Here is a 54,877-nt window from a genome sequence, read left to right as displayed (position 1 = left end):
CGCAAAACTTCTGCGTTATTCGCTCCTGCCTCGACACGCTACGGAAACAAGGCCATGGCATGCTCGCCGTCTTGCAACGCGCCTTCGCTGGAAACCCGATTCAGCCAGCCCCCGGCTGAACAGTTACCATTCTGTTTGGCCTCGCCCTGCTGGGCGGCGGCATCTGGCTGGCCACGCTCGGCGGCTCCTGGTACTACTTGCTGGCCGGCATAGGCATGCTGGTTGCCGGCGCACTGGTGTTCCAGGGCAAGCGCAGTGCGCAACCGTGCATGGCGCTGCTGTTGCTCGCCACCCTCATCTGGTCTGTCGTTGAAGTGAAATTCGACTGGTGGCAATTGCTGCCGCGCCTGGACATCTGGTTTGCCGCCGCCGTCTGGCTGCTGCTGCCCTTCGTCAGCCGCCGCCTGGCGCCACCTGCCGCCGGGAAACAGCCGCAAGCGGGCAAGACGGCCTTGAGCGCTGCCGTGGCCCTGACCGTCATCGCCGGCGTCATCGCCCTGTTCCAGGACTACCATGACCTGCATGGCGACGTGCCTGCCGAAAACATGGCGGCCACCGCCACCGGCGACCTGGCGCCCGGCGTCGAGCACAATGACTGGTCCGCGTATGGCCGCTCCGGCTATGGCGACCGTTACGCCCCCGCCGCGCAGATCACGCCGGCCAATATTTCTGGCTTGAAAGAAGCCTGGACCTACCACACGGGCGACTTCAAGGGGCCGAACGACCCGGGCGAGATCGCCAACGAAGTCACGCCGTTGAAGGTCAATGACATGCTGTATCTGTGCACGCCGCACAATATCGTCATCGCCCTGAACCCGGACACGGGCAAGGAGCTCTGGCGCCACGATCCGAAGATCAACCGCGACGCGGCCAGCTACCAGCACATGATCTGCCGTGGCGTGGCCTACTGGGACGTCAACGCGGGGCGCGCCAAGAACAACCCTGCACCGCAGGCGGCCACAATGGAATGCCCGCGCCGCATCCTGGCGCCGACCATGGATGGCACCATGATCGCCGTGAATGCCGATACGGGCGAGTCGTGCAAGAGCTTCGGCCACAACGGCGTCGTCAACCTGTATAAAAACATGGCCATGATCAAGCGCGGTTTCCTGATGCACACTTCGCCGCCGGCCGTGGCGCAAAACGTGGCCGTGATCGCCGCCAGCGTGACGGACAACCATTCGACGGAAGAGCCGTCGGGCGTGATCCGCGGCTACGATACCGTCACGGGCAAGTTGCTGTGGAACTGGGACCCGGCCACGCCGGACGATACCAAACCCTTCCCCGAAGGCAAGCACTACACCAACAATTCGCCCAATTCCTGGGGCGTGGCCAGCATCGATGAAAAGCTGGGCATGGTGTACATTCCGATGGGCAATGAAACCCCCGATACCTGGGGCGGCAAGCGCAACAAGAATGGCGAGAAATTCAACAGCGCCATCGTCGCGCTGGACCTGGCAACGGGTAAAGTGCGCTGGGTCTACCAGACCGTGCACCATGACATCTGGGACATGGACATCGGCGGCCAGCCGTCGCTGGTCGACATCGACACGCCGAAAGGCAAAGTCCCCTCCGTGGTAGCCACGACGAAACGCGGTGATATCTACGTGATCGACCGCCGCGATGGCAGCCTGGTCGTGCCGGCGCCGGAAAAACCCGTGCCGACGAGCAATCCTGCCGCTGGCGACACCTTGTCGCCCACGCAGCCCTTCTCGGCCCTGACGTTCTTGCCAGAACGCAATATCAGCGAAGCGGACATGTGGGGCACCACGCCGTTTGACCAGCTCGCTTGCCGCATCATCTTCAAGGAACGCCGCTATGAAGGCCCGTTCACGCCGCAAACGGCCGGCAAGGGCGCCGTCATCTCGCCGGGCCCGCTGGGCATCTTCGAATGGGGTGGCGCGGCCATCGACCCCGTGCGCCAATTGCTGATCGTCAACCCTGACTACATGGGTTTCCTGGAAAAACTCGTGCCGCGCGCGGAAACGACGGCCAAGGGCGGCACGGGCGGCGAAATGGGCTTGCAACCGCAGACGGGCGTACCGTTCGCCGTGGAAATCAAGGCCTTTTTGTCACCACAGGGCTTCCCATGCCAGGCACCGCCGTGGGGCTATGTAGCCGCCGTCGACCTGCGCACCATGAAAAAAGTATGGATGCACAAGAATGGCACCACGCGCGACAGCGGTCCCGTGCCGATTCCATTGCCACTGGGCGTGCCCAGCCTGGGCGGCATGGTCACCACGGGTGGCGGCGTGACCTTCCTCAGCAGCACGCTCGACTACTACATCCGCGCCTACGATGTCAGCAACGGCAAGGTCATCTGGAAAGCCCGTTTGCCAGCCGGCGGCCAGGCTACGCCGATGAGCTATGTGTCGAACAAGTCGGGACGCCAGTTCGTCGTCGTCATGGCCGGCGGCCACGGTTCGCTGGGCACCAAGATGAGCGACACACTGGTCGCGTATGCCTTGCCCGAAGGTACTGCGGTAACGAAGAAGTAAAGCTCGAAGAAGTAAGTTAGCAAGGTAGTAGCGCACAAAAAAAGCCGTTCAGTCTGCACTGAACGGCTTTTTTACGTCTGCGAGTCGCTTACAGGATGGTGGCCAAGGCGCACTGCCGGTAATGCGCGGAGGCCTGTTCCGTTTGTTGCAAGGCATCGTGCATCTGCGCCAGCTTCAGGTGGGCGTCGCGCACCATTTGCGGCTCGTGCGCGTCGGACAAAGCCTGCTCCAGGTGGCGCTGGGCCTTGCCCCACAGTTTTTGCTTGAGACACAGGGTGCCCAGGGTCAGCGCCAGTTCCGCATCCAGCGGACGCTGTTTCATCCATTGCTCGCAATGCTCGATCTGCAGCAGCAGGGCCGGCGTGCCGGCGGGCGCCGCCGCTTCGCGGTAGGCGCGCACGACGCGCTCGTCCCAATCGGCGGCCAGCGACTCTTCGCACACGAGGCGCGCTTCGTCATGCAAGCCGCGCGCGTTAAGGGCCGTGGCGGCGCGGCAGGCGATGTACGGCTTGACACGGTCCGCGCTGGGCACGGTGGACCACACGCGCATCAGCGATTCGGCGTCATGCGAAGAATCGGACAGCAAATGGTCGTAGGCCAGTTCGCGCAGGCGCGACGACAGGGCCGGATGCAGGGCGCGGTGCTTGTCGAGCGAACGCACGAGGCGCAGCACTTCCGGCCAATTCTTCGCCTGCTGCTCGGCCTTCAACGACCATTGCAGCGCATGGAGATGGCGCGTGCCGCTGGCATTGAGTTCGCGCACGGCGGCCAGCGCCGCTTCCGGCTGGTGGTCGTCGACCAGCAATTCCGTCACCGTCATCAAACGGGCCGTCTTCAGGCTGGCATCGCCTTCGACGCGGGCCAGCCAGCTGTCGCGGCGCTCGGACTGGCGCATGCGGTGCGCGGCGCGCGCGCCGATCAGCGCGGCCAGGCCCGCGTTTTCTTCCAGCTCGGCGGCGCGCAAGGCGGCTTTTTCCGCATGGCCGAAACGCCCTTCGAACAAGGCTTTCAAGGCTTCGCGCAAGCCCTTGTTGCCATCGCGCTCACGCTTGCGCTGGCGGTAGGCCGCCACTTGCGCCGGCATGCGCGCGGTGGCGCGCACGGCGCGCACCAGCAGGTACAGCAGCACGAACAGCACGACCTGCAGCAGCAAGAAGAAGTTCAGCGACAAATCGATGCGGTAAGGCGGATAGAACAGCACCACGTTGCCAGGGTTGAAACGGGCCGTCACGGCGATACCGATCGCCGCGGCCATCAGGGCGAGTAACCAGAGAAATAGACGCATGGGCTCAGGACTTCGCTTTGTAGTTGCGCACAGCCGTCAGGCTGTCGGACAAGGTTGGCATGTCGATGGCCAGGTTGCTGCCCTGCACCTGGCGCAGCAAGGCTTGCGCCGTCTGCGTGCTCTTGGTGCGGGTGTCGAAATACTTGGCCAGCGCATCCTGGGCGGCGATCAGATCATTTCTGAAGGCCGTTTCATTGCGCGACAACAAGGCCATGCGCGCATTGAGCAGGCGCAGCTTGACGTTTTCACGCAAGAAATACGCTTGTGTCGGCGACAACATCAGCGCTTCCGGCGTATCGACACGGCGGATGCGTATCAATTGACGTACGTCGGCCCACATGTCGCCGCTCCAGGTATTGAAGCCGTCGCGCACTGTTTGCAGCAGCGGTTCCGGCGCCGGCGGCCCCACCAGCTTGCCGCTGGCATCATGCACCGGCTTGGCTCCAGACTTGGCCTTGGCCTTGCCCGGCTTTTCCGGCGCGGCCGGCAAGGCCGGCGTTTCGTCGGACAGCATCGGCAAGGCGTCGATCTGCGCGATCACGGCATCGAGGCGCAGGGCCACGCCCGTCGAATCGACGCTGGGCAGGGCCTTGAGTTTTTCCATGTCGCGCCCGATGGCGCGGCGGATGGTGATGAATTGCGGCTTGTCGGAACGCGACAGGCTGCGGTCGGCGTTTTGCAGGGCGATCAGTGCGCCAGGCACGTTGCCGGCCAGTTGCAGCTGCTGGCTGGCCGTCGACAGCACTTGCTCGATTTCCGTCAGCGCCCACTCGTCGCGGTTCTTCGACAAGTCGTTATACAGTTGTTCCAGGGCCAGCTGCTGGCTTTGCGTTTCGCTCTGGCGGTTTTCCAGCGCGCCCACCTTGATTTGCAGCTCTTTCGTGCCGTCTTGCACGTTGCGCGCCAGCACGCCCGTTTCAGCGTTGCTGACATCGCCTTTTTGCAGGCGCTTGGCCACTTCTTCGCGCAGGTTACGGATCTGCTTGCTGGTCGACCAGCTTTGCGCAGCCAGCAGCACGGCCAGCACGATGACGGCGATGCTCATGGGCTTTTGCAGCTGTTCGAGCAGGGTCGGCGCGCGGCCAGCGGGTTGGTCGGCCGCCTGCGGCACCGTCTTCACGGCGCTGCCAGGCGTTGCATTCGGTTCGGAGAGTGTAGGCATTTCGTTCATGGTCGTGATTGTAACGCGGCGAGCACTCCTGCGTCGCCTGATCCTGTCAAGGTGACACGGGCAAAACCCAGAACCGCCGCCGTTTGTGCAATGCGCGCGTGCGGCACGATCAGATGCTGCTGTTGCATTTTCACAACAGTCGTCTTTTCATCCCCCATTTCGCCCAGCAGCGCCAGAAAACCGCGCAGCGCTTCCGAGCTGGTGATGATCCAGTCATTATTATGCTGCAACAGCTTTTCCAGGGTCGCCCGCAAGGCCGGCGTCAGTTCTGGCACCTTGCGGCGGTAGGCCGTGACGAACTCGACTTCGGCGCCGGCGGCGCGCAAGCCGTCGGCCAGGTAGTCGCGTCCGCCATCACCGCGCACGATCAGCACGCGCTTGCCGCGCAGGGCCGGCAAGTCCAGTGCCAGCAACAGATGTTCGGAATCGCTGCGCGCCGTATCGAGTGGACTGGTGATGCTGGCGTTGGCGTCCGTCACGCCGTGCGCCCCCAATGCCAGGCGGCTGCCCTCGCCCACCACGGCCAGCGGCAGGCCGGACGGCCAGGCGGACAAGTGCGCAAAGACGCAGTCGATGGCGTTGGGCGAGACGAAGGCCACCAGGTCATACTCCGCCAGGCGCGCCAGCACGGCTTGCAACTGCGCGCATTCCTCTTCGCCATCGAGCGCGTGGATTTCCAGCAGCGGCAGCAAGGTCACGGGCCAGCCCAGCGCCGCAACTCTGGCAGCCAGCGGCCCCGCTTGCGCTGCAGGCCGCGTGATCACCACGGTATCAGGCATGCGGTGCCAGGCCTTCATGCTTGTCGGGCGTGACGGCACACGAGGCGAGGATGCCGGCGGCGTCCTGGCCGCGCAGCAATTCAGCCACTCGCTCGCCCAGCAGTTCCGGCGCGCCAGACGGGCCACTGACATCGGCGCTGGCCATGCGCGCGCCGTCCGGCGTGGCAACCATGGCGCGCAAACGCATCTGTTCGCCCTCGATGGTGGCAAACGCGGCCAGCGGAATCTGGCAACTGCCGCCGAAAATCTTCGACACCTTGCGCTCGGCCGTGACGGCTTGCGCCGTATCAGTATGGTTCAGCGGCGCCAGCAGGCGCAGCAGATCGGCGCCGTCAACGCGCCCGCTGCGGATCTCGATCGCCATGGCGCCCTGGCCGGCGGCCGGCAAGCTGTCTTCCGGCGCCAGCACGGCGCGGATGCGCGACGCCAGGCCCAGGCGCTTCAGACCGGCGGCAGCGAGGATGATGGCGGCGTAGTCGCCACGGTCCAGCTTGCCCAAACGCGTATCGAGATTGCCGCGCAGTGGCAAAATCGTCAGGTGCGGATAGCGCGCGGCGATCAGCGACTGGCGGCGCAGGCTGCTGGTGCCGACCACGGCGCCGTGCGGCAACTCGGCCAGGCTGGCGTAATCGTTCGACACAAACGCATCGCGCGGGTCTTCGCGCTCGAGGATGGCGGCCAGGACAAAGCCTTCTGGCAACTCCATCGGCACGTCTTTCAGCGAATGCACGGCCAGGTCGGCGCGGCCTTCTTCCATCGCCACTTCCAGCTCCTTGACGAACAGGCCCTTGCCGCCTACCTTGGACAGGGCGCGGTCCAGAATCTGGTCGCCGCGTGTGGTCATGCCGAGAATTTCAACGCTACACTGTGGATACAGGGCGGCCAGGCGCGCACGCACATGTTCAGCTTGCCACATGGCAAGACGGCTCTCGCGCGTGGCAATCACCAGGCGGGAAGGAATATTCGGGGTCAATTCGGATGCTTTCAAAACAAGTTCTTTCGCTGTGGCTGTCGTTGTCGTTGCCAATTCGCCCCTCCGATATCAATTTGTATCGGGTGGCGCCCGGCCTCGCTATAATCGTTATCCCTTAGCCTAGAAGGCCAAGTCAGGCTAGCGTCCATGTTGAAGACCACAAATTTTATCATGCGCCTCCTCCCCTCTGCGGCCAAACGCCCGGTGCGATCCACATTCCCTTGCTTTTACACTTACTTTGGTTCTTTATTATGCTCAATGACGCAGTAGCACCAGAAATAGTTCCAGCGGCCGCCTCCGACAAGGATGCGCCGCTGAAAGAAGACATCCGCCTGCTGGGCCGCCTGCTGGGCGACGTGCTGCGCGAACAGGAAGGCGACGCCGTCTTCCATGTGGTGGAAACCATACGCCAGACGTCCGTGCGCTTCCGCCGCGAAGCGGACGCAGGTGCCGCGCTGGAACTGGACGCCATGCTCAAGGAGCTGAGCCGCGAACAGACGATTTCCGTGGTGCGCGCCTTTTCCTATTTTTCGCACCTGGCCAACATTGCGGAAGATCAACACCACATCCGCCGCCGCCGCGCCCACCTGCTAGCCGGCTCGCCAGCGCAAAAGGGCAGCGTCAGCTTCGCGCTGAAAAAACTGCGCGCCGCCGGCGTGCCCCGCAAGACCGTCGACACTTTCTTCCAGGATGCACTGATCGCCCCCGTGCTGACGGCCCACCCGACGGAAGTGCAGCGCAAGAGCATACTCGACGCCGAGCACGACATCGCCCGACTGCTGGCCGAGCGCGACCTGCCGCAGACGCCGAAAGAGCGGCAAGCCAATATGCAGCTGCTGCGCTCGCGCGTGGCCACGCTGTGGCAGACGCGCATGCTGCGCTACTCGAAGCTGACGGTGGCCGACGAGATCGAAAACGCCCTGTCCTACTACCGCATCACCTTCCTGCGCGAACTGCCTGGCCTGTATGACGACATCGAGGACGATATCGCCGCCGAATATCCGAACGGCGACGGCACCATCGAAGCCATCAACGCCGCCTTTGTACAGATGGGCAGCTGGATCGGCGGCGACCGCGACGGCAACCCGAACGTCAACGCGGGCACCATGCAGCATGCGCTGGCGCGCCACGCCACCACCATCCTCGACTTTTACCTCGACGAAGTGCACGCGTTGGGTGCGGAATTGTCCGTCTCGACCCTGATGGTGGGCGTCAGCAGCGAACTGCAGGCGCTGGCCGACCAGTCGCCGGACGCCTCGCCGCACCGCAGCGACGAACCGTACCGCCGCGCCCTGATCGGCATCTATGCGCGCCTGGCCGCCACGGCCCGCGCGCTGGGCGCCACCAACATCCTGCGCAAGGAAGTGGGGCCGGCCGCCGCCTATCCGGACGCGGCCGCGTTTGTCGCCGACTTGCGCACCATCGTCGCCTCGCTCGAATCGCACCACGGCGCGGCCCTCGTGCGTCCGCGCCTGGCCACCCTGGCGCGCGCAGCCGACATCTTCGGCTTCCACCTGGCATCGCTGGACATGCGCCAGACGTCCGACGTGCACGAAAGAGTGCTGGCCGACCTGTTCGCGCAAAGCGGCGTGGCCGCCGATTACACCTCCCTGTCCGAGGAAGACAAGCAGGCACTGCTGCTGAGCGAACTGGCCCAGCCACGTTTGCTGTACTCGCCCTACATCGCCTACGCCACGGAAACGGATTCCGAGCTGGCGATCCTGCGCGCGGCGCGCGACATCCGCCAGCGCTACGGCGCGCGGGCCATCCGCAACTACATTATTTCGCACACGGAAACCGTCTCCGACTTGCTGGAAGTGTTGCTGCTGCAAAAGGAAACGGGCTTGCTGCGCACCGACTGGAAGGCGGCAGACGACGGCGAGAGCACGTGCGAGCTGATGGTCATCCCCCTGTTCGAGACGATCCCCGACCTGCAGCGCGCGGCCGGCATCATGAGCCAGGTCATGGCCTTGCCGTTGGTCAAGCAATTGATCGCCAAGCAAGGGCAGTTGCAGGAAGTCATGCTCGGCTATTCCGACTCAAACAAGGATGGCGGCTTCCTGACCTCGAACTGGGAACTGTACAAGGCGGAACTGGCGCTGGTCGCCGACTTCCAGAAGGCCGGCGTCAAGCTGCGCCTGTTCCACGGCCGTGGCGGCACGGTGGGCCGTGGCGGCGGACCCAGCTACGAAGCCATCCTGGCCCAGCCGCCGGGCACCGTCAACGGCCAGATCCGCCTGACGGAACAGGGCGAGATCATCGCCTCGAAGTTTTCCAACGCGGAAATCGGCCGGCGCAACCTGGAATTGCTGGTGGCCGCCACCCTGGAAGCGAGCCTGGCGCCACAGGCGGCCAATCCCGCGCACGCGAGCCAGCTGGCGCAATTCGAAATCGTGATGGCGCAGCTGTCGGACCTGGCCTACCACGCCTACCGCCACCTCGTGTATGAAACGCCGGGATTTACGGAGTATTTCTTCTCGGCCACGCCGATTGCGGAAATCGCCGAACTGAACCTCGGTTCGCGCCCCGCCTCGCGCAAGGCCAACCAGCGCATCGAAGACTTGCGCGCCATTCCCTGGGGCTTTTCCTGGGGCCAGTGCCGCTTGCTGCTGCCGGGCTGGTTCGGCTTCGGCAGCGCCATCGATGCCTGGATCAACGATGGCGCGGGCGCCGCGAAAGATGACAAGATCGCCACCCTGCGCGCCATGTACGCCGAATGGCCCTTGTTTGCCACCTTGCTGTCGAACATGGACATGGTGCTGGCCAAGACGGACCTGGCGATTGCCTCGCGTTATGCGGAACTGGTGGCAGACCATGACTTGCGCGAACGCATCTACAAGCGCATCACTGACGAGCATGGCAACACCCTGCGCTGCCTGGAGCTCATCACCGGCAACTCCGAGCGCCTGGCGGGCAATCCGCTGCTGGCCCGCTCGATCCAGAACCGCTTCGCCTATCTCGATCCGCTGAACCACTTGCAGGTGGAATTGATCAAGCGCAACCGCGCCCTGTCGGCGGAAAGCAAAATCGACGAAAGGGTCCACCGCGGCATCCAGCTGTCGATCAACGGCGTGGCGGCGGGCCTGCGCAACACGGGCTGATCGCGCCAGGCTGCCATCGGCAGACAGGGGCCGGCACCGCAAGGGCCGGCCCTTTTGCTTGCCCAATGGTAAAATATTCTCAATAAAACAACAATTTCTATTACACTAGCGTCGGATTCCTTACCCACTCCGGCCCATGCGCACCGCAGCGGCCAACCATGACGCCAGGGACGCGGATGAGCAAATGGTCGATTGAAACGCTGAGTGCGGCATGCGCCGCACTGATCCTGATCATGCTGGGCTGGCTGGCAGGCGCAGCCTGGCCGGAGCTCGACTTCTGGGAGCATGCCTGGCTGGCCCTGCTGCTGCTGGCCGCCGCCGGCGCGACCCTCTGGCTGATGCGCAAGCTGCGCGCCCACCTCGCCTTGACGCCCGCGCAGCTGGACGCCAGCCTCCTGCGCTACCAACACCTGAGCGTAACGGCGCAGGACGGCATGTGGCAAACGGATGCGCACGGCCGCATCCTGTACGTCAACCAGCGCCTGTGCGACATGCTGGGCATCCCCGCCGGGCAACTGCTGCACCACTCCATGGAGGAATTCCACGACGAGGCCACCTTGCTGCGCCTGTGTCCGCTGCGCCAGACGGCGACCGATAGCTGCATGGGCGAACTGCAGTACCGGCACGGCGACGGCACGCAGCGCTGGGCGATGATCAGCGGACGCCGACTGTACGACCGGCGCGGCGCCCTGACGGGCGCGCTGGTCATGGCCAGCGACATCACCGAACACAAGCGTGCCGAACACGCGTTGAGCCTGGCCCATGCGGAGCTGGAAAACCGCGTGGCCCTGCGCACGGCCCAGTTGCTCGATGTCAATATCCAGCTGTCTGCGGAAGTCGCCATGCGCGCACAAACGGAAGCGGCCCTGGCGCGCAGCGAAGAGCGGCTGCAGGACATCATTTCCATGATGCCGCTGTCGCTGCACCTGAAAGATGCCGATTCGCGCATCGTGCTGATGAACCAGGCCTGCGAACAGCAATGGGGCATGCGCCAGCAAGACATCACCGAGGGGCGCGACCTGCAACAATTCCCGGAGGAACAGAACGCGGGTTTCCACGCGACGGACCAGCAAGCGTTTGCCAGCCGCAAGGTGGTGATACACGAAGAACTGGTATGGAACGCGCAGTTGCAGGAAAATCGTTTGTTGCAGACGCACAAGAAACCCGTGTTTGACGCCGACGGCCGGCCGCAGATGATCATCGCCATGGCCGTCGACATCACCGATAGCAAGCGCAACGAGGAAAACCTGCAGCGCACTCTGGCCCAGTTGCGCGAACTGACCGACCATCAGCAGACCATCAAGGAAGAGGAAAGGCGACGCATCGCGCTCGACATTCATGACGACCTGGGCCAGAACCTGATGGTGCTGCGCATCGACGTGTCGCTGCTGCACGCGCGCACGGCCAACACCCACCCGCGCCTGCACCGTCATGCGCAGCGCGTGCTCGACACCATCGACGCCACCATCCGCTCGGTGCGCACCATCATCAACGACTTGCATCCCAGCACTCTGGAATTGGGACTGGGCCCGGCCGCCGAATGGCTGATCCGCCAGATGGAGGGCCGCGGTGCCATCCGCTACCGGCTCACGCTCGACAGCAAGGTGCCCGACCTGGGCCTGGACCAGCGCCAGACGTCGGCCATTTTCCGCGTGCTGCAGGAATCGCTGTCGAACATCGTGCGCCACGCCCAGGCCAGCGAAGTGGAAGTGGCGCTGGTGCAAGATACGGACGCCATCGTGCTGCGCATCAGCGACAACGGCATCGGCATGCAGCCGGGCGACCACGGCAAGCGGGCCGCCTTCGGCCTGAAAAGCATACGCGAACGTGTCCATGCACTGGGCGGGGAACTGCGCATCGACAGCCAGGCGGGCCGGGGCACGGCGCTGGCCATCCATCTGCCGCAACAGGCAGGCAAGCACGATGTTGATCATGCCAAAACACAAAAATTAGCAAAAATAGTAGCAAATTGAGTATGCATTTGTGACATAAAAAAGTATAGTAAGCTTTTTTCTTTGAGGAAACTATCATGCCGCCACGGTTCGCCTGCTTCCCCGCCCCACTGCTCGGCCTGCTCCTGCTGGCCGCCATCCCCGGCGCCAGCGCCACCATGTATGCCGAACGCGGCTTTGGTGAAAGGGATGGCAATGGCAGCATCGCGTCCGACCTGAACCCGGCCGGCCTGGTGGCCGGCATCATCATGGAAGAAGAAGGACGGCGCCGCGCCGTGACGTATCAGCATGGCCGCATCCGCGAACTGGGCACCCTGGGTGGCAATGAAGGTTTCACCAAGGCCATCAATACCCATGGCGTGGTGGTGGGCTCGGCACAGACGCCCAGCGGCGCCTGGCATGCATTCCGCTTTGAAGAAGCGGGCGGCATGCGCGACCTGGGCACCCTGGGTGGCACCAGCAGCTATGCCACGGCCATCACGCGCGACGGCTCGATTGCCGGCTATGCCGACACCAGCAGTGGCGATTTCCACGCCTTTGTCACGAAAGCCGACCACAGCCTGCAGGACCTGGGTACCCTGGGCGGCGCCAGCAGCTATGCGAGCGGCCTGAACACACATGGCGTGGTGGTGGGCACGGCGCAGCGCGGCGACGGCTACCGCCGCGCCTTCGTCTACCGCCCCGGCACGGGCATGCAGGAAATCGGCACCCTGCCCGGCGGACGCATCAGTTCAGCCACCGCCATCAATGACGCAGGCTTGATCGTGGGCGCCTCGGAAACACAGAAGCGCCGCTGGCACGCCTTTGCCTGGGATGGCAAGCGCATGCTCGACCTGGGCGCCCTGATCGGCCAGGGCGACAGCTATGCCACGGCAGTCAACGCGGCCGGACACGTCGTCGGCAGCGTCAGCATCAAAGGCTTTGAACCGATGACCTTTGTCTACAAGGAAGGTGTGATGACGGTGCGCCGCCGCGACGACGGCCTGTATCTGACCAACAAGATCACGGACGCGGGCCTGGTGGTGGGCGCCATCTACACGGGGCATAAATTCCAGGCCTTCGCCGTACCGTCGCAAGCGGCTCCCGTACCGCACCGCAGCAATCCATTGGACTGGCTGCTCATCACCATCCTTATCTCCGCCAGCGGCGTGGTGCTGTACAAATTGCAGCGCAACTATCGCATGGGGCTGCTGGGTGCGCGCACGCGTTTTATGTAGGCAAGGCATGCTACAGGCGTAAAAAAGAGGCTTGCGCCTCTTTTTTGTTACTGCTTAATTCTGCGTCAAGAACGTTTTTAATTTATCCGAACGCGAAGGCTGGCGCAGCTTGCTCATGGCTTTCGCTTCGATCTGGCGGATGCGCTCGCGCGTCACGTCGAACTGCTTGCCCACTTCTTCCAGCGTGTGGTCGTTCGACATTTCCACGCCGTAACGCATGCGCAGCACTTTCGCTTCGCGCGGCGTCAGCGAATCGAGCACTTCCTTGATCACGTTGCGCATCGACGCATGCAGGGCGGCGTCCAGCGGCGCCAGGGTGGTGTTGTCTTCGATGAAGTCGCCCAGTTGCGAATCGCCATCTTCGCCCATCGGCGTTTCCATGGAAATCGGTTCCTTGGCGATCTTCATGATCTCGCGCACCTTGTTTTCCGGCATTTCCATCTTCACGGCCAAGGTCGCCAGGTCCGGTTCGCTGCCCGTTTCCTGCATGATCTGGCGCGAGATGCGGTTCATCTTGTTGATCGTTTCGATCATGTGCACCGGCACGCGAATGGTGCGGGCCATGTCGGCGATCGAACGCGTGATGGCCTGGCGTATCCACCAGGTGGCGTAGGTCGAGAACTTGTAGCCGCGGCGGTATTCGAATTTATCGACAGCCTTCAGCAAGCCGATGTTGCCTTCCTGGATCAGATCGAGGAATTGCAAGCCGCGGTTGATGTATTTCTTGGCGATCGAAATGACCAGACGCAAGTTGGCGACCGTCATTTCGCGTTTCGCGTGACGCGCGCGCTTTTCGCCGGCAGCCATCTGCTTGTTGATCTTGCGCAAGTCGGCCAGTGGCAAGGCCACGCGCGCTTGCAGGTCGATCATCTTCTTTTGCAGTTCCTTGACGGCAGGCACGTTGCGGCTGAGGATGGCGCTGTACGGATACTTGCAATCGACTTCGCGGTCGACCCATTCCAGGTCGCATTCATTGCCCGGGAACACCTTGATGAAGTGGGCGCGCGGCATGCCGCATTTGTTCACGCACAGCTCCAGCACGGCGCGCTCGATATGGCGCACTTCTTCCATCTGGCCGCGCAGGGTGTCGCACAGCTTTTCCACGACCTTGGCCGTGAAGCGGATGCCCAGCAATTCCTGCGAGATGGCGTCCTGGGCCTTGATGTAGACTTTCGAGTTGTAGCCCTCGGGCGCCTTGCGCATCTTGTCGTATTGCATCGAAATGACGTTGAACTTCTCCAGCGCATTCTTTTTCAACTGGGCCAATTGCTCGCTGGAGAAACCGGCCGCGCCGCCATTGGCGTCGCCATCTTCTTCCTCGGCTTCTTCTTCCTCGTCCTCGTCGTCACCGCTGGCGGCGGCGGGCGCGGGGGCAGCGGCAGGCGCCGGGGCGTTGCTTTCGTTCAAGTCGACAAAGCCGTCGACCACTTCATCGACCTTGATTTCGTCGCGCGCGATTTTTTGCGACAGGGCAACGATTTCGCCGATGGTGGTGGGGCAGGCGGAAATCGCCTGGATCATGTCTTTCAGGCCGCCTTCGATGCGCTTGGCGATCTCGATTTCGCCTTCGCGCGTCAGCAGCGCCACGGCGCCCATTTCACGCATGTACATGCGCACGGGGTCGGTGGTGCGGCCGAAGTCGGAGTCGACGGTCGACAGGGCGGTAGCGGCAGCCGCTTCCACTTCATCGTCGCTGGTGACGGTGGCGACGTTGTCGGTCAACAACAAGCTTTCCGCGTCAGGGGCGCGCTCGTAGACGGCGATGCCCATGTCGTTGAAGGTGGCGATGATGCCTTCGATGGCTTCCGGATCGATGATGTTTTCCGGCAATTGGTCATTGATCTCGGCATAGGTAAGGAAACCGCGTTCCTTGCCCATATTGATCAAGCCCGTAATCTGCTTGCGGCGGCGTTCCAGGTCCGCTGCCGAGGCTTCCGGATCACCCAATGCATCCGCCAGGCCGCCCTTGGCCTTGCGGTCGCGCGCTTTCGACACGGCCTTCAGTTCGGCGCGCTCGACAGCGTTGAGTGCTGCCACTTCATCGTTTTCCGGCGTGAATTCGCTTGGTTTGCGGCCACGGCGGCCCGGCACCTTGACGGTCGGCAGGAAATAGTTCGAGGTATCGATGGCGGCCAGGGCATCGGCGTCCGTGGTCTTGCTGACCACTTGCGCGCCGGTGATGATGGTCACTGGCGCCGCTTCGGGCTTGGCGCGCACGACTTTTGTACGGGCAGCCGTCACTACTTTATTCGTGGCGGCGCTTTCGCTGACCTTGCGCGGCGCGACCGGGGCCTTGGCGCCAGGGGCGATCTTCACGCTTGGCGCCTTGGCCGCTGCAGCGTCGGCGACCTCGGCAACGACTTCGGCCGCCGCTGCGGCAACGGGCGCTTCCCCAGCCGACTCGGCCAGTGGCACGGCAGCGAGGCGCGAACGGCTTTTCTTGACCACGGTGACGACGGTGGGCGCCGTCGTGACCGTGGTTTCCGGATTCGCTTGCGCATTATCGATGAAGTAAGATAAAGTCGTTTTGGGTACCGCAAGTGGCGCCGCAGCTGGGCGTGGCGCCTTGGCGGACAACGTTAAAGTTTTTGGCGTATTCTTCATGAGATATCTCTTAATGCGAGACCAGATGGTGTCGGCGCGAAGTGAATGATTCCACCTAAGCCTGCGAAACCGGACTCGATGGAGCGTATTGTTGCGGCTGCCGTCAAAGGCAGCGGCGCCTGTCTATCGGGGCGCTCAAAGCCCGCGCATCCCGTAACGAGAGCGGCGGGGCCGAAGCCGGATCAGATAAATAAGCGATGTACATTGCGGAATGAAAAAAAGCCCGTACCAGAACGGGCTTGAATCTATTGTTGTTCAGTGAAGACACAGCGGAGAGCAAGATTATGCACGAAGGCCAGTTATCTGGATAATTGATAAGCAAAATATCTGATATCAAAAATATCAATAATGATGGCCCTGCACCGCACTGCTCCTATCCCCTGCACTCCTGAGCCAGACCGTCAAATACGGGGTCCAGTCATCAGCGCAAGCCGACATTATACACATTTCCCGCATTTCGCGCTGCGAGCACTGTAGTACGGCCCCGCTTATCTCCGCGCAAGTTGCCAAAAAAGACAATGCACTTGCCTGTGGCGCGTGCTATGCTCCCCGTTTATAGCCCAACCAATGATGTCGATGACCAGCTCCACGCCAGACCAGCAAGCCACCACTCCTGACACGCCAGTCGATGCAGCCCCAGCGGCGGCACCGGCCGCAGCGACCACGCCGGCACCTGCCGGCCTGACCGCGCGCGCCCTGCTGAAGCAGTTCCAGGAGCAATTCCCGCCATTCCGCGATTGCCTGCCCTTGTCGATCGGTATCGACAAGCAGATCCTGGCACGCCTGCCGGACCTGGACCGCAAGCTGATGCGCACGGCGCTGGGCATCCACACGGGTTCGCTGCGCTACCTGCGCGTGATGGAAAAAGCCAAGATCCGCTACGACCTCGACGGCACGGCCGGCGCGGAAGTGACGCAAACGCACCGCGACCACGCCGCGCAAGTACTGCAGCAGCGCTTCAAGAAGGAAGCCGAGCGCAAGAAAGCCGAGCGCGATGCGGCGGCCGCCGAAGAAGCGAGCCGTTTGCGCCTGGAAAAACTGAATCAGCTGACCGCGAAATTCTCGCGCAAAGGTTGATCCGGTTTCATGGACACCGCTGCCGCACCGCCACTGCCCCCCTATCAAGGCATTGCACTCGAGCATGTCAGGCTGGTACGCACCAGTGACGAAGCCAGGGCAGCCATGGCCGCCCTGCTGGCAGCGGACGCCATCGGCTTCGATACGGAATCGAAGCCGACGTTCGTCAAGGGCGAGTCCTCCACGGGGCCGCACCTGATCCAGCTGGCCACCGACGACATCGCCTATCTGTTCCAGGTGGGCGCCACGCCGCCCCTGGCCGAACTGAAAGCCATCCTCGAATCGACCACCACCCTGAAGGTGGGTTTTGGCCTGTCCGACGACGTCAAGCGCCTGAGTAACAAGCTGGGCATTGTTCCAGCGCACGTGCTGGACCTGTCCGTGGCCCTGCGCGGCGGCCAGCGCAACGACCTGGGTGCGAAGACGGCCGTGGCCAAGTTCTTCGGCCTGCACCTGCAGAAATCGAAAAAAATCTCCACCACCAACTGGGCCACGTCGCGCCTGACGGAAAAGCAGATCCTGTACGCGGCCGACGATGCGCAAGTGGCCCTGCGCGTGTACCGCCGCTGGATCGTCGACGGCGGCAAGGTAGCGCCGCAAAAAGCGCCGCGCGCCAGCACGCCGCCGGCCATGCCACCCGCACCCGCCTGAGCCGGCGTACCTTGCTGCAATATCGGCCGGAGCAAGTCCGCCGGCATCCGCTGCTCGCGTCCTGCATGCAATAATTCATGGCAACAGCCGCCGCCAACAAGGTGGCGGCTGGCGCAGTCCTATTTGACGAGCCGCAAAGTCAGGGGATAGCGGTAGGTAATGCCATTGCTGGCTTTGACGGCCGCGACGATCGAGCACACCAGGTTGGCCAGCGCCACCACCCAGAACAGGAACAGGCCGATCAGCACGAACGACAGGATGAAGCAGGCGAAATACCAGATGATCAGGGTGATCTGGAAATTCAGCGCTTCGCGGGCATTCTCGGCCGAGAATTTATCCGCATCATCTTTCTTGATCAAATAAAGGATCAGCGGCGCCACCCAGCTGGTGAACAGGCCGCCAACGTGGGACAGGATGGCGATCGTCGTATCTTGCGTACGCGTTACTTCCGGCTGCGTGTTATCCATTATTGTTCCCATCATTAGTTATAGATACATCAATATAACAGCAATATTTCTTTTTGAAATGAAACACTTGCTGGCGCAAGGGACTTTTTTCATGCGTCGCTTGCCGCCGCCAGCGCTAGCCGCCCCAGCGTGGCGATGGCGTCTTCCAGCTGCGGACTCCACGGGTGGCCGTAATTGAGGCGGATGCAATGACGAAACGCGCGGGTGGCGGAAAAGATGGGGCCGGGCGCGATGCTGATGCCGGCCGCCAGCGCGCTGCGGTGCAAGGCCAGCGCATCGACGCCGGCAGGCATCTCCACCCAGACAAAATAACCTCCCTGCGGCCGCGTGACCCGCGTGCCAGGCGGAAAATGCACGGCGATGGCTTGCAGCATGGTGTTTTGCTGTGCCGCCAGGGTCAGCCGGAGCTGGCGCAAATGACGCTCGTAGCCGCCCTGTGCCAGGTAATCGGCCAGCGCCATTTGCAGCGGTATGGGCGCCGACAGGCTGGTGGTCAGTTTCAAGCGCTCGACCTGGCGCGCGTAGCGGCCCGCCACGGCCCAGCCCAGCCGGAAACCGGGTGCCAGGGTCTTGGAAAACGAGCTGCAATGCATGACCAGCCCCGCGCTGTCATGACTCTTCGTCAAGCCGGGACGCTGTTTGCCAAAGTACAACTCGCCATACACATCATCCTCGATCAGCGGCACGCCATGGCGCGCCAGCAGTGCCACCAGTGCGCGCTTCTTTTCGGGCGGCATCAGGCTGCCCAGGGGATTCTGGAAACTCGTCATCAGCCAGCATGCCTTGGGCTGGTGGCGCTGCAGCAACTCTTCCAGCGCCGCCAGGTCGACGCCGTCGCGCGGGCTGGTGGCGATCTCCACGGCCTTGAGTTCGAGCCGCTCCAGCGCCTGCAAACAGGCATAGAAGCTGGGCGACTCGATCAGCACCGTGTCGCCGGGCCGCGTGACGGCTTGCAGGCACAGGTTCAGCGCTTCCAGCGCGCCATTCGTGATGACGATGTCGTCGCTGGAAACGCGCACGCCGTCGAGCTGGTAGCGCAGCGCGATCTGGCGGCGCAATTCCGCATTGCCCAGCGATAAGTCCGTCACGGTGCTCCACGGGTCGAGGCGGCGCATGCTGGCCGACACGGCCCGCGCCAGCCGTTCCATCGGAAACAGATGGGGGCTGGGAAACGCCGAGCCGAAGGGCACGATATCGCGCGCGCCCACGGCGCCCAGCACCTCGAAGACGAGATCGCTGACATCGACGGTGGTACTGGCGTCGAGCGGGCGCGAACTGTCCGGCTCGGGCGCCAGCGCGGCGCGCTGCGGCGCCACGTAATAACCGGAACGGGGACGCGAGACGATCATGCCGCGCGCTTCGAGCAAATAATACGCCTGGAACACCGTCGACGGGCTCACGCCCCTGCGCGCATGCTGCTGGCGCACGGAGGGCAATTTATCACCAGGCAACAACAGCTGCGTGCTGATCATGGCGGCCACTTCTTCCGCCAATTCTTCATATCGTTTCAACCCTGCTCCTCAAACTGATCCGTAGTTTTATTGCACAACTGATCCTGTCACAAAGACAGTGCCCGGTATATGCTAGGGTAACAACATCCGGGCAGCAACACCGGCACGCCATATCGACCGACGAGACAGGTAATTTTCCCATGCAACTCTCCATGCGACTTTCCGTGCAACTGCATTTCCCCCTCGTGCTGGTGCTGACCCTGGCTTGCGCCTTGCCCGGCATGGCGCTGGCCGCACCGGCCGCACTGCCAGCCGGCCACGACAGCCTGGAACAGCGCATCAAGGCGTGCACGTCCTGCCATGCGCAACAGGAGCGCCACGACGCCTTCTTTCCCCGCATCGCCGGCAAGCCGGCCGGCTACCTGTACCACCAGTTGCTGAACTTTCGCGAGGGACGGCGCCAGTATCCGATGATGAACTACATGGTCGAGCACTTGCCGGACGACTACCTGCGCGAAATCGCCGAGTATTTTGCGGCCCAGCACCCGGCCCCGCCGCCGACCCAGCCCAGCAGCGCCGGTACGACGGCCCTGGCGCGTGGCAAGCAACTGGTGCTGCAAGGCGATCGCGCGAAAAAAATCCCCGCCTGTGTCGCCTGCCATGGCCAGCAGCTGGCCGGCGTGGCGCCCGCCATTCCCGGCCTGCTGGGCTTGCCGCGCGACTATATCAACGCCCAGCTGGGCGCCTGGAAAAACGGTATCCGCCGCGCCCACGCGCCCGACTGCATGGCGCAAGTGGCGCAGCGCCTGTCAGACGCGGACGTGGGCGCCGTCTCGGCCTGGCTGGGCACACAAGCGGCCAGCGCCGACGCGCGTCCCGCCAGCAGCATCGTCCTGCCCTTGCCGCTGCACTGCGGCGGCGTGCCGGGTTCTACCGCGCAGGTGGCGCCATGAAAAAATGGATGATCGCGGCCGGCCTGGTGCTGATCGTCGGCGGCAGCGCCAAGTTCCTGCTGTATCCGGACGACGACATCGGCCCGCCCGCCGCTGCCAGCAACCTGAGCCAGCAAGAGCTGGTCGCGCGCGGCGCCTACCTGGCCAGGGCGGGCGACTGCATGGCGTGCCACACGACGCGCGGCGGCGTGGCGTACGCGGGCGGACGGGCCTTGCAGACGCCGTTTGGCAAAGTGCTCTCGCCCAACATCACGGCCGACAAGGAAACGGGCATCGGCAGCTGGACGGCCGACGAGTTCTGGCGCGCCATCCACAACGGCAAGTCGAAAGACGGCCGTTTGCTGTATCCGGCCTTTCCGTACACCAGCTACACCAAGGTGCAGCGCGAAGACAGCGACGCCTTGTACGCGTATTTCCAGAGCCTGCCGCCGCACCGGCAGGCGAACGCGCCGCATGCGCTGCGCTTCCCCTATAACCAGCAAATCGCGCTGGCCGCCTGGCGCGCGCTGTACTTCAAGCCGGGCGTGTACCAGCCCCTCACGACGCAAAGCATGGAATGGAACCGCGGCGCCTACCTGGTACAGGGCCTGGGCCACTGCAGCGCCTGCCATAGCAGCCGCACCACCCTGGGTGGCAGCGACGAAGGCCTGTCGGGCGGCCTGATCCCCGTGCTGGGCTGGTACGCGCCTTCGCTGACGTCGGACGCGGAAGCGGGCCTCGGTGACTGGGACACGGCGCATATCGTGGAGTTGCTGCAAACGGGCGTGTCGCCGCGCGCCACCGTCTTCGGCCCCATGGCCGAGGTGGTGCGGCAAAGCTTGCAGCACATGGGCACGCACGACGTGCAGGCAATGGCCGTGTACCTGAAAAGCTTGCCCGGCCCCGCGCAAGTGGCGAAAAAAGCGCCGCGCGACACGTCGGAGCAAGTTCGGCAGCAACTCGTGCTGGGCGCGAAACTGTATGAAGCGCAATGCGCGAGCTGCCACCAGGCCGACGGCAAGGGCGTGCCGCCCGGCTACCCGCCGCTGGCCGGCAACCGCGCGCTGACGACGGAGTCGGCCGTCAACGCCATCCGCCTCGTGCTCAACGGCGGCTTTGCGCCGGGAACCAGCGGCAACCCGCGCCCCTACGGCATGCCGCCGTTCGGCCCCGTCATGGATGACGCCGAGGTGGCAGCCGTGGTAACGTATCTGCGCGCCTCTTGGGGCAATGATGCGCCGGCCGTATCGGCCCTGGAGGTGAATAAATACCGCAGCGTGCCCCTGGAGTAGCAGACATGAAAAAACCGGCCAAGGCCGGTTTTTTCATGTCAGGCAGCCGCTCTCAGCGAAACTTGCTCTTGTGCCCCGTCTTCAAGTCCAGCGCATAACGCACGCCGTTGTCCGTCAGCATGACTTCATCTGGCGGCTCCTCGCCAGCCAGGGCGCCATCGATCAAAGGCAGGCCTTCACCCTTGCGCATCAAGTCGTCGCAGCGCTCATACACGTTCGCACAGCCCGTGGAAGCCATCAGCGATTGCACGATGGCCACTTTCCACGCATCGACGCCGCCGGCATTGAATTCGCAGATCAGATAGCCTTGCACGCCGCCAAACAGCTGTACCACCAGGCCCGGCAAGCCCTCGTCTTCGCCCTTGATCAGGGTCAATAGCTGGTTCTCGCCCGCCTTCTTGATGGCCGGCAACTTTTTTTCGATGGCGGCCTTGACGCGGCGCTTGATCAGCGCGTGGTCGACCGGTTCGTCTTCCTTGAAGCTCCAGATGCGCGCGCGGATCTGCGACTTCGAATTGTAGGCGGCGCGGGCGATAAACTGCTTCGCCGAGCTTTGCACGATGGCCGTCGAGCCGGGCTTCATTTTTTCCTGCGGCTTGCCTTCGACTTTTTCAATCGCGGAGGCGTAAATCCACGATTGGCCCAGCAAGCTCTTTTCCTTGCCCTGTTTGATGGTGATGATCAGCATGTAATTCCAGTAGTGTGGCCGGCGCGTGCCGGTCGTCGTATGTCCCACCGACATGATACCTCATGCCATCCTGTCGCATCTTCCTGCATTCTGTCCCGCCAGCATTGCCGTCTGTCGCAGCGCGGTACGCAGGCGTGGCCGGCTGGCATACCATGCATGCAGTCCAATTCACAACAGGGAGCAAGAATGACACACGCAATTTTCCAAGCCCGCCACCGCCGCCACGCTAGCACCGTGACCACCCTGCTGCTGGCCGCCTGCGCGCTGGCCATGCCGGCCGTGCCGGCGCTGGCGTCGCCACTGGACTGGATTTCCGGCAACAGCATCCAGGGCAGCGGCAAGCTGCAAAAGCAGACGCGCGAGGTGGGCAGCTTCCATGCCGTGGCGCTGAATGTGCCGGGCACGGTCGAATTGCGCATTGGCAACACGGACAGCATCACCATCGAGGCTGACGACAATATCCTGCCGCTGATCGATACCGCGGTGGAAAACGGCACCCTGCGCATCCGCCCCGCCAAGCGCAACGCCAACTTCCGCCAAAGCAGCCTGAGCATCGTCATCCAGGCGCGCCAGGTGGAACGCATCAGCGTGGGCGGCTCGGGCAGCATCACGGCAACGGGCTTGCGCGCCGAGAATCTGCGCTTCGACGTGGGCGGTTCCGGCTCCATCAACGCACGCGACCTCGACAGCCGCATGGTCTCCGTGGCCATCGGCGGCAGCGGCAACTTCAAGGCCAGCGGCAAGACGGAGCAGCTGACGGCATCGATCGGCGGCTCGGGCAATATTCAGGCAGGCCGCCTGGCCGCGCGCGAGGTGCAGGTGAGCATCGGCGGCTCGGGCGAGGCGCAAGTGTGGGCCAAGGATGACTTGGCCATCAGCATCGGCGGCTCGGGCGAAGTAAGCTACTACGGCGATCCGCGCATCAGCCGCAGCATGCAGCGTTCGAGCAGCATCAAGCGCCTGGGCAGCGCACCCAATTAAACGCCTGCCATGAAAAAAGCCCGGATCACTCCGGGCTTTTTGCGTTTCAAACGGTCAACATCAGCGCGCCGGCTTCACCGGTTCGCGGTCGATCAAGACCGTGTTGACGCTGTCGGTCAGCCAGATCTGGCCATCCTGGATCGTGCATTGCAGCTGCATGTTGCGCTGCGCCAGCTTGCTCATGTCTTGCGCCGCCTCGGATGGCAGGTTGATCACGGTCAAGTTCTTCGCCCGTTCCAGCTTGTTCGCGATCTGCTTCCACCAGATGTGGCTGGTTGCGCCATAGCTGTAGACGATCACCTGTTCCGAACGGCCGCAGGCCTTCAGGATGCGTTTTTCGTCGGGCTGGCCCACTTCGATCCACAGCTGGATGGCGCCCGTCAAGTCCTTCTGCCACAGGTCGGGCTCTTCCGTGTCGAACAGGCCCTTGGTGAAGGTCAGCGCTTCGTCGGCATGAATGGCGAACGCCAGCAGGCGCACCATCATGCGCTCGTCCGTTTCGGAAGGGTGGCGCGCCAGGGTCAGCGCGTGATCCTGGTAGTAGTTGCGGTCCATGTCGGCGATCTGCAGATCGGCTTTGAAAATTGTTGCTTTAAGGGCCATCGTGTTTCTGTCTCGGTAAAGTGAATAGTGAAGTCGGTATCAGCGGAATACCACGGTCTTGTCGCCATTTTTCAGGATGCGGTGCTCGACGAACCATTTCACGGCGCGTGCCAGCACCACGCACTCGACGTCGCGGCCGATGGCCGTCAGGGTGTCGGCATCCATCGCATGGTCGACGCGCTCGACATCCTGCTCGATGATCGGGCCTTCGTCCAGGTCGCCCGTGACGAAGTGGGCCGTCGCGCCGATCAGCTTGACGCCGCGTTGGTGCGCCTGCGCATACGGCTTGGCGCCCTTGAAGCTGGGCAGGAAGGAGTGATGGATATTGATGGCGCGGCCGTCGAGCGCCTGGCACAGACCGGGCGACAGGATTTGCATGTAGCGCGCCAGCACCACCAGGTCGATCTTGTGCGTGTCCATCAGCTCGATGATCTTCGCTTCCTGCGCCAGCTTGGCCGCTTCCGGCGCACCGGCCGCCAGCGGCAGGTGGTGGAAGGGAATATTGTAGCTGGCCGCCAGCTGGTAGAACTCCATGTGGTTCGAGACGATGGCGGGAATTTCCACGTTCAGCAAGCCGCTCTTGTAGCGGAACAGCAAATCGTTCAGACAATGACCGATCTTCGACACCATCAGCATCACGCGCGGCTTGACGCGCGCATCGTGCAACTGGCCATTGAGGTGCATGGCTTGCGACAGGTCGGCGAAGGCGCTGCGCAACTGGGCGTCGCTGACGGCGCCGTCTTCCAGCGCGAAATGCACGCGCATGAAGAACAGCTGGGATTCCTGGTCGCCGAACTGGGCCGAATCGAGGATGTTGCAGCCGTGTTCGGCCAGGAAGCCGGACACGCGGTGCACGATGCCGCGCTGGTCCAGGCAAGACAGGGTCAGGATGTATTCGGGATGCGTCATGGTCGCGGATTAAGGCAAAAAAGGTGGGCTATGCTCGGCTCAGCCACGCGCGCCGGCCATCGGCTGCGCTGCCGCGAGCCGGCTATTGTCGCACGGCCGGGCCCGTTAGCCGGCATTTTCCACACTAGCAGCGTGGCTGCTGGCGGTGGCAAGCCGATGCACGTTCATTTGATCTGGCACAAAGTCATCGCGATTTTCTGCCTGCCGGGCGCCATTCTCGCGCCAAACCGGCATCCGGCATGGAACCTGGCACGCCATCCGGCGTCTATCTCTATGCTTGTTTCAGCACACGCCGCATCCGGTGCACCGGGTGTTTCTCGGACCAGATTTTCATTGAGGTAGAACATGTTCACCAACAGTATCCCCAAAAGTCTCAGCCCCGCCCTGAAGTCCCACCTGGAAGCCCAGGGCAATTTCACCACAGAACTATCGCGCAAGCTGTTCGATACGGCGCAGCAACTGAGCGAGCTGAACCTGCGGCTGGCGCAAGACTTACTGCAGGAATGGCACAGCGCCAGCCAGCAACTGCTATGCGCGCGCGACACGGGCGAGTTCCTGTCGCTGGCTGCTGCCCAGTTGCAGCCGGGCAGCGACAAACTGCGCCAGTACCAGCAGCAACTCGGCAATCTCGTCGCCAACGCCCATATCGAGATGAACCGCACGGCAGAGAACCACCTGCCCGAAGCCAGCCGCACGGCCGTGGCCCTGGCTGACGAAGTGGCGCGCAAGGCGGCCGAAGAAACGGAAAAGGCCGCGCAGCGCCAGCGTGAAATGATCGAAAAAATGCATGCCACGGGCCACCACGATGGTGCGGGCCACAGTCGCGAGACGGGCAGGCAATCCGATCAGGCGCATTGAGCACTTGACTCCCACTCGACAGCAAGGAGAGCGACATGGCTAACAATAATGAGCAGGGCAAAGGCGCTGGCAGCAGCCAGAAAGCCGGCGAATCGGGCAACCCCAAAGGCACGGGAAAACGCGGTTTCGCCGCCATGAACGAAGAGCAGCAACGCGAAATTGCCAGCAAGGGCGGTCAGGCAGCCCATCAAAAGGGCACGGCGCATGAATTCGACTCGGAAGAAGCACGCCGGGCCGGGCAGAAAGGCGGTGAAGCCGTCAGCCGCAACCGTGTACACATGGCCGAAATCGGGAGGAAAGGCGGCGAAAGCCGACAATCGGCCCAGCGCGCCAATGAAAGCCGCAGCAGTAGCGCGGCACGCAGCGGCAGCACCGAGCAGCAAGCCAAGGCGAGCCGGCAAGGCAGCAAGGACGAGGGCGATAAGGGCCAGGGCCAGGGCTAGGACCACCAGGCTGACCTGCGCGCGCCGCTTGACGGCGGCACAGGGCGGCCCTGGTGGCCCGGTGCAAGGGTTGGCGCAGCGCGGGGCGCGGCGGTATGGTACATTCTCGCCTTACTGACACCTCCGCGCCCCGCCCCGCCCTTCTCCGCATGCAGCCATCCCTGAAATACCTGAGCGCCTATTCCGAACAAACGCAAGCGCAAGTGCAGCAGCTGATCGCGCAAGACAAGCTGGGCGAAGTCCTGTTGAAACGCTACCCGAACGCGCACGAGGTGCGCAACGACAAGGCGCTGTACCAGTACGTGCAAGAGTTGAAAAATGAATTCCTGCGCAATGCCGAGCCCATCAACAAGGTGGCGTTCGACAGCAATATCCATGTGATCCAGCATGCGCTGGGCTTGCATACCGCGATCTCGCGCGTGCAAGGCGGCAAGCTCAAGGCCAAGCATGAAATCCGCGTGGCCACCATGTTCAAGGAAGTGCCACTGGAATTCCTGCGCATGATCGCCGTACACGAACTGGCGCATGTGAAAGAAAAGCAACATGACAAGGCGTTCTACAAGCTGTGCGCGTATATGGAACCGCAGTACCACCAGTACGAATTCGACGTGCGCCTGTATTTGACCCAGCTCGACCTGTCGGGCCAGCGTTTGTGGTCGTGACGACCGGTACCGGCCAGCGTAAAAAAGCCGCCTGGTAAAACGGGCGGCTTTTTTACGTGTGCGCCGGCGTGGCCCGCGCCATGTTCAGGCTCAGGCGGCGTTCTTGCGACGGCGCAGGAAGGCCAGCAGACCCAGGCCGCCCAGCAGCATGCCGTACGTGGCCGGTTCCGGCACGGCGCTCACGCTGGCGGCGATATTATCGACCTGAAAAGTGTGCAAAGCGCCTTCCTTCCACGATGCCGACAGCAGATTGTTGAAGCCCGTGAACGTGTAATCGCTGAAAGTATGGCTGCCATCGAGACTGAAGGTCTGGCTCACCGTACCACCGCCCATTTGGTGGCCGACGAACGTCACGTCGTAGGAGCCAGGCAAGCTCACGAAGTCAGCCAGGCTGATCGAACTGAGCGAGAATGCGGCGCCATCGGTACGGCTCAAGGTTGTTGTCGACAGCAGCGTGGCGCCAAGGCCGGCCGAGCCCGCATAAGCGAAGTTGCTCTGATGTGCAGAACTCAAGAGGCCCAGGAAGCTGCTGTTGAAATCGTAGCCGCTTTCGGAGTAGGAGTTGAAGACGGAACCGAGGATGCCGGGGTGTTCCAGCGCATCGAAGCCGATGGTCGTGGTTTGTGCGTGGGCGCCGCCAGCGGCGAGAAGGGCAGCGACAGCGGTGGCGCGCAAGAGGGTCATTGGTTTCAAAATAACATCCTTTCGAGATGATGAAGTAGCGTGGCTGTGGCAACTTGAAGCAGATCGGCACCTTTTTTGGGAGGCTGTACAACGCTCGTCGGTGTCCGATATTCCTAACTTTTTGAACTATGCCAGTAGAACACATTCGTGCATAAAAAGCATCTTCATTTTCAAAAAAACATGCCGCCAGTGCAATTTTATGGCTATATTTTTATTAATTACGTCATTGATCTCGATCAATTTTCCCGTGCAGAAATAAAAAAGCCATGCACTTTCCAGGGCATGGCTGTTTCGCATGGCATGGACGACGCTAGGGCGCGCACTCCTTCAGGCGCTGCACCAACGCTGCAGGGTCGGCATCGGCGTTCAGGAAAGCCGCGTGCTGCGGGCGGATGAAGCCCTGCTCCCTGCCATTTTCCACGAAGGTCAGCAAGCCATCATAAAAATGCTCGACATTGAGCAAGCCGATGGGCTTGGCGTGCAGGCCCAGCTGAGCCCACGTGAGCATCTCGAACAGCTCTTCCAGGGTGCCATAGCCGCCGGGCATGGCGATGAAGGCATCGGACAGGCTGGCCATCATCGCCTTGCGTTCATGCATGTCCTTCACGATGAACTGGCGCGTCAAGCCCGTGTGGCCTACTTCGCGCTCAACCAGCTGGGTGGGGATCACGCCCGTCACCTCGCCGCCCAGGCGCAGCACTTCATCGGCGATTACGCCCATCAGGCCCACCTTGCCGCCGCCATACACCAGTGAAATATTTTCTGCCACCAGCACGCGCGCCAATTCACGCGCCGCCACGGCATAGTCCGGCGAGACGCCCGCGTTGGCACCACAGTACACACATAAAGCCTTGATCACAGTCATCCTTATCCTTTTAATTCATCGATCGCCACCTCGACCTCGAGGCGTTCCTTGGCGTCCAGTGCCACGCAGTCGGCCGCCTTTTCATACAGGGCCAGCGCTTCCGCCAGCTTTTTCTTTCCGTCGAGCATGTTCAAGGCGCGTGCATATTCGCTGTGCGCCAGCGCCGAAGAAGGCGTCAGGGCCAGCGCCGTCTTGAAATGCTGGTAACCGTCTTCCTTGTTGGCGCCGTAGGTCAGGCTGCCGATCATGGCGCCGACCTTGTCGATAATTTCCGTATGATAAATCCCAAACGCAATATGCGCTTCCGCATGCATGGGCGCCACCGTCATCGTGCGGTCCAGGCTGTTGCGCACGCGCGCACCCATGCCCTGCGCCAGGGCCTTGACGACGGAAGTGCCCAGCGCGTAGCGGCCCAGGCTGTAGGCATGCCAATAGTAGCCAGCCGGGTTGTCCGGCTGCTCGCTCTGCTGGCGCTCGCAGCGCTCCGCCACTTCTTCGTACATGTCGAGTTTCTGGCTGTCGTTCGCTTCCAGGTGCGTGGCGTAGATGCAGGTCGCCTTGTGCGCCACCGCATAGCCGGGCACGCCAATTGCCAGGCCCAACTTCACGGCGCGCTCGAAGTCCCCCGCATGGAAGGCCAGCCAGGCCTGCACCAGCGCCGCGTGCGTGGGAAACGGTTCCACATCGCCCGCATGCAGGCGCGCCCAGGCCGCCTCCAGGGTGTGCGGCGTGTAGACATATGCTGCGTCCGGATAGGGAAATTGTTTCCAAGCCATACATGTCTCCTGTAAATAACGACTTGCCGCCAGCGGCCGTGTCAGTCGTTCTTGAGTTTGGTCACATACTCTTCCGACAGTTTGCGAAACAGCAAATGCGTTTCATTGCGCAAATACGGCCCGATCAGGGACAGCACCTGGTAGCAGCCACGCGCCAGCGCATCGGACATGGATTGCTGCTCGCTATACTTGCGCGGGTTGCGCACATATTCATACGACAGCCAGTAAGTGGCAACAACCACCATATTCGTCGCCATCGCAGCGACTTCCATGTCCGACGCTTCGAGCGACTGTTCGCTGCGCAAATCTTCGCACAGTTGCGTGGCCACCTTGATCTTGTGCGCCAGGATCAGCTTGAAGTGCAGTTCCAGCTTGCGGTTGCGCGACAGCAAATCATTGAGGTCACGATAGAAAAAGCGGTAGCGCCAGATCAGTTCGAACATCAGGTGCAGGTACAGCCAGACATCCTCGATATTCGAACGGCGCCCGTCAGGCACGGTCAGGATGCGTTCGATTTCCGCCTCGAACTGAACGAAGATCGAATTGACGATGTCATCCTTGTTACGGAAGTGGTAATACAGGTTTCCCGGCGAAATGTTCATCTCTTCCGCAATCACGGTTGTCGTGATATTCGGCTCACCAAACTCATTGAACAGGCGCAGCGACAACTCCAGGATGCGTTCGCGGGTACGGCGTGGTGCTTTTTGTAGCATGGCGGGCAATCTCTCTGTGTTCTGCCACAAGCATACCACCTAAGATAGCCGAAATGAAACACTCTGCCCCATGGGGCCGGCGAAAAATGCAGGCAAAAAAAGCCTGCGCGAGCAGGCTGGAGGAATGCTGCACCCACTCAGGCCGGCGGTGCTTTTTTCTTCGCCGCCGCTCTCGCAGCGGGCTTGCTCGCTGGCTTGGCTGCGGCGCGCGGCGCGGCCCTGGCTGCCGGCTTGGCCGGAGCCTTGGCGACGGCCGCCTTCGGTGCGACTTTGGCTGCGGTTTTCGGCGTGGCTTTCGGCGCCGCCTTCACGGCGGCCTGGGCCGACAGCGCTGCCACCTGCACGCTCAAGGCATCAATCTTGGCGTGCAGCGCGGCGATATCGTTTTGCATCGGCACGCCGATGGTGGCCAGGGCGCGCGCGACGCGCTCTTCAAACACTTGCTCGAGTTTGTCCCAGGAACCGCTGGCCTGCTTGCCCACGCCATCGGCCAGTTTGCTGACGCTGTCGCCGACATCGGCCACCTTGTCTTCGGCGCGCTGCTGGAATTGCGTGCCTTCCTTCACCAGCTTGGAAAACACGCGCCCACCCTCTTCCTGCGCCTTGGCGAAGGCGCCAAGGCCCGCTTGCCAGATCTGCTGCGCGGACGAGCGCACTGCGCTCGCCAATTCCTTGTCTTGCGTCAACTCCTTCAATTTCTTCACCATCGCCCGCTCCCGTCATATGAAAGGCCATGCCACTTCATGGATGCTTTTTATTCTAGAGAGCAAAACTAGAGACGAGAGTCTAATTCGATAGAAAGCTGCTTCCAAACGTGCGCCAGCGCACGCAGTGGCAAGCAGCTAGGCAGCCGCTTTCACCGGGCCATGCAGCAGCTTGTGCAGGCGGAAGCCTTCGCGGATGTTCTCGCGCAGCACGGCGCCTTTCCACGGCTTGGTATAGAAACGGTCGATGGCGCCACGGTTGATGGCCGCCATGATGGGAGTTAGGTCGGCAAAGGCGGACAGCATGATGCGGAAAGTGTCGGGGCACAGGTGCTTGACCCGCTCCATGAATTCGGTGCCGCTCATGAGCGGCATGCACTGGTCGCACAGGATCACCTGCACCTTGTGGCGCGCCAGGATGTCGAATCCCTCGGCGGCCGTCTGCGCCGTGAGGATGCGGTAGCCATCCTGTGCCAGGAAGTCGCTGAGCACGTCGAGCATGAAGACATCGTCGTCGACGATCAGCAAGGTCTGCTGCTCTTCGCCATCGGTATCCTGGGGCGCCTGCAGCTGCTTGCCTTTCATCAGCATCTGTTCGAATTCTTCCTGCGGCACGGGGCGGCTGAAATAATAGCCCTGCATCTCATCGCAGCCGTGGCGCCGCAGATAGGCCAGCTGCGCATCGTTTTCGACGCCTTCGGCGATCACTTCCAGCTTCATGCTGTGCGCCATGCTGATGATGGCCAGCACGATGGCCGCGTCGTCAGGATTGCTGGTCACCTCGCGCACGAAGGCGATGTCGATCTTCAGCTTGTCGATGGGGAAGCGCTTCAGATAGGCCAGGCTGGAATAGCCGGTGCCGAAATCGTCGATGGAAATCCGGATGCCCAGCGCCTTCAGGTTGCGCAGCACGGCGATGGTTTCCTCGGCGTTCGACATCAGCGAGCTTTCCGTCAGCTCCAGCTCCAGCAGGTCGGGCGCGATATCGTGCCTGCTGATCGCCTTGAGCACCTCTTCTTCCAGGCCGCCGACGAAAAACTGGATGCCCGACACATTCACGGACAGGTGCACGGGGCCGATGCTGCTGGCGCCCCACTCGCTGATCTTCTTGCAGGCCTCGTCAAGCACCCAGTTACCGACGCGCACGATCAGCCCCGTTTCTTCCAGCAGAGGGATGAAGAGGGCCGGCGAAACCATGCCGTGGCCGGGGCGGCGCCAGCGTATCAGCGCCTCGGCGCCGCTGATGCGTCCCGAGATGATATTCACCTTGGGCTGGAAGAACAGCACGAATTCCTCGTTGTCGATGGCACGCCGCAGGGCATTTTCCATGTCCAGCCGCGCCATCGATTGCGCATTCATTTCCGCCGTGAAGAAGCGGAAGGCATCGCGCCCGGCCTCCTTGGCGCGGTACATGGCCGTGTCGGCATATTGAATCAGGGTGTCCGCATCGACGCCGTCTTCGGGGAACACGGAAATGCCGATGCTGACCGTCACCGTCACCTCGTGCCCCTGCAAGTCGAAGGGCTTGCGCATCGCTTCGCGGATCTTGGCGACCACGCCCACGGCATGCTGGGCGCCTTCGGGCAACACCAGGATGGTGGCAAACTCATCGCCGCCAAAGCGGCCGATGGTATCGCGCACGCGCAGGCAATCGACCAGGCGGCTGGAAAACTGGCGCAGCAGGTCGTCGCCGACGGTGTGGCCCAGGGTGTCGTTGATATTCTTGAAGCGGTCGATGTCCATGAACAGCACGGCCACGGCCCACTGGTGTTCGGCCGCCTGGGACAGCGAATGGGTCAGCGAGGCGTAAAACTGGCTGCGGTTCGGCAAGCCCGTCAAGGTGTCGAAATGGGCCAGCTTCATCAGGCGCTGCTCGGCATCCTTGCGCTCGGTGATGTCGCGCGCCACAGCCACCAGTATCCAGCTCTGCCCCGAACGCAGGGTGCGCCGCTGCACTTCCACCGACAGCGGCGAACCATCCTTGCGCTGCAACTGCAATTCCGTCATCGGGCCGCCCTGGTCGCCCGCCAGCAGTTTGTTGTACAGCTCCTTCAGCGGGGCTTCGCCCTCGTGCGCGCGGCCCGGTCCCACGCGCAGGAAATCCTCGCGTTCAAAACCCAGCATGCGGCAGGCAGTCTGGTTGACGTCGACAAAGCACATGCCGGCGCGGTCGATGAGGAAAATCGCGTCGGCCGTGGCATCCATCGCCAGGCGGAAGCGGCGCAAGTCTTCATCGAGGCGGATACGCGCCGCCATGTCCAGGGTCAGCTGCTCGTGGTGGCGCTTGATCTCGTCGTACAGCAGCAGGTTATCGTAGGCGACGGCGATCTGCGCCGCCACCGTGGCGGCCACCCGCTCGTCGACTTCGGAAAACTCGTTCGCCCCCAGCTTGTCGACCAGGTACAGCCAGCCGTGGCTGCGCTCGCGCGAGGCGATGGCGACGCCCAGGAAGGAGTGCACGGGCGGATGGGTGTCGGGCAGGCCGAGTGCGCCGGGGTCGCCTTTCAAGCCATTGACACGGTAGGGCTGGCGCTGTTCCAGCAGGCGATTCAAAATGCCCGTGCGCGGCGCGCTGGCGATGCGCTCGAGGTTTTTCTCTGCGCCGCAGGAGGAAAAGTAACTGAGCTTGTCGGCGCCCTCTTCCAGCACGCCGATGCAGGCATACTTGGAGACGCAGATATTCTGTGCCACCTTGCAGCCCGCCTCGATCAAGGCGCGCGGATCGCGTTCTGCGCCCAGCTCGATGCCCAGTTCGATCAGGGCCGTCAGGCGCAGGCTCACCGCCTGCAGGCTCGACAGAGAGCGCGACAGGCGCTCCGTCATGATGCCCAGGTCTTCGGGCATGGCGGCATGGCCTTCGCGCTGGCTGGCCAGCTGCGAAATCTGCTGGCTGCTGGACTCGACTTCGTCGAGGTAGCCGCTGACCTGGTGCTCGATGCCGGCCAGCTGGACAGTGACGGGAGGGGCCGCACCGCCGCCCGCGCCCTGCATGGCCGGCACCTGGGAGGCCGCCGGCATCAGTCCCAGCGCCTCGTTGACCGTGCGCACGATGACCTCGGGGTCGGACGGCTTGGGCAACACCCAGCGCACGCCGCACGCCCGCGCCAGCAAGATCGCTTCCTGCTCGCGGTAGGTGGCCGTATAAAAAATGATGGGCACGTCGGTCAGCGCGGGATCGGCATGCACGCGCGTGACGAATTCGTAGCCGTCCATATTCGGCATGAGGATGTCGGAGATGATCAGGTCCGGCCGCTCGGTGCGCAGCACTTCCAGCGCGTCGGCGCCGTTGGCCGCCTCCAGCAGGCGGTGGCCGCCGTAGCCCAGCAGTGCGGTCAGGAACTCGCGGTTCAGCACATGATCGTCAACGATCAATATCGTCGCTATGTCGTTTTTAACTGGCGTCGACGGCGCCCCGGGTAAAAAAGATTCCAGCTCCGCCACGAACAGGTCCGGCTCGATCGGCTTGCCGATATAGCCATTGAAACCCGCTTCGAGCAGGCGTTCGCGGTCGCCCACCATGGCCAGCGCCGTCACGGCCAGGGCCGGGATCTTGCACAGCAGCGGGTCTTTCTTCAGCTCGGCCACCACGCCATAGCCATCGAGCTTGGGCAAATGCACGTCGCAGATGATCAGGTCCGGCAATTCGCTGCGCGCCATGCGCACGCCCTCTTCGCCGTCATAGGCGGCCAGCGGCGTGTACCCGAAGGCACGCAACAGGTACACCATCAATTCCATATTGGTGGCGTTATCTTCGATAATCAGGATACGCGCGGACAATTAGCACCTCCCATGAAAACTGAATAATCTCATTTTTTGCCTGCACCCATTTTTCCGCTTGCGCAGCAACATGCTAATCCTACAACATCCTGCCATGCATCCCTGCAACTATCTTGCATGCGGATGCACGTGGCGCGGCGCATACGGCCTAGTCAATCATTGCTGGCCATCACCTTCGTGATGCTAGCTTAATACAGGACGCCAGTGGAAAACAGCATTTTCTGGGCCTGTACCTGTTAGACCTGGGCAATAGCAGAGTCAAAAGAGACAGTCTTGCCATGCAGACAAAACACAACAGGATTCAGGAAAAATGGGAGCAGCACGGTGGCTGGACGGCTTCGCACTTGATAGTGATTTCCGCTACCAGCTGACGCAGCACGCGCGCATCGCTGGCCAGCGCCACGTGGCCGATGCCGCCGAAGGCCAGATTGCGCGCGCCGGGCAAGTGGGCGGAAGTTGGCGGCGCGACGATATTATCGTGCTGCGAATACATCGAGGTGATCAGGGCGCGCAGTGCCGGCGTCTCGCTGGCGGCCAGCTGCGCCAGCCAGGCGTCCGGCGCACCATTGATACGGCTCATCTGGCGCGCATTCGTCCCCGCCGCCAGGTTGGCCAGCGCCGTGCCGTGGTGCGGCGTACCGATGGTGATGATGCGCGCCACGCGGGCCGCGCCATAATGGCGCAGCCAGGCACGCGCCACCAGGCCACCCATGCTGTGGGCGACAATGATGACGCGGTTGCTGCCCGTACGGGCGCACAGCGCCACGATGGCCCGTTCCACTTGCGGCACGAACGCCTCGATGTCGGCGACGATGGGCTCCAGATCAACGGCATCATGCGCGATGCCGGCCCGCGCCAGCTGGGCGCTCAGCTGCGTCCAGTAGCCGCGATTGCACACATAGCCGTGCACCAGCAGCACCGGCAAGCCCTGGCCAGGCGTGATGCAGTCGGCCGCATGCAGGCGCGGACGCAGCATGCCCCACGACGACGTCCACAGGGTGGCGCGCAGCTCGCCCAGGAACAGGCGCGCAGCGCCCATGACGTCCAACTGATATTCCGGCGGCACGGGGCTGCCCAGGTGCCGGCTCTGCCAGAAATTGCGCGCCACGATCAGCGCGCGCACGGCCAGCAGCATGGCGACCGCCAGCAGCACGGCCATGACGGGCGACGCGACGCCCCACGCCTGCATGGCCAGGCAGGCAAAACCCAGCACGGCCAGCACCTGCAACAGCATCAGCCACTTGAGGATGCGCGCGATCATGCGGCGGCTGGGGCGGCGACAGGCATGGGCACGGGGGCCGGCTTGCCCGTCATCACTTGCGCCAGGCCGCTGGCCAGGCGCGCGGCCAGCGCATAGATCGTCAGTTGCGGATTGGCGCCGATCGAGGTGGGGAACAGTGAACCGTCGTGTACCGACAGGTTGCGCACACCGTGGTAGCGGCCATCGGCCCCCGTCACGCCCAGGCGCGCATCGTCCGACATGGCGCAGCCGCCCATCACGTGGGCCGATACCACGCGCGTCAGCAGCGCCTTGAAGGGCAAGCCGTTGATGGCCTGCTTCGCCTGCGCCCAGCTCGTATAGTGGCTGGCCAGCTCGTGTACGGGATACACGCTTTTCGCGCCGGCGGCGAACTGGATTTCCGCCATCGACAGCAGCGCGCGCCGCGCGCCATCCCAGATGAAGGGCGTGAGCGGATAGTCAAGCACGGGCGCGCCGAAACTATCGACGGATACGCTGCCGCCCGCCGAGTCAGGGTGAAAGCCGTCGCGCAGCAGCGCCAGCAGGCCGTGCGCGTGGGGGAATTCGCGCATGGTGCGCGCATGTTCATCGCCGAAGCCGCCCATGGTGGTGGCCATCAGCAGCGGATGCAGAGGCGGCGCTTCGAGCTTGTAGCCGATAGGACCATCGATGGGCGCCACGTGCAGGAAATGGTCGGAATAAATCGTTTGCGGCGCGCCCGCGTAGGCGTCGACGCGCTGCGGGAACAAGCCCGCCGAGATCACCGTCGGATGCAGGAAAGTGCGCCGGCCCAGCAAGCCGTGCGGATCGGGCGCCTGCGAGCGCAGCAACAGCGCCGGCGAGTTGATGGCGCCGCCGGCCAGCACGAAATGTTTGGCGCGCAGCGTGAGGCGCGCGCCTGTCGGCGCCTGGCCTGCGGCGTCGAGCGCCGTCACCTGCAGGCTGTCGATGCGCTCGCCCTTGAAGGTAAAACGCTCGGCGCGCGCATGCACGAGCAGGCCCGCGCCCAGCGCCAGCGCGGCGGGGATCGTCGTCACCAGCATCGACTGCTTGGCGTTGGTCGGGCAGCCCATGCCGCAGTAGCCGAGATTCCAGCAGCCGTTCACATTGCGCCGGATGGCGGCAGTCGGTATGCCCAGCGCCGTGGCGCCACGGCGCAGCAAATCGTTGTTCTCGTTGGGCGGCGCGGCCCAGTCGCTCACGTGCAGGCGTTTTTCCATCATGGCGAACCACGGCGCCATGGCGTCCACCGAGTAGCTGGACAAACCAAAATGCTGGCGCCAGTATTCCAGGGTGCCGGGCGGCGTGCGAAAACTCGAGGTCCAGTTGACGGTGGTGGAGCCGCCCACCGTGCGCCCCTGCAGGATGTTGATGGCCTTGTCGCGCGTCTTGCGCGCGGCCGATTCCTGGTACAGGGTGGGATAAGCGTCCGCTTCGCGCATCTTGAAGTCTTTGGAGGACTTCAAGCCGCCCTCTTCGACGATCAGCACTTTCAGGCCGGCCAGCGCGAGGATTTCCGCCGTCACGCCGCCGCCGGCGCCGCTGCCGATGACGACGACATCCGCCTCCAGCGTGCGGTCGGTGTTCAAGGTGCTGGCGTCGGTGACGTGCCAGCCGCTGGCCACGCCGATGGCGATGGGGTCGGGTATGGGGGATGTGCGCATGGTGGCCTTGTCAGCTCAATTCGGGCAGCGGTCCCGGATAGCCGATGGCGGCCCAGTGGGCGGCATCGGCATACCAGGCACCGAGGATAAGATCGTGCAGGGCCAGATAGGCCGTCTGCAGGGTGGCCAGGCGGTGCATACGCCACGACTGCAGGAAGGCGGCAACTTGGGCCGGGTCGGCCTCGGGCCAGCCGCCATGCACGCCGGCGACAAAGCGCCGCGCGGGTGCCAGCGCCAGCAGGCCAAACAGGTCCTGCACTTCCTGCTGGGCCGCCAGGGGCAGACCATGGATGGCCGTGTCCACGCCGGCGATGGCGCCATCGAGGGCCTTGCTGCGCGCATCGCCCCTGTGTGGCAAGGCCACACCCAGCATGGCCGGCACGATGGCCGCCAGCGCCGCGCGCGCAGCGCCATCGAGCGCGAAGCGGCCAGGCGCGGCCGGCCCCCGCAGCGCGCGGTACGCGGCGCCGCCGGCGGCCAGCGCACAGGCGCCCAGCAAGCCCAGTTTCAGAAACGATCTGCGTCGCATTCCCATGTCTCCCCTTGTTTTGTTCGGCCTTTTGCGAGTCAGTGTACGTCAAAGGAAGTGGCTGTCCACGCGCAAAACCTAGAGAGGTGCATCTATTTTTTCGACTGAGAGCATAACAACAGCATGGCCAGCAGCGCCGCCAGCGCGCCGCCGATGGCGATACTGGGCAAGCCGTTGGCGACGATCAGCACGCCGCCCAGCGCACCGCCGGCGGCCGTCCCCGCATTGAAGGCGGCGATATTGAGGCCCGCCGCCACCGCGTCGCTGCCCGGGCAATGCTGCTGCGCCAGGCGTAGCAAACGCATGGTCGACAGGGTGACCAGGGCAAAAAACAGCAAGCCCAAGGTGCCGCACAGGGCCAGCATAAGCAGTGGCTGGGCGCGCAGCACATAAAACCCCAGCAGATTGAGCGCCAGCGCGGCCAGGGCCAGCATGGCCGAACCATCCGCGCGTGCGCCATCGGCACAATGCCCGCCCAGCAGGTTGCCGCCGATGGCGCAGACGCCAAAGCACAGCATGGCGGCGCCCAGCCAGCCTGCATCGAGTCCGCCCAACTGCAGCAGGAAGGGAGAGAGATACGTGAAAAAACTGAAGGTGGCCACGCTGACCAGCGCCGCCACGCCGGCCGCCAGCAGCAGGGGCGGCTGCAAGATGGCGCGCAGGCTGGCCAGCGGCGATGCGACAATCGCCTCCTGGCGCGCGGCAGGCATGGCGAAGTGCAAGCCGGCACCGCCGCACAGGGCCAGCACGCCGATGGCGGCGAATACCCAGCGCCACGACGAGATGGCGCCCAGCCAGGTCCCTAGCGGCACGCCGCCGGCCAGCGCCAGGGTCAGGCCCAGCCAGACGATGGACAGTGCCCTTCCCGCGCGGGAAGGGTCGACCAGGCTGGTGGCCGCATGCGAGGCCACGGCCATGAACACGCCATGCGCGAGGCCCACGACAAAGCGCACGCCCAGCAGCGCGCCCAGTGCCGGCGCTTGCGCCATGGCCACGCTGCCGGCCGCCAGCACGGCCATCGTCGCCACCAGGAGCTGGCGCGTGGGGTGGCGCGCCAGCATGGCCGTCAGCACCGGCGCGCCGATGGCCGCGCCCAGCGCATATGCGGCGATGGCGCCACCGGCCGCCGCCACGCTGGCATGCAAGTCGCGCGCCATGGGCGACAGCAAGCCGGCGGCGATGAATTCGCATAGGCCGAAGGCAAAGCTGCACAGGGAAAGAAGGTAAATGGCGGGCGGCAGCGCACTGCTGCGCGATGAAACGATGGACATGACGTCTCCAGGACAGGCAAAAACGCCATGCTGGCCCCTGGGCCGTCATCTGTAAAATATCTTATTTATCTTGGAATGAGATACTAAACGTCTCATTGAAGCGCCGACAGCCGCAGCTGCGCCAGCAGCCGCTCGCGCACGGGAGAATCGCGCTGCGGGTCCCAGGCCATGTACAGGTCGAGCTGGCGCAGCGGCTCGGGCGCATCACTTTGCAGCGGGAGCATGACGACACCGGCGGGCATGGACGCGGCCAGACCGGCCGGCAGCAGGGCCACGCCGAAACCGGCCGCCACCAGGCCCAGCACCGTTTGCAATCGGCGCGCCTGCTGCACCACGCGCGGCACGAAGCCCGCGTGCAGGCACAGGCTGGCCAGTTGGTCATGAAAACCCTGGCCCAGCGCGCGCGGTGAAGCGACGACATCATCATCGGCCAGGTCCGCCAGGTCCACCCGCGCCTGGCCCGCGCAGCGGTGATCGGATGGCAGCGCCACCAGGATGTCTTCGCCCGACAGGCGCTCGAAGCGCAAGCCCGGCGTGCTGCGTCCCGGCGCGCGCAGCAGGGCAATATCCACCTCGCCTTTTTCCAGCCACTCGACTTGCTGCTGCGTCGACGCCTCGCGCAAGGTGAATTGCACGGCCGGCGAGGCGGCGCGGAATGTGCGCAAGGCGCGCAATACGTGGGCGTATGGCGTGATGTGGATAAAACTCAGCCGCAAATGCCCCTCGATGCCCTGCGCCACGCGGCGCGTGGCCGCCACGCCCTCTTCCAGGTTGGCCAGCACTTGGCGCGCCGTGGCCAGAAAAGTGCTGCCGGCCGGGGTCAGGCTGACCTTGCGGTTGCTGCGCTCGAATACGGGATAGCCCAGCGATGCTTCCAGGCGCAGAATCGCCTGCGACAAGGGCGGTTGCGCCATGTGCAGCCGTTCGGCCGCACGCCGGAAATTGAGTTCCTCGGCGACGGCGATGAACTGGCGCAGCAGCCGGGTTTCTATCATGGGCCTTTTTTCGCCATCGCCAGGATATGGCGGGCGAAGCCGCGCAGGATGTTGACTTCTTCCGTTTCCAGCCCCGTGCGCGAAAACAGGCGTTTCAGACGGGGCATGAGCTTTTTCGGGTTGTCGGCGTCGAGGAAATCGATGGCCACCAGCGCCTGCTGCAAGTGATCGTACATGCCGTCGACCTGCGCCAGGCTGGCCGCGTCGCCGTGGAAACCGACGGGACTGGCGAGCTGCCCATCGCCGAGGGCCGCGACGCGGCACTCATAAGCGACGACCTGCGCCGCCTGCGACAGGTTCAGCGAGGAATACGCGGGATTGGCGGGAATGTTGATCAGCACATTGCACTGCTCGACGATCTCGTTGGGCAAGCCGAAGCGCTCGTTGCCGAAGATGACGGCCGCGTGCAGGTCTGCACTGGCGGCCAGCTGGGCCGCGATTGCGCGCGGGGAGGTCACGGGCGGCGAGAATTCGCGCAAGCGGGCCGACACGGCGGCCGCGTAATTGCAGCCTTCGAGCGCTTCGGCGATCGAGCCGACGATGCGCGCGCCAGACAGAATATCCTGCGCGCCGCTGGCGAAGGCCACCGCTTCCGCATCCGTCAAGGCATCGGGAAAACGCGGATTGACCAGCACCAGATCGGAAAAACCCATCGTTTTCATGGCCCGCGCGACGCCGCCAATGTTGCCAGGACGACTAGTTTCGACAAGAATAAATCGCAGGCGTTTGAAAAGAGACGTGTTGATTTCGGGCAGATTCATTTAAAATAGCGCTATTGCGCGGTATCGATACAGGAAATTTCGGGGAACGGAGTCACAAAACGCTGACGCCAGGCCGGGATTTTAACCACTTCGGCACCGCTCCGCTCTTTAATTCATTCTTGCACTCTATCGTACCGGCGCCGCAAGGCGACGCTGGGCGGTCGCGTGCTTTTAACGGAAGCTCACATGCACCCAATGCTCAACACGGCGATCAAAGCCGCCCGCCGCGGCGCCGCCGTCATCAATCGCGCCTCTTTTGACCTCGACCGCGTCGTCGTCACGGAAAAACAACATAACGATTTCGTCACCGACGTCGACCAGGCGGCCGAACAAGCCATCATTGAAGTGCTGTCCAAAGCCTACCCGGACCACGCGTTCCTGGCTGAGGAATCGGGAGCTTCCGCCAACTCGCACGACGAGAATGAATATCAGTGGATCATCGACCCGATCGATGGCACCACCAACTTTATCCACGGCTTCCCGCAATACTGCATCTCGATCGCCCTCGCGCATCGCGGCGTCGTCACGCAAGCCGTCATCTACGATCCGGTACGCAACGACCTGTTCACGGCCACCAAGGGCGCCGGCGCCTACCTGAACGAAAAACGTATCCGCGTCACCAAGCTCGACCGCATCTCGAACGCCCTGCTGGGCACCGGCTACGTGGCCGGCAGCGCCCGCGCGCTGGATGAATACCTGAAGATGTACGCGATCATGGGTGAACGCAGCCAGGGCGTGCGTTGCGCCGGCTCGGCCGCGCTGGACCTGGCCTACGTCGCTTGCGGCCGCCTGGACGGCTTCTACGAAAAAGGCTTGAAGCCTTGGGATATCGCCGCCGGCGCCCTGATGATCACGGAATCGGGCGGCATCGTCGGTGAATTTTCCGGCGAGTCGGACTACCTCTACAAGGGCGACGTCATCGCCGCCAGCCCGAAGATCTTTGGCCAGATGATCACCCTGCTGACGCCATTCGCCTGAGCGCCAGGCGCGCTCTGATGTGAAAAAAGCTGCCGGAGGAAACTCTGGCAGCTTTTTTATTGCCCGCAGGTATGGCGATCAGTCGCTGACGCCATACGACATCGATGTCAAGATGCCATTCGGCGTGCGTACCGTCACTGTCAACAGGCCGTTGCGCACGTTGTTCGGCTGACACGCGGTGCCGATCTGGGTCACGTCGCTGATCATCTGCACCGGATAGATCCAGTTCGCGGAACTGGCGCTGTCGATGCTGGGTACGACAAAGCTGGTGCCGCTGACGATGCTGCCATTGCTTGCCGAGAAGCTGATCGTCGTTCCCGCCGGCAACGGATTGCCGGGCAAGTCCAGCGCCTGCCCCGTGACGGCGGCACGATTCATGGCAAACACGGTGTCATTGCTGTCGCGGATGGCGAGCGGGAAGGTGTGAACCTTGTTCTCGAACACAGTGCCATCGACGCACTTGTCCAGATCGATGGTGGCAGCGCCCAAGGGCGTGAAACGCGCCGTGCTGCCGGACAGCACCTGCACCAGCGCCTGGCGTATATGCACGGTGTTGGCGGCCGTGGCATTGACGCTGGAGGCCGAACGCAGCACGCCGTTGTACTGCTTGTCGCCCACGGCATCCCAGCTGCCGCTGCCATTCGAATCGATATACGGTTCGCCATCGGCGCGCATGGCATTGCCCGTGCTGTAGGCGTCATCCTTGAAATTGGCATTGCGGCCAACAATGGCACGGTCATTGCGGAACGGCTCGCCCAGGTCGACATAGGTCTCGCCGTTCTCGAACAGATTGTTGCCATTCGTATCGGCAAAGCTTTCCTCGCCCAGGGCGTACGCCAGGATGGTCACGCGGGCGTCAAGCGGACGGGGATTGCCGGGGCAGAAACGCACGCTGCAGGAACCCGGTATGCCCTTCTGCGTGATCACCGTACCGTCCGTCAAGGTGGTGTTGACCAGGCCCGTCAGACAGGATGCATCGACGGTGCCGCCTTCGGCCGTGAAGCTGACGGCCGTGCCGTCGGGTACGGGATTGTGGAAATGGTCACCCAGGCGCGCCGTGATGGTGGCGCCCGTTGGCGCGGTGCAGCCGGCATATTCGGCGCCTTCCGTATTGAACATGGACGTGCTCAGGGTAAAGCTGTCCTGCTCGGGCACGCCAGTGGACACCACCAGCTGGTCCGACACCGTCGACAGGCTGGTGCCTTGCAGGGTGGCCGTGACACGAATCGGCGTGTTCACGGTGCCGGAAGCAACCGTGGTGCTGACGCTGCCGTCGGCGCCGCTGGTCGATTGCGCCGGATTGAGGCTCAGGCCGCCTGCCGTGGTATTGAGCGAAAAACTGACCGTTTTGCCGCTGACGGGATTGCCGTTCCTGTCGAGCACCTTGAAGGTGACGATGGACGACTCTTGCCGGCCCGCCCCGCCCGTGCCTTTCAGGGCGATGTTTTGCGGCAGTGCCGAGACAAAGCCGATCTGGCCGGCACTGGCCGTCTGCACTGTCAGGGTGCCTGTCTGGCTCAAGGTGGTGGCATTGAAGACGCTGCTGGCCGTGATCACGTCGGGCGCGCCGCAGCCCTTGTCGATGTACGAGGTGCTGGCCACGCCATTGACCGTATTCACGGGACTGCTGATGGCCGCCTTGCCGGCCGTAGCGCAAGGCGAGCTGAAGACGACAGACTGTACCGGCGCATACACGGCCGCGCCATTCATCACCGTCACGCTCAGGCCAGCCGTGCCGCCCGCCGACAGGGTTGCCGGCACGACGCCCACGCCGCCCAGGGTCAGGGTCGGGTAGACCACCGTGTAATTGATACCCGATGTCAACACGCTGCCATTCACCGTGGCGCTGGCCGTCAGCGCAAAAGCGCCGCTCTGGCTGCCGGCTGCGATGACGATGCTGGCCACGCCGTTCGCGTCCGTCAGGGCGCTGGCCGCACCCGGGGTGAAGCTGGCGCTCTTGTCGCTGCTGTTCAAGCTCAGCAAGACACCCGACAGCACCGCACCCTTGCCATCTTTCACGACGGCTTGCACGGTGGCGCTGTTGCCCGGGCTGACCGAAGTGGTCGTCTTGCCGGCCCCGTCTTTCAGGCTCAGCGCCAGGGTCGCCGGCACCGGAACGACTGGCGTCACGGGTGGCACCACGCAGCCGGGCAGGTTCGGATTGCGGCTCGGGTCCAAGGTGCTGCAATCGCTGCTGCCGGAACCGCCCCCACCACAGCCAGCCAGCAACGTCACTGCCGTGCCGGCAGCCAGACACAGCGCCCAGCGCGCCGACACACCGCTACTCATCAATCCAGACATGCACTTCTCCCTGTTATTTTGCTGCTGATCATGTGTTACTGCTATCTCGTTCAGGCCTGGTCGCGTCCCAGAATCAGGCGGATGCCGGCGCCGCGCCCCTGGCTGGCGACGGCCACCAGTTGCATCGCCTCCCCCCGCTGCGCCAGGGCTAGACGCAAGGCGCCGGCCTGGCGTGCGTGGCCGGGCGCGTACTGGATCTGGCTGCGTTCCTGGCGAAAACCGGGCTGGTTGCGCAGCCGGCTGACCGCCATGCCCCGCGCCTGCACGCGCAAGCGCACCTGCGCCGCCATGCCGCGTATGCCATTGCCATTGATGATTTCGATCTCGGCCAGCGCCTCCGGTGCGACGGCCACGGCTGGCGCGGCCGGCACCAACGCCAGCTGCGCCGCCTGTACCAGTTGCAAGTTATTGCGCGCCAGTGCCGTGCCGCCATCGCACGCCATGGCCTGCTCGAGCATGCCGGACGCTTGCGCCAGCTCCCCTTGCAGGTAATACACATAGCCGAGATTATTCAGGGGCTGGGCAGCCTCGGGAAAGTCGCGTACCAGCACCAGCAGCGCCGTGACAGCCTGTTCCAGCCGGCCCTGGCGCGCGTCGAGCACGGCCAGCGCATTGCGCGCCGCCAGTTGCTGCGGATCAAGGGCGATCGAGGCGGCAAAGGCTTCGGCGGCAAGCACAAGCTGGCCCCGTGCTTGGTAAAACTTGCCCAATTCAAAATACGTGGAGGCATTCTGGCCTGCGGAATGGCTGATGCGCTGGACGCCCTGTACCTGCCACTGCGGCGTAACGTGCGTGGCCGTACAGCCCTGCAGCAGGCACGCCAGCAGCCACCAGACAGGCAACCTGAACCAGCGCAGCGTCATACCCCTCCCATCGCCGGCAGCAGGGCGCGGCGGATCTGCAGCAGGGCAGGCCCCATGAGCACTACCAGCAAGGACGGAAAAATGAAGAAAATCAGGGGAAACAGCAGCTTGAGCGCAATCTTCGCCGCCGTTTCCTCGGCACGCTGGCGCCGTTTGGTGCGTAGCTCGTCCGACTGCACGCGCAAGGAAGCGGCGATGCTGGTGCCGAAACGCTCCGCCTGTATCAGCAGGGTCACCAACGCATCGACATCTTCCACGCCCGTGCGCAGGGCCAGGTTGCGCAAGGCCTTGTCCTTGGCGCTGCCGGCGCGCAGTTCCAGGGTCACCAATTGCAATTCTTCCGCCAAGATTTCACTTTTCATGCCGATTTCCTGCGCTACGCGCGCCAGCGCCGCATCCATGGCCAGACCCGCTTCGACGCAGACGGTCATCAAGTCCAGCGCATCGGGAAAGGTTTCGAAGATTTCGCGCTGCCGCTCTTTCAGGCAATGCTTGAGCCAGAAGTCGGGCAGGTAATAGCCGAGGGCCGCGGCCAGCACCAGCCACAGGAACAGGTTGTGCTCGCCGTGCCGCAGCAGCAGATAGGCCAGCAAGGGAAACAGCAGTGCCAGCCCCGTCTTGGCCGCGTAAAACAGCGCCGGCGCGGTGCTCTTGCGCCAGCCGGCATTAATGAAGCGGATGCGGATGGGCGATACTTCCCAGCCCTCTTCAGGCAAGGATAACTTGGCCAGCGGACGTGTCAGGCTGATCAGGTGGCCCAGCCAGCGCTGGTTCATCCGGCCAACCTTGCCGGTATCTATTTTCTGGACGTCCAGGGTATCGAGCCGCACTTGCACCGCGTTGCCCGCAAACAAGCGCGCCAGCACCAGGACGATGCCGAACACGATCAGGAACAGCACCACCAACAGTCCAATCTGCAAGCCGCTCATCGTGCCACCCTCTGTATAGTCAATTGCATCATTTCATGGCCTCACACGCGAATCCGGACAATCTTGCGGATGAAAAAGATGCCAATCACCAGCATGCCCAAGGCCATCGCCACCATCTTGCGGCCGCCGCTGTCCGTATACAACACGGAGAGGAACTCGGGGTTTGTCACCTGCATCATCAGCGCGGCGCCAAAGGGCAGCGAACCGAGCACCCAGGCCGACATGCGCCCCTCGGCCGACAGCACGCGCACCTGACCCATCAATTTAAGACGGTCGCGGATGATGGCGCTGATACTGTTTAGCAACTCCGTCAGATTGCCGCCCGTTTCACGCTGGATTAGCACGGCAATGACGAAATAGCGCAGGTCCGTGCTGGGCACGCGCGCTGCCAGGCCCGACAGGGCATCGGACATCGCCACGCCAAAATTGACTTCATCAAACACGGTGCGGAATTCATCGGCCAGGGGGCCCGTCATCTCGTCGCCGACCATTTTCAGGGCCGTGGGAAAGGCGTGGCCGGCGCGCATGGCGCGGCTCATCATGTCCAGCGTCTCGGGCAACTGCTGCTCGATGCGCACCAGCCGGCTGGCCTTGGCACGGGCCACGAGAAAGAAGGGCAGCGCAGCGCAGGCAAGACTCAACAGCAGACGCAAATACCAGGACAAGGGGCTGAGACCGCCCAGCAGCAGCCCCAGCAGCCAGCCCAGCAAGCAATAGCCGAGCAGCTTGCCCACATTCCAGTTTTTACCCGACTGCAGCAGCAAGCGGTCCAGCCATGGCACGCCGGGCAGTGCCTCCAGCAAGCCCTGTACGCCCGCATGCGAGCTGAGCTGCCGGTTCTTGGTGATCGACACGGTTTTCTGCGCGTCGTCGCTGGCCGTATTCATCGCGCGCAAGCGGCGCGCCACACGCCCGGCACCTGCGCCGCGCGACTGCAGGTTGAAGTAAACGGCGCCGACCAGCAGCATGACCGCCAGGAAGATCAACAGATACACCAGATACGAGAGATAAGCCATACCGCGTCAGCGCCCGGGGCCGGTCGGCTCGAAGACCGCGCTGGAAATGCCGATACCAAAACTCTTCAGGCGTTCCAGGAAATGGGGACGGATGCCGCTGGCCGAGAAATACCCGACGACCGCCCCGCTCTCCCCCACCCCCGTCTGCTTGAAGCTGAAGATTTCCTGCATCGTGATGACATCGCCCTCCATGCCCGTGATTTCCTGGATCGACGTGACCTTGCGCTTGCCGTCGATCAAGCGCGACACTTGCACCACCACCGATATGGCCGAGCTGATCTGCTGACGGATGGCCTTGCTGGGCAGGTTGGCGGCCGCCATGCTAATCATGTTTTCCAGGCGCGTAATGGCGTCGCGCGGGGTGTTGGCGTGGATGGTGGCCATCGAGCCTTCATGGCCCGTGTTCATTGCACCGAGCATGTCGAGCGCTTCGGCGCCGCGCACCTCGCCAAGGATGATGCGGTCGGGACGCATCCGCAGGGCATTGCGCACCAGCGCGCGCTGCGACACTTCCCCCTTGCCTTCGATATTCGGCGGGCGCGTTTCCAGGCGCACCACGTGCGGCTGCTGCAATTGCAGCTCGGCCGCGTCTTCCACCGTGACGATGCGTTCGGTGTGACCGATGAAGCCGGAAATCACGTTCAGCATGGTGGTCTTGCCGCTGCCCGTGCCGCCGGAAATGAGGATATTCATCTTCGCCTTGCCCAGGCCCTGCAGCACCTCGGCCATTTCGGCCGTCATGCTGGTATAGGCGACCAGGTCGGCCAGGCGCAGGGGATCGACGGAAAACCGCCGGATCGACATCACGGGTCCGTCGATGGCCAGCGGCGGGATGATGGCGTTGACGCGCGACCCATCGGGCAGGCGCGCATCGACCATGGGGCTCGATTCGTCGATGCGGCGACCCACGCGCGAGACGATCTTGTCGATGATCTTCATCAGATGGGCATCGTCATTGAACACGACATCGGTCAATTCCAGCTTGCCGCGCCGCTCGACATACACTTGCTTGTGGCCATTGACGAGAATATCCGACACGGTCGGGTCCGACAACAAGGTTTCCAGCGGGCCAAAACCGAGCATCTCGTTGCGGATGTCGCGCGTCAGGTTCTTGCGCTCGGCATCGTTGATGACCACGGCTTCTTCGTCGAGCAGGCGTTCGACCAGGCTGCGCAACTCATCGCGGATCTGTTCCTGCGTCAGCCGCTGCATGCTTTCCAGGTCGACGCGCTCGAGCAGCAGCGCGTGGATGCGCTGTTTCAGTTCGCGGTAGCTGCGGTTGTCGATGGACGGCGCGCGCTGCGGCGTCAGGGTGGCGATCTTGCCATTGCCGAGGCGCTCGCGGATCGACAGATTGGAAGCGGGAGAAGTTGCCATGAGAATTCCTGTTCGGGTGGTGTTAGGCGCGCCGCAGCACGCGGCTGAGCCAGCCCTGCGGCGCGGCTTCGACGCTGACGCCCGTCAGGCTGGCGGCAAACTCCTGCAGCGAGCGCGTGATGGGACTGTTTTTGTCCAGCTGCAAGATCGGCATGCCCTGGTTGACCGATGCGGCGGCCGACGCATAATGATTCGGCACCGTGCGGTCGATCGTGGTGCCATATGCCGCCTCCAGGTCCTGCAAGCGGATTTCGCCACCCTTGTCGTGCCGGTTGACAATCAGGCGCACCTTGTCCTTGTCGTATTCCAGCGAACGGAACATGCCCAGCAGGCGCTTGCCATCGCGGATGTACGGCAAGGTCGTTTGCAGGATGGGGAAAATCAGGTCCGCGTGGTCAAGCGCGCGCACGCTGACCGCATCGAGGTTGCGCCCCACGTCGAGCACCACGAAGTCATACTGACGCCGCGCCAGCTTGATGATGGCGTCGATATGTTCGGGCAGCACTTCGCTGGCATGGGCCGGGTCTTCCGGTGCCGCCAGGACGCTGAAATTGGGCAATACATTGAGCATGCTCGATGCAAGGAACGACGGGTCAAGGCGGTGGATGTCGCGCGTCACGTCGGCCAGGGTGGCCAGCGGCTTGCTCTCGGAAACAAACAGCGAGGCATCGCCGAAGTGCAGGTTCAGGTCCAGCAGGGCAACACGCTTGTGGCCGCTGGCCGCCAGGGCATAGCCGAGGTTGGTGGCGATGAAAGTGGCGCCGCTGCCGCCCTTGCAGGAAATGAAGGCCAGCACCTTGCCATTGCCATTGTCGCGCCGCTCGAGTTTTTCCTCGATGCGCTCGAGCGCCGGGTAAATGCTGGCGGCAGCGGCGGGCGACGGCAATACTTCGCGCACGCCGGCACGCATGGCTTGCAGCAGGAAGTCGGGCGAATGCTGCGGACACAGCAGGATGACGGCCAGGCGCGGAAACTGATTGCTCAGGCGCTCGATGGCGGCCAGGTCGGCGCCATCGTTGCCGGGCCGGTCGAACATCAGCACATCGGGCAGCTCTTGCGCCGAATACAGTTGCTCCAGCGGTCCGCTGCGCGCATCGACGTCGTCCGCCGGATTGCGGTTACCGACCAGGCGGCCCAGCTCGGCCAGTGCTTTTTCATCCCGGGATATGATGGCGATTTTCACGATATGCCTTGCCTGTTCTGTGATAACGGTGACATGTTCATTGGCGTCCGAGGCTGATCGTCATGGCGCCCGATTGCGGCACCGGCGCGCTGAACGACTTCTGGTACGCGTTGTAGCCCGCCACCGCCGCCTTGCCATCGAGGCCAGTCACCGGGTCGCGGTTCAGTCCCGCCTGCGGGTTGATCACTTGCTGGGCGCGCAGCAAATCGACGCTGCGGCCAAAGTTGCGGTCGAACTGCGGCGTGGTGGCGCAGCCGCTGGCGGCAAACGACGCCAGCAGCACGCACAGCAGGGGAAGAAATGGAGGACGCTGCATGCTCACTCTCCTATTGAATGTCGAAGCCGGTCGCCGCTGCGGCGCCCGGTTGTTTATCGGCCGCTGGCGGCGCCTTGGGATTGCCTTCCATCTTTCCTTGCAGGAAAAACTGCGCACGGCTAGGCGCCACATAGGCATCCGTCGGCAGCACGTAGTCGGCGGCCAGCGGTTTGACCAGGCGCGGCGTGATGATGAACACCAGTTCGGTGCGGTCAGTCTGGAAATCGCTGCTGCGGAACAAGGCGCCCAGCACGGGAATCTCGCCCAGCATCGGCAGCGCTTTGATATTCGTGGTCACGTTGTTCTTGATCAAGCCGCCGATGGCAAAGCTTTGGCCGTCGAACAATTGCACGGTAGTGGTGGCGCGCCGCGTGGTAAACGCCGGCAGGATGGCGCTGCCGGCGGTGCCGCCCGTGCTGATGCCGATGCCGTCCTTGTTGAGTTCCGACACTTCCGGCGCCACCTTCAGGTTGATGCGCCCGCCATCGAGCACGGTGGGCGTGAACTTGACGGCGATACCGAATTCCTTTTCTTCCAAGGTAATCTTGTTGGTGGCGCTGTCTTGCGAGACGGGAATGTAGATCTTGCCGCCGGCCAGGAAGCTGGCCTCCTGGCCGCTGATGGCCATGATGTTCGGTTCGGCAAGCACTTTCACGAGGCCGTCGCGCTTTTGCGCATCGAGCGTGAGGAAATTGCCGTTTTTACCGTTGAAACCATCGATCATGCTGGGGTTGCCGCTCAACAAGTTCGACAGAAAACTGTAGGTCCAGTTGCCGCTGCTGGCGCGCGCGCCGATGCTGGCGCCCAGTTGGTCGACGAGGGTTTTCGAGACCTCGGCGATTTTTACTTCCAGCATCACCTGCTGCGGTGCGGCGATGGTCAGCATATTGATCACGCTCACGCCGGCGGCGCCAGCACCGGTGGCACCTGCGGCACTGGCCACTGGCATCACACCCGCCGTGGCAACCGGTGCCGCCGCTTCGCCGGCGCCCCGCTGTGCGAACGCCGTGGCCATGGCCATGATCTGGCTGGCCTTGACGGCATCCGAGACCATGCCCGTCAGCACGATCGCGCCGCCGGCCGAGCTGGCCTTGAGATCTGTTTCACGGGGAAATACAAGCGCCAGTTGCGCCTGCAAGCCGTCGGCATCGACGCCGACCTCGATATCGACGATCACGGGACGGTGATCCTTGTCCCACAGAATCAGATTGGTGCTGCCCGGTGCCAGGCCCCAGATATACAGCTCGCTGGAACTGCCCAGCAGCCTGGCGCCCGCCACCTTCGGATCATTGACGGCGATCTGCGAGACGGCGCGCGTCAGGCTGCGCAAGGTCGACTTGCCAACGGACAAACGGATCGGCGGACCCAGCCGGGCGATATCGGCCCCCAGCGACAAGGGCGCTGCCGCTTCGGCCGTCTTACTGGCAGTCTCCGCCTTGCGCAAGGCTGGCGCGGCGCTGGCGCCGGGCTGCCACAGCAAGCTCGCCGTCAAGCCACTCAGGGCCAGGGCCAAGGTCAAGCGGGGCCTGACGATACGGGTACGAAATGAGGTCATCAACTATCCCTGGTTCTGAAATTTTTAAAATTGCTGGACACGCGTGTCCATGCCCGTGATCACTTTGACGCTCTCGGCCGGTGGTGCAGGAGCACGCGGCGCCTGCCGCGCTGGCGCTGGCGCAGCCGCGCGCGGTGCGGCGACGGGCACCAGCGGCTTGAGTCCCAGCAGCAATTCCTTGGTGGCGCCGCCCGTGTTGACGGGCGCCGGATCGCTCTGGTTGCGCAGCACCAGCGACAAGGCGCCCACACTGCGCGCCAGGTCGAGCTTTTCCACCTGGTCCGGCGTCAATTCCAGGGTCACGGCATTGACCACCTTGGGCTTGTTGTCATCGCGGTTCGATTCCTGCGCCACGGCCAGCACCAGTATGCGTTCAAGCACGATCTTGGAAATGGCCAGTTCGGCGCCACCGCTGGCCTTTGCACGGTCATCCTGGGTATTGACGAGGATGTCGACAAAGTTGCCAGGCAAGGCAAAGCCCGCCACCCCCACCACATCGTTGACGCGCACGGTCATGGCGCGCTTGCCATCGGCCACGATGGACGACAGGCCACCGGTCGTGCCCGGTGGCGCGAGCTTGCTTTCCAGCACCGGTTCGCCCAGGCTGATGGCCGTGCGCGTGATGCGCCCGTCGAGCGCCTTGCTGTCGGCAAAGGCGCCGGGCGGCTGCGCCCCTGCGGGCCAGTCCATGCTGCGCAACATGAGCGGATTGATCTTCGTGCCCACGCCGATATCGATCAGGGCCACGACGATCTTCTGGCTCGACGGCGTACTTTGACCGCCCATCCAGATCGCCGCCGTCAGCACGGCGGCACCGGCCAGCACCAAGGCCAGCAGCAACATGAGTAAAGCACGGGTATTTCGCATCGTTTTTCCTCTGACTTCAGCTTGATTTCGGTTCACGCCGCTCTTGCACGGCCATGTCATCGGCGCCCTGGCGCTGATTCGCGCCGGCAAAATAATTGTTCCAGGCCCAGTCCAGCACCTGCTCATTCAGTTGCGCCGCCGTGCCCTCGTAGCGGGCCAGGTCGCGTACCTGGCGCAGCAGATCGCGCGGATAACAGGCCAGCAAGGGCGTCGCGCCGCGCGCATGGCGCTGCAGCAGGAAGGCAAAGGCGGCCGTGTCGAACTCCACGCCATAGGTGGAGCACGTCTGGCGAAACACGGTTTCGTAGTGCGCTGCGCTGAGCGCCGGCACTTCGATCTTGTAGCCCAGACGGCGCAGGAAGGCCGCATCCGACAGGCGCTCGGGCAGGAAATTCGAGGAAAACACCACCACCACGTCGAACGGCACCTGGAAGGTGTAGCCGTTGTGCAGCGACAGGTAATCGATGGCGCGGTCCATGGGCACGATCCAGCGGTTCATCAGTTCCAGCGGCGAACAGCGCTGGCGCCCCAGGTCGTCGATGATGAAAATGCCGTTGTTGGCCTTCAGGTGCGGCGGCGCGCGGTACAGACGCGTCACGCTATCGAAGCGCAGGTCCAGCATTTCCAGGGTCAGCTCGCCGCCTGTCAGCACGGCCGGACGGCGCACGCCGCGCACCCAGCGCGCGTCGAGTTGCACGGCGCGCTCGATGCCGGCCGGTGCTTCCTGCTGCTGCGCCGCCGGCAAATGCAGCACCGGGTCATAAAAGGGCACGACTTCGCCATCGACCATGATGGCGTAAGGCAGGGCAATGGCTCCTTGCAGCAAGTCTTGCAGGCGTTCGGCCAGGTACGTCTTGCCGCTGCCGGCGGCGCCGTAAATGAAAATGGCGCGCCCGGAATTCATGGCCGCGCCCAGCTGGTCGAGCACGGCAGGATTGACCACCACGCCGTCGAAGCTGGTCTGTACTTGCGGGCGCGTGACATGCATGTTGGCCACGCTTTGCGCCGCCACCTGCGCATTGTAGGCAGCCAGCGGCACGGGGCATGGGCCCGCATAGGCATTGCGCGCCAGACACTCGATGGCGCGCTGGCGGCCGCTGTCCGTCAACTGGTAATGGATGTCGGCATCCGTGCCGCTGGCGCCGCGGCGCATGACTTCGCACATTTTTTCCTGCCGCATGAAGACGATCACGGGGTCGATCACGCCCAGGCCCAGCTTGACGTAGCCGGCCAGCTCGGGCAGGTGCAACTGTCCCCGCTGGAACAGCACCTTGACCAGCAGTTCGACCAGGAAAAAGAAGGGCAAGCCCGTCTCTTCGACGCTGCGTGGGGCACGCTGGGACGCTGGCGCGGCAAGCAGATCAGCAGGCATGGGCACAGGTGTAGAAGACGCCATGGATCATGCGAACCTTCCCAACTGGCCACTGGCGGCCAGCAGCAGGTAGAGTGAGGTGCCGCTGGCGATGGCGATGGCATAGGGCAATTGGCCGCTCGGCACGACTGGCACGTCGATATCGGGCCGCTGCGCCGCGATGGCACGCATGAAGCTGTTCAAGACCATGTGATAGCTATTGCTGCCAACCTGGCGCAAGGTGCCGTGAAAAGCGGCCACGGCCAGTGCCAGCACGCCGCCCGCGAGCAGGCTGGCCAGCAGGCAAAAGAAGACGGTCTGCGGGCCGACAAAGGCCCCCACCATCGCCATCAATTTCACGTCGCCAGCACCCAGCGCCTTGAGCGCATACATCGGCAGCAACAACGCCAGGCCCAGGGCCAGGCCGCCCAGGGCCGGCCAGACGCCGAGGGCGCCGGGCGTGGCCGTCAACAGGCCTGCACCGGCCGGCAACACTGCGTTAAGCAACAGTCCGGCCAGCGCGCCAGTCGACACCAGGCGATTCGGAATGCGGCGGCTGCGCACGTCATGGTACACGGCCAGCAGCAGCAAACCGGCCAGCAGGACTGCCGACGACCAGGTCAGGAAAAGATCGGTATACATGGGTTAATCGGTACGGGAAGCACGATGACTGAGGCACAAACAACAATGGCCCGGCGCCATACAAGCTGATCCGGGCCACCATCGGCGCGCGCCCGGAAGCGGGCACGACACCATTGCACGTGTGGCGATTACTAGGGCGCAGACTTCAGATTGGTCGATATTTTTGTAAACACCGCACCCAGATCGGTGCCCACGGCTTTTACGAGGCCAACGATTGCAACCGCGATCAGTGCGGCGATCAGGCCATATTCGATTGCGGTCACGCCATCTTCTTCAGCGATAAAATTTTTGATGAAATTCATGATTAATCCATTCGGAGTAAGTGTTAACAACGTCATGTGGGACTGCTGATGCAAGCAGTAAATTGATCACTTATAAACCCTTGCATATAGCCAGCAGCGCAAGCAGGAACACCACGGCCATCAGCGACAGCAGCAAAGCATGTTCGAAAAATGAGTTACCACTTTGATCTTGCAAGAAATACGCAAGCTCACCCGTCCCAGCATCGTTCAAGCACATTTCCAGCTCCTGTCACCGTTCGCATTTTCAGTCTGGCTAACTCAGCGACAATCACCGATTGCTGATAACGGTATTGTATGGAAAGACACATTGATACCAATCAGACAAAAGTCATTTTATTGCCGGTACAAAAGAGCCTTTTTTCCTACATGGCATCAGTACATTTGTACTGACATCAGCATTCCTGGGGCGCCGCAAGCCCGTTCTTCACCGCGTACACATACAGTTCCAGGCGGTTGGCAACGTCCAGCTTGTTGTAAATCGACGTCAAGTGGTTACGTGTTTAGAATTGGGTGATCATATTCCTATTCGCAGCTTGCCCTACTTCAAAGCCAGGCGCCTGTTGAGTACACTGTTGATTCCTGTCACCTCACCGCCAGCGCCATGACCCAAGCCCTTCACAGCCG

Annotated in this window: 48 protein-coding genes; 13 read left to right on the top strand and 35 right to left on the bottom strand. The window is 63.3% G+C overall.

Annotation, left to right across the window (positions count from 1 at the left end; all coding sequences use genetic code 11):
* Window positions 1-128 precede the first annotated feature (128 nt).
* The gene (locus CSZ94_RS16625; protein ID WP_102122526.1) at window positions 129-2,498 is read left to right on the top strand and encodes a membrane-bound PQQ-dependent dehydrogenase, glucose/quinate/shikimate family; all 2,370 of its coding nucleotides are present in this window, start codon (window positions 129-131) and stop codon (window positions 2,496-2,498) included.
* An 88-nt stretch (window positions 2,499-2,586) separates the two neighbouring features.
* On the opposite strand, the gene CSZ94_RS16620 is transcribed toward CSZ94_RS16625, so the two are convergent.
* The 4 genes from CSZ94_RS16620 to hemC are packed head-to-tail and all read right to left on the bottom strand — an operon-like array spanning window position 2,587 to window position 6,721.
* The gene (locus tag CSZ94_RS16620; protein ID WP_102122525.1) at window positions 2,587-3,783 is read right to left on the bottom strand and encodes a heme biosynthesis protein HemY; all 1,197 of its coding nucleotides are present in this window, start codon (window positions 3,781-3,783) and stop codon (window positions 2,587-2,589) included.
* 4 nt (window positions 3,784-3,787) lie between these two features.
* A complete protein-coding gene (locus CSZ94_RS16615; protein WP_102122524.1) occupies window positions 3,788-4,954 on the bottom strand; it encodes a uroporphyrinogen-III C-methyltransferase in 1,167 nt (388 codons plus the stop codon).
* Window positions 4,951-5,733, bottom strand: coding sequence for a uroporphyrinogen-III synthase (locus CSZ94_RS16610; RefSeq protein WP_102122531.1), 783 nt, complete (start codon window positions 5,731-5,733; stop codon window positions 4,951-4,953). Before CSZ94_RS16610 ends, CSZ94_RS16615 begins: the two co-directional genes overlap by 4 nt.
* Window positions 5,726-6,721 carry a hydroxymethylbilane synthase gene (hemC, locus tag CSZ94_RS16605; protein WP_258001033.1) on the bottom strand — a complete coding sequence of 332 codons (996 nt, stop codon included), beginning with the start codon at window positions 6,719-6,721 and terminating at the stop codon, window positions 5,726-5,728. Before hemC ends, CSZ94_RS16610 begins: the two co-directional genes overlap by 8 nt.
* A 236-nt stretch (window positions 6,722-6,957) precedes the next feature.
* On the opposite strand from hemC, the gene ppc reads away from it, so the two are divergent.
* The 3 genes from ppc (at window position 6,958) to CSZ94_RS16590 (ending at window position 12,976) form a co-directional block, all read left to right on the top strand.
* Window positions 6,958-9,807 (top strand): phosphoenolpyruvate carboxylase, encoded by a 2,850-nt coding sequence (ppc, locus tag CSZ94_RS16600; RefSeq protein ID WP_102122523.1) that lies wholly within the window; start codon window positions 6,958-6,960, stop codon window positions 9,805-9,807.
* A gap of 176 nt (window positions 9,808-9,983) precedes the next feature.
* Window positions 9,984-11,780 (top strand): PAS domain-containing sensor histidine kinase, encoded by a 1,797-nt coding sequence (locus tag CSZ94_RS16595; protein WP_180977509.1) that lies wholly within the window; start codon window positions 9,984-9,986, stop codon window positions 11,778-11,780.
* Window positions 11,781-11,836: 56 nt separating this feature from the next.
* A complete protein-coding gene (locus tag CSZ94_RS16590) occupies window positions 11,837-12,976 on the top strand; it encodes an HAF repeat-containing protein (RefSeq protein WP_102122521.1) in 1,140 nt (379 codons plus the stop codon).
* Window positions 12,977-13,030: 54 nt separating this feature from the next.
* Here the strand turns inward: CSZ94_RS16590 and rpoD are convergent, their stop codons facing one another.
* Window positions 13,031-15,580 (bottom strand): RNA polymerase sigma factor RpoD, encoded by a 2,550-nt coding sequence (gene rpoD / locus CSZ94_RS16585; RefSeq protein WP_102122520.1) that lies wholly within the window; start codon window positions 15,578-15,580, stop codon window positions 13,031-13,033.
* A 567-nt stretch (window positions 15,581-16,147) separates the two neighbouring features.
* Here rpoD and CSZ94_RS16580 point away from each other — a divergent pair.
* Window positions 16,148-16,657, top strand: coding sequence for a ProQ/FINO family protein (locus CSZ94_RS16580; protein ID WP_102122519.1), 510 nt, complete (start codon window positions 16,148-16,150; stop codon window positions 16,655-16,657).
* Window positions 16,658-16,666: 9 nt separating this feature from the next.
* On the top strand, window positions 16,667-17,308 hold the full coding sequence (locus tag CSZ94_RS16575; protein ID WP_102122518.1) for a 3'-5' exonuclease: 642 nt from the start codon (window positions 16,667-16,669) through the stop codon (window positions 17,306-17,308).
* A gap of 119 nt (window positions 17,309-17,427) precedes the next feature.
* Here the strand turns inward: CSZ94_RS16575 and CSZ94_RS16570 are convergent, their stop codons facing one another.
* Together CSZ94_RS16570 and CSZ94_RS16565 are read right to left on the bottom strand one after the other, a co-directional pair.
* Window positions 17,428-17,775 (bottom strand): DUF4870 domain-containing protein, encoded by a 348-nt coding sequence (locus CSZ94_RS16570; protein ID WP_102122517.1) that lies wholly within the window; start codon window positions 17,773-17,775, stop codon window positions 17,428-17,430.
* 89 nt (window positions 17,776-17,864) lie between these two features.
* Complete coding sequence (locus tag CSZ94_RS16565; protein ID WP_102122516.1) at window positions 17,865-19,286, bottom strand: aminotransferase-like domain-containing protein; 1,422 nt, start codon at window positions 19,284-19,286, stop codon at window positions 17,865-17,867.
* A gap of 140 nt (window positions 19,287-19,426) precedes the next feature.
* Between CSZ94_RS16565 and CSZ94_RS16560 the strand changes: the two genes are divergently transcribed.
* Together CSZ94_RS16560 and CSZ94_RS16555 are read left to right on the top strand one after the other, a co-directional pair.
* Window positions 19,427-20,179, top strand: a complete 753-nt coding sequence (locus CSZ94_RS16560) for a c-type cytochrome (RefSeq protein ID WP_102122515.1) — start codon at window positions 19,427-19,429, stop codon at window positions 20,177-20,179.
* The gene (locus tag CSZ94_RS16555; RefSeq protein ID WP_102122514.1) at window positions 20,176-21,450 is read left to right on the top strand and encodes a c-type cytochrome; all 1,275 of its coding nucleotides are present in this window, start codon (window positions 20,176-20,178) and stop codon (window positions 21,448-21,450) included. The genes CSZ94_RS16560 and CSZ94_RS16555 overlap by 4 nt, the downstream gene beginning before the upstream one ends.
* A 52-nt stretch (window positions 21,451-21,502) precedes the next feature.
* Here CSZ94_RS16555 and CSZ94_RS16550 read toward each other — a convergent pair whose 3' ends face one another.
* Complete coding sequence (locus tag CSZ94_RS16550) at window positions 21,503-22,138, bottom strand: SAM-dependent methyltransferase (RefSeq protein ID WP_102122529.1); 636 nt, start codon at window positions 22,136-22,138, stop codon at window positions 21,503-21,505.
* A 186-nt stretch (window positions 22,139-22,324) separates the two neighbouring features.
* Between CSZ94_RS16550 and CSZ94_RS16545 the strand changes: the two genes are divergently transcribed.
* Window positions 22,325-23,119, top strand: coding sequence for a head GIN domain-containing protein (locus tag CSZ94_RS16545; RefSeq protein ID WP_102122513.1), 795 nt, complete (start codon window positions 22,325-22,327; stop codon window positions 23,117-23,119).
* Between the two features lie 60 nt (window positions 23,120-23,179).
* On the opposite strand, the gene CSZ94_RS16540 is transcribed toward CSZ94_RS16545, so the two are convergent.
* Window positions 23,180-23,722, bottom strand: a complete 543-nt coding sequence (locus CSZ94_RS16540) for a YaeQ family protein (RefSeq protein ID WP_034758748.1) — start codon at window positions 23,720-23,722, stop codon at window positions 23,180-23,182.
* Window positions 23,723-23,761: 39 nt separating this feature from the next.
* Window positions 23,762-24,631 (bottom strand): formyltetrahydrofolate deformylase, encoded by an 870-nt coding sequence (gene purU, locus CSZ94_RS16535; protein ID WP_102122512.1) that lies wholly within the window; start codon window positions 24,629-24,631, stop codon window positions 23,762-23,764.
* Between the two features lie 345 nt (window positions 24,632-24,976).
* Here purU and CSZ94_RS16530 point away from each other — a divergent pair, with 345 nt between their 5' ends.
* The 3 genes from CSZ94_RS16530 (at window position 24,977) to CSZ94_RS16520 (ending at window position 26,594) form a co-directional block, all read left to right on the top strand.
* On the top strand, window positions 24,977-25,489 hold the full coding sequence (locus CSZ94_RS16530) for a phasin family protein (RefSeq protein ID WP_102122511.1): 513 nt from the start codon (window positions 24,977-24,979) through the stop codon (window positions 25,487-25,489).
* 35 nt (window positions 25,490-25,524) lie between these two features.
* The gene (locus CSZ94_RS16525) at window positions 25,525-25,932 is read left to right on the top strand and encodes a KGG domain-containing protein (protein WP_102122510.1); all 408 of its coding nucleotides are present in this window, start codon (window positions 25,525-25,527) and stop codon (window positions 25,930-25,932) included.
* Between the two features lie 149 nt (window positions 25,933-26,081).
* Entirely contained in the window at window positions 26,082-26,594 is a 513-nt protein-coding gene (locus tag CSZ94_RS16520) for a YgjP-like metallopeptidase domain-containing protein (protein WP_102122509.1), read from the top strand.
* A gap of 90 nt (window positions 26,595-26,684) precedes the next feature.
* Here CSZ94_RS16520 and CSZ94_RS28740 read toward each other — a convergent pair whose 3' ends face one another.
* From CSZ94_RS28740 to CSZ94_RS16460, 12 genes are all read right to left on the bottom strand, one after another.
* On the bottom strand, window positions 26,685-27,278 hold the full coding sequence (locus CSZ94_RS28740; protein WP_102122508.1) for a PEP-CTERM sorting domain-containing protein: 594 nt from the start codon (window positions 27,276-27,278) through the stop codon (window positions 26,685-26,687).
* 310 nt (window positions 27,279-27,588) lie between these two features.
* Window positions 27,589-28,134, bottom strand: coding sequence for a TIGR00730 family Rossman fold protein (locus CSZ94_RS16510; protein ID WP_374703585.1), 546 nt, complete (start codon window positions 28,132-28,134; stop codon window positions 27,589-27,591).
* A gap of 11 nt (window positions 28,135-28,145) precedes the next feature.
* Window positions 28,146-28,919, bottom strand: a complete 774-nt coding sequence (locus tag CSZ94_RS16505) for a hypothetical protein (RefSeq protein WP_102122506.1) — start codon at window positions 28,917-28,919, stop codon at window positions 28,146-28,148.
* 41 nt (window positions 28,920-28,960) lie between these two features.
* On the bottom strand, window positions 28,961-29,632 hold the full coding sequence (locus CSZ94_RS16500) for a TetR/AcrR family transcriptional regulator (RefSeq protein WP_034758777.1): 672 nt from the start codon (window positions 29,630-29,632) through the stop codon (window positions 28,961-28,963).
* A gap of 137 nt (window positions 29,633-29,769) precedes the next feature.
* On the bottom strand, window positions 29,770-30,339 hold the full coding sequence (locus tag CSZ94_RS16495) for a phasin family protein (protein ID WP_102122505.1): 570 nt from the start codon (window positions 30,337-30,339) through the stop codon (window positions 29,770-29,772).
* A gap of 135 nt (window positions 30,340-30,474) precedes the next feature.
* Window positions 30,475-34,113 (bottom strand): EAL domain-containing protein, encoded by a 3,639-nt coding sequence (locus CSZ94_RS16490; protein ID WP_102122504.1) that lies wholly within the window; start codon window positions 34,111-34,113, stop codon window positions 30,475-30,477.
* A 301-nt stretch (window positions 34,114-34,414) separates the two neighbouring features.
* Complete coding sequence (locus CSZ94_RS16485) at window positions 34,415-35,374, bottom strand: esterase/lipase family protein (protein ID WP_102122503.1); 960 nt, start codon at window positions 35,372-35,374, stop codon at window positions 34,415-34,417.
* The gene (locus CSZ94_RS16480; RefSeq protein ID WP_102122502.1) at window positions 35,371-37,017 is read right to left on the bottom strand and encodes a GMC family oxidoreductase; all 1,647 of its coding nucleotides are present in this window, start codon (window positions 37,015-37,017) and stop codon (window positions 35,371-35,373) included. The genes CSZ94_RS16485 and CSZ94_RS16480 overlap by 4 nt, the downstream gene beginning before the upstream one ends.
* Window positions 37,018-37,027: 10 nt before the next feature.
* Window positions 37,028-37,552 carry a hypothetical protein gene (locus CSZ94_RS16475; RefSeq protein WP_102122501.1) on the bottom strand — a complete coding sequence of 175 codons (525 nt, stop codon included), beginning with the start codon at window positions 37,550-37,552 and terminating at the stop codon, window positions 37,028-37,030.
* Between the two features lie 86 nt (window positions 37,553-37,638).
* On the bottom strand, window positions 37,639-38,817 hold the full coding sequence (locus tag CSZ94_RS16470) for an MFS transporter (RefSeq protein WP_258001031.1): 1,179 nt from the start codon (window positions 38,815-38,817) through the stop codon (window positions 37,639-37,641).
* A 92-nt stretch (window positions 38,818-38,909) separates the two neighbouring features.
* Window positions 38,910-39,812: a LysR substrate-binding domain-containing protein gene (locus CSZ94_RS16465; protein ID WP_102122500.1), complete on the bottom strand. Its 903-nt coding sequence runs from the start codon at window positions 39,810-39,812 to the stop codon at window positions 38,910-38,912.
* A complete protein-coding gene (locus CSZ94_RS16460) occupies window positions 39,809-40,573 on the bottom strand; it encodes an RNA methyltransferase (RefSeq protein WP_102122499.1) in 765 nt (254 codons plus the stop codon). The genes CSZ94_RS16465 and CSZ94_RS16460 overlap by 4 nt, the downstream gene beginning before the upstream one ends.
* Before the next feature lie 195 nt (window positions 40,574-40,768).
* Between CSZ94_RS16460 and CSZ94_RS16455 the strand changes: the two genes are divergently transcribed.
* The gene (locus CSZ94_RS16455; protein ID WP_102122498.1) at window positions 40,769-41,551 is read left to right on the top strand and encodes an inositol monophosphatase family protein; all 783 of its coding nucleotides are present in this window, start codon (window positions 40,769-40,771) and stop codon (window positions 41,549-41,551) included.
* Between the two features lie 78 nt (window positions 41,552-41,629).
* Here CSZ94_RS16455 and CSZ94_RS16450 read toward each other — a convergent pair whose 3' ends face one another.
* The 13 genes from CSZ94_RS16450 to CSZ94_RS28040 form a co-directional block, all read right to left on the bottom strand.
* Entirely contained in the window at window positions 41,630-43,852 is a 2,223-nt protein-coding gene (locus tag CSZ94_RS16450; RefSeq protein WP_146009816.1) for an Ig-like domain-containing protein, read from the bottom strand.
* 50 nt (window positions 43,853-43,902) lie between these two features.
* A complete protein-coding gene (locus CSZ94_RS16445; RefSeq protein WP_102122496.1) occupies window positions 43,903-44,715 on the bottom strand; it encodes a LytR C-terminal domain-containing protein in 813 nt (270 codons plus the stop codon).
* Window positions 44,712-45,644, bottom strand: coding sequence for a type II secretion system F family protein (locus CSZ94_RS16440; RefSeq protein WP_102122495.1), 933 nt, complete (start codon window positions 45,642-45,644; stop codon window positions 44,712-44,714). The genes CSZ94_RS16445 and CSZ94_RS16440 overlap by 4 nt, the downstream gene beginning before the upstream one ends.
* Before the next feature lie 41 nt (window positions 45,645-45,685).
* Complete coding sequence (locus tag CSZ94_RS16435; protein WP_102122494.1) at window positions 45,686-46,660, bottom strand: type II secretion system F family protein; 975 nt, start codon at window positions 46,658-46,660, stop codon at window positions 45,686-45,688.
* A 6-nt stretch (window positions 46,661-46,666) separates the two neighbouring features.
* The gene (locus CSZ94_RS16430) at window positions 46,667-48,013 is read right to left on the bottom strand and encodes a CpaF family protein (protein ID WP_102122527.1); all 1,347 of its coding nucleotides are present in this window, start codon (window positions 48,011-48,013) and stop codon (window positions 46,667-46,669) included.
* Between the two features lie 46 nt (window positions 48,014-48,059).
* Complete coding sequence (locus tag CSZ94_RS16425; protein WP_102122493.1) at window positions 48,060-49,220, bottom strand: AAA family ATPase; 1,161 nt, start codon at window positions 49,218-49,220, stop codon at window positions 48,060-48,062.
* Between the two features lie 37 nt (window positions 49,221-49,257).
* A complete protein-coding gene (locus CSZ94_RS16420; protein WP_102122492.1) occupies window positions 49,258-49,536 on the bottom strand; it encodes a pilus assembly protein in 279 nt (92 codons plus the stop codon).
* 10 nt (window positions 49,537-49,546) lie between these two features.
* Window positions 49,547-51,091, bottom strand: coding sequence for a type II and III secretion system protein family protein (locus CSZ94_RS16415; protein ID WP_102122491.1), 1,545 nt, complete (start codon window positions 51,089-51,091; stop codon window positions 49,547-49,549).
* A gap of 24 nt (window positions 51,092-51,115) precedes the next feature.
* The gene (cpaB, locus tag CSZ94_RS16410; RefSeq protein WP_102122490.1) at window positions 51,116-51,958 is read right to left on the bottom strand and encodes a Flp pilus assembly protein CpaB; all 843 of its coding nucleotides are present in this window, start codon (window positions 51,956-51,958) and stop codon (window positions 51,116-51,118) included.
* A 16-nt stretch (window positions 51,959-51,974) separates the two neighbouring features.
* Entirely contained in the window at window positions 51,975-53,330 is a 1,356-nt protein-coding gene (locus tag CSZ94_RS16405) for an ATP-binding protein (RefSeq protein ID WP_180977507.1), read from the bottom strand.
* A 27-nt stretch (window positions 53,331-53,357) separates the two neighbouring features.
* Window positions 53,358-53,951, bottom strand: coding sequence for an A24 family peptidase (locus CSZ94_RS16400; protein ID WP_102122488.1), 594 nt, complete (start codon window positions 53,949-53,951; stop codon window positions 53,358-53,360).
* Between the two features lie 131 nt (window positions 53,952-54,082).
* Entirely contained in the window at window positions 54,083-54,253 is a 171-nt protein-coding gene (locus tag CSZ94_RS16395) for a Flp family type IVb pilin (RefSeq protein WP_102122487.1), read from the bottom strand.
* A 70-nt stretch (window positions 54,254-54,323) separates the two neighbouring features.
* The gene (locus tag CSZ94_RS28040) at window positions 54,324-54,470 is read right to left on the bottom strand and encodes a hypothetical protein (RefSeq protein ID WP_180977506.1); all 147 of its coding nucleotides are present in this window, start codon (window positions 54,468-54,470) and stop codon (window positions 54,324-54,326) included.
* Between the last annotated feature and the right edge of the window lie 407 nt (window positions 54,471-54,877).

It is taken from the genome of Janthinobacterium sp. ROICE36, assembly GCF_002869965.1.
Lineage (GTDB): Bacteria > Pseudomonadota > Gammaproteobacteria > Burkholderiales > Burkholderiaceae_D > Janthinobacterium.
Note: the sequence above shows the minus strand (reverse complement) of the source record. Positions and strands in the feature narration are given on the sequence as shown.

Excerpts from the sequence above, each read along its gene's own strand:
- CSZ94_RS16465 (WP_102122500.1), bottom strand. The coding sequence starts at position 39,812 with ATGATAGAAACCCGGCTGCTGCGCCAGTTCATCGCCGTCGCCGAGGAA.
- CSZ94_RS16455 (WP_102122498.1), top strand. The coding sequence starts at position 40,769 with ATGCTCAACACGGCGATCAAAGCCGCCCGCCGCGGCGCCGCCGTCATC.
- CSZ94_RS16580 (WP_102122519.1), top strand. The coding sequence starts at position 16,148 with ATGATGTCGATGACCAGCTCCACGCCAGACCAGCAAGCCACCACTCCT.
- CSZ94_RS16590 (WP_102122521.1), top strand. The coding sequence starts at position 11,837 with ATGCCGCCACGGTTCGCCTGCTTCCCCGCCCCACTGCTCGGCCTGCTC.
- CSZ94_RS16505 (WP_102122506.1), bottom strand. The coding sequence starts at position 28,919 with ATGGCTTGGAAACAATTTCCCTATCCGGACGCAGCATATGTCTACACG.
- CSZ94_RS16460 (WP_102122499.1), bottom strand. The coding sequence starts at position 40,573 with ATGAATCTGCCCGAAATCAACACGTCTCTTTTCAAACGCCTGCGATTT.
- CSZ94_RS16495 (WP_102122505.1), bottom strand. The coding sequence starts at position 30,339 with ATGGTGAAGAAATTGAAGGAGTTGACGCAAGACAAGGAATTGGCGAGC.
- CSZ94_RS16420 (WP_102122492.1), bottom strand. The coding sequence starts at position 49,536 with ATGCAGCGTCCTCCATTTCTTCCCCTGCTGTGCGTGCTGCTGGCGTCG.
- CSZ94_RS16450 (WP_146009816.1), bottom strand. The coding sequence starts at position 43,852 with ATGTCTGGATTGATGAGTAGCGGTGTGTCGGCGCGCTGGGCGCTGTGT.
- CSZ94_RS16595 (WP_180977509.1), top strand. The coding sequence starts at position 9,984 with ATGAGCAAATGGTCGATTGAAACGCTGAGTGCGGCATGCGCCGCACTG.
- CSZ94_RS16400 (WP_102122488.1), bottom strand. The coding sequence starts at position 53,951 with ATGTATACCGATCTTTTCCTGACCTGGTCGTCGGCAGTCCTGCTGGCC.
- CSZ94_RS16480 (WP_102122502.1), bottom strand. The coding sequence starts at position 37,017 with ATGCGCACATCCCCCATACCCGACCCCATCGCCATCGGCGTGGCCAGC.
- CSZ94_RS16475 (WP_102122501.1), bottom strand. The coding sequence starts at position 37,552 with ATGGGAATGCGACGCAGATCGTTTCTGAAACTGGGCTTGCTGGGCGCC.
- CSZ94_RS28740 (WP_102122508.1), bottom strand. The coding sequence starts at position 27,278 with ATGACCCTCTTGCGCGCCACCGCTGTCGCTGCCCTTCTCGCCGCTGGC.
- rpoD (WP_102122520.1), bottom strand. The coding sequence starts at position 15,580 with ATGAAGAATACGCCAAAAACTTTAACGTTGTCCGCCAAGGCGCCACGC.
- cpaB (WP_102122490.1), bottom strand. The coding sequence starts at position 51,958 with ATGCGAAATACCCGTGCTTTACTCATGTTGCTGCTGGCCTTGGTGCTG.
- CSZ94_RS16435 (WP_102122494.1), bottom strand. The coding sequence starts at position 46,660 with ATGGCTTATCTCTCGTATCTGGTGTATCTGTTGATCTTCCTGGCGGTC.
- CSZ94_RS16525 (WP_102122510.1), top strand. The coding sequence starts at position 25,525 with ATGGCTAACAATAATGAGCAGGGCAAAGGCGCTGGCAGCAGCCAGAAA.
- CSZ94_RS16620 (WP_102122525.1), bottom strand. The coding sequence starts at position 3,783 with ATGCGTCTATTTCTCTGGTTACTCGCCCTGATGGCCGCGGCGATCGGT.
- purU (WP_102122512.1), bottom strand. The coding sequence starts at position 24,631 with ATGACGCATCCCGAATACATCCTGACCCTGTCTTGCCTGGACCAGCGC.
- CSZ94_RS16615 (WP_102122524.1), bottom strand. The coding sequence starts at position 4,954 with ATGAACGAAATGCCTACACTCTCCGAACCGAATGCAACGCCTGGCAGC.
- CSZ94_RS16445 (WP_102122496.1), bottom strand. The coding sequence starts at position 44,715 with ATGACGCTGCGCTGGTTCAGGTTGCCTGTCTGGTGGCTGCTGGCGTGC.
- CSZ94_RS16540 (WP_034758748.1), bottom strand. The coding sequence starts at position 23,722 with ATGGCCCTTAAAGCAACAATTTTCAAAGCCGATCTGCAGATCGCCGAC.
- CSZ94_RS16550 (WP_102122529.1), bottom strand. The coding sequence starts at position 22,138 with ATGCTGATCATCACCATCAAACAGGGCAAGGAAAAGAGCTTGCTGGGC.
- CSZ94_RS16520 (WP_102122509.1), top strand. The coding sequence starts at position 26,082 with ATGCAGCCATCCCTGAAATACCTGAGCGCCTATTCCGAACAAACGCAA.
- CSZ94_RS16395 (WP_102122487.1), bottom strand. The coding sequence starts at position 54,253 with ATGAATTTCATCAAAAATTTTATCGCTGAAGAAGATGGCGTGACCGCA.
- CSZ94_RS16500 (WP_034758777.1), bottom strand. The coding sequence starts at position 29,632 with ATGCTACAAAAAGCACCACGCCGTACCCGCGAACGCATCCTGGAGTTG.
- CSZ94_RS16470 (WP_258001031.1), bottom strand. The coding sequence starts at position 38,817 with ATGTCCATCGTTTCATCGCGCAGCAGTGCGCTGCCGCCCGCCATTTAC.
- CSZ94_RS16405 (WP_180977507.1), bottom strand. The coding sequence starts at position 53,330 with ATGCCTGCTGATCTGCTTGCCGCGCCAGCGTCCCAGCGTGCCCCACGC.
- CSZ94_RS16440 (WP_102122495.1), bottom strand. The coding sequence starts at position 45,644 with ATGAGCGGCTTGCAGATTGGACTGTTGGTGGTGCTGTTCCTGATCGTG.
- CSZ94_RS16545 (WP_102122513.1), top strand. The coding sequence starts at position 22,325 with ATGACACACGCAATTTTCCAAGCCCGCCACCGCCGCCACGCTAGCACC.
- CSZ94_RS16530 (WP_102122511.1), top strand. The coding sequence starts at position 24,977 with ATGTTCACCAACAGTATCCCCAAAAGTCTCAGCCCCGCCCTGAAGTCC.
- CSZ94_RS16555 (WP_102122514.1), top strand. The coding sequence starts at position 20,176 with ATGAAAAAATGGATGATCGCGGCCGGCCTGGTGCTGATCGTCGGCGGC.
- CSZ94_RS16575 (WP_102122518.1), top strand. The coding sequence starts at position 16,667 with ATGGACACCGCTGCCGCACCGCCACTGCCCCCCTATCAAGGCATTGCA.
- ppc (WP_102122523.1), top strand. The coding sequence starts at position 6,958 with ATGCTCAATGACGCAGTAGCACCAGAAATAGTTCCAGCGGCCGCCTCC.
- CSZ94_RS16485 (WP_102122503.1), bottom strand. The coding sequence starts at position 35,374 with ATGATCGCGCGCATCCTCAAGTGGCTGATGCTGTTGCAGGTGCTGGCC.
- CSZ94_RS16610 (WP_102122531.1), bottom strand. The coding sequence starts at position 5,733 with ATGCCTGATACCGTGGTGATCACGCGGCCTGCAGCGCAAGCGGGGCCG.
- CSZ94_RS16560 (WP_102122515.1), top strand. The coding sequence starts at position 19,427 with ATGCAACTCTCCATGCGACTTTCCGTGCAACTGCATTTCCCCCTCGTG.
- CSZ94_RS28040 (WP_180977506.1), bottom strand. The coding sequence starts at position 54,470 with ATGTGCTTGAACGATGCTGGGACGGGTGAGCTTGCGTATTTCTTGCAA.
- CSZ94_RS16415 (WP_102122491.1), bottom strand. The coding sequence starts at position 51,091 with ATGACCTCATTTCGTACCCGTATCGTCAGGCCCCGCTTGACCTTGGCC.
- CSZ94_RS16570 (WP_102122517.1), bottom strand. The coding sequence starts at position 17,775 with ATGGATAACACGCAGCCGGAAGTAACGCGTACGCAAGATACGACGATC.